The organism is Binatus sp. (SeqCode) (assembly GCF_035272065.1).
In the GTDB taxonomy this organism is placed as follows: domain Bacteria; phylum Desulfobacterota; class Binatia; order Binatales; family Binataceae; genus Binatus.
On the sequence record NZ_DATEQZ010000114.1, the window covers coordinates 1 to 56,767 of the forward strand.

Below are 56,767 nucleotides of genomic sequence, written 5' to 3' on the forward strand. Positions count from 1 at the left end.
GGGCACCGCTTTGAACAGATCGGCGACCAGCCCGTAATCGGCGACTGCGAAAATCGGCGCCTCTTCGTCCTTGTTGATCGCGCAGATTACCTTCGAATCCTTCATGCCCGCCAGATGCTGTATCGCGCCCGAAATTCCGACTGCGATGTAGAGTTCCGGCGCGACGACCTTGCCCGTCTGCCCGACCTGCAGGTCGTTGGGCACGAAGCCCGCATCGACGGCCGCGCGCGACGCGCCCATCGCGGCGCCCATCTCGTCAACCAGCGGCTCGAGCACGGTCTTGAAATTTTCGCCCGACTTGAGCCCGCGGCCGCCCGAAACGATTATCCGCGCCTCGGTGAGTTGCGGGCGATCGCTCTTGGTGGCATTGAACGAAACGAATTCCATCTTGAGCGCGCCCGCATCGATCTCGGCACTTTGTTTTTCGACGGGGGCAACCGCGTCGCCCGGTTTGGCGGCGTCGAATGCGGTCCCGCGCACCGTCAAGACTTTGATCGGCCCGTCGAGTTCGACCGTCGCCATCACATTGCCGGCGTAAGTCGGGCGCACGAAGGTGTGTTCGTCGTTGATTGCGGTGATTTCCGACGCCATCGGAGCGCCGAGACGTGCGGCCAGTCGCGGAAACAGATCTTTGCCGATCGCGGTCGCGGTCGCGAGAACGAATTCCGCGTTTTCTTTCTTCGCCAGCGCGGCAAACGCCTGCGAGTGCGCGTCGGCGAGATAATTTTTCAGCGCGGGATGCGCCAGCGCGATCACTTTGGTGACGCCGTACTTGGCGATCTCGCCCGCCGCCGCTTCGGGCGCGTCGCCCGCGACGACTGCAATCGCTTTGCCGCCGCGCTTCTTTGCCAGGTCGAGACCGGCGTGAACGGCGACCAGCGTAGTCTTGGGGAAATGTCCCCCCTGATGCTCCGCGAAAATCAGAACGTCACCCATTTCAATTCACTCCGCGATCGAGATCGTAAAAATCGCTTTCAGATAACCTTGGCTTCGGTGTGAAGGACGGATACCAGCTCCTGGACCGACGCGACCTTGCGCCCGGCCTGGCGCTTCGGCGGCGCGGCCATCGTCTTTATCTTGAGCTTGGGAGCGAGATCGACGCCGAGGCTGTCGGCCGCAATCTCCTTCAATTCTTTCTTGCGCGCCTTCATGATTCCCGGCAGCGACGCATAGCGTGGCTCGTTGAGGCGAAGATCTGTTGTGATGACGGCGGGCAGCTTGAACGCGATCGTCTCGAGGCCGCCGTCAACTTCGCGCACGACCGACGTCTTCTCGGGCGTAATCTCAACCTTGGATGCGAACGTCGCCTGCGGCCATCCGAGCATCTCGGCCAGCATCTGGCCGACCTGGTTCGAATCGTCGTCGATTGCCTGCTTGCCCAATATGATGAGGTCGGGCTTCTCGTCGCCGGCGATTTTCGTGAGGATTCGCGCGATCGCGAGGGAGTCGAGCGCGGTGTCCGTCTTGACCAGGATTGCGCGATCGGCGCCCATCGCGAGCCCGGTGCGCAATTGCTCCTGCCAGGTGGACTCACCGACCGTGATGAGCACGACCTCGCCGGTCTGTTTCTCCTTGATTCGCAGCGCCTCTTCGATCGCGATTTCGCAAAACGGGTTGATAACCCACTTCACGTTGTCGGTCGCGATGCCGGTGCCGTCGGGCAACACGCGGATAGTGGTCGCAGGATCGGGAACTCGCTTGATTGGTACCAGGATTTTCAAAGCCTTATAACTCCACGCATTTGTTCATGCATCGATTGATTCTGGAACGATGAGGTTGCCCAGGGAATAGAGCCGACAAACGCAAATTTTCTAACAGCGCCCCGCCAGTCAGTCAAACCATACTAATGGCGGGTGCGCGGCGTAAAGCCCGCTCTTAACACTGGGTGCGGGGGTCACCCCTGCTTACTCGTTGTAGCCGAGGCGGTGGGAGAGTTCGCGGCCGGCGTCGAGGAGGCTGGGGGCGATTTCGGCGGTGATGCGTTCGGGGCCGATGCGGTAGGTCGGGCCGGCGACGGCGACTGAGCCGACGACTGAGCGCGTGTAGTCGCGAATCGGGACTGCGACTGACGAGACTTCTTCGATGAATTCGCCCGAATCCACTGCGTAGCCGTCGCTTGCGACTGTTTCGAGCTGCGCGAGCAGGATTGCGCGATCGATAATCGTGCGATCGGTGAAGCGGCGCAGCGTCTCGGGCAAAGCGGATTTGAGCTGTCCCTCGGCGTCGAAGGCGAGATGCGCCTTGCCGGCCGCGGTACAATGAAGGGGCAGCGTGATTCCGATGGGCGGCGTGATGCGCACGGCACGATCCTCGGCCTCGGCGGCTTCGAGCGGGACGACTCCCTCGCGCCGGACGATCGCGACGTAGGCGCTCTCGCGGCATTTGCGGGCGACATCGGCGAGGATCGGGCGCGCTTGCCTCACGAGGCCCATATGATGGATGTAACGGCGACCTAGGTGCAGGCACTTGATGCCGAGGCGGTAATTTTCGGTGGCTTTGTTTTGTTCGATGTAACCGCGAGCTTCGAGCGTCGCGAGCAGTCGAAAGACGTTGTTCTTATGCAGTTTGAGCCGCTTGGAAAGTTCCGTAACGCCGAGCTCATCGACATCGCCGAAGAACTGTTCGAGCACGTCGAGCGCATGCGCAACGGATTGGATGACGTAGTTGGTTTTATCCCGTCGGACCATCGTGTTTCGGCTACCAAGCTGGCGGTTTGCAAGACTGGCGCAGCACGGTATGTAAAAGTGTTTTACTTTAAGTGACCGGCGCGAAGTGTGTCAACGATGCTCCATAAATTCTCACAAAATTGCGCTAAATAGCTGATATTAAAGGATAAACATAATCTATCTACCGGGTCTCAAAACAGGATTTCAGCATGCCCAGACAACTTCCCGCCGATTTCTTCAGACGCGTCGATAACAACGATGATGGGGTATTTTACTCGGTCCCGCGACTCGTTACGCATATCGACGACGGTGCTATCGCCAAGGTCGGCGAGATCTATGCGCAACTGCTTCCCCAAGGCGGCGCGATCCTCGACCTGATGAGCAGTTGGCGGTCGCATCTGCCGGCTCATATCCGGCCGTCGCGAGTGGTCGGCCTCGGGATGAATCGCGCCGAGATGGAAGATAATCCGGCGCTCACCGAGGTCGTCGTTCACAATCTCAATCGCGGGCCGCGGATGCCGTTTGCGGACGACGAGTTCGACGGCGCGGTGGTGACAGTCTCGGTGCAATACATGACGCGGCCGCTCGAGACGTTTGCGGAAGTCGGACGCGTGCTCAAGCCGGGCTCGCCGTTCGTCGTCACGTTCTCGAACCGGATGTTCCCGACCAAGGCGGTCGCGATTTGGCAGAGTCTCGACGACTACGACCACTGCAAGCTGGTCGGCAGCTACTTTATGGAGAGCGGCGCGTTTGAGAATATAGATTTCATCGATCGTAGCGCGCCGACCGCGCCGCCGTCGGATCCGATTTGGGCGGTGGTGGGTTACAAGACGCGCGAGGGACAGAGTTGATCAAAAATCGTGGCATGCGACATCTGGCGCTCAAGGTTTCCGACGTCGAGCGCGCGAAAGACTTCTACGCTCGCGTGTTCGGGATGAAGCTGGTCTGGCAGCCCGACGCCGACAATGCGTACCTGAGCTCTGGCTGCGACAATGTCGCGTTGCGTCGCGGCGAGTATGGCGGCGAAGCGCAACGGTTGGACCATCTCGGGTTTATCGTGCCGACGATCGCCGACGTCGAAGCTGGATACGCGTGGGCGAAGAGTGTTGGCGTCGAGATTGTGCACGAGCTCAAGCATCATCGCGACGGCTCGGTGTCGTTCTACATTCGCGACCCCGACGGCAACTTGATCCAGGCGCTCTACGAACCGACGATCAGTCCGCAGTTTTTTCAGTAAAAATCGGTCCTAAGTACGCGACGAGCCTGTAAATCCTGCACAGGAGGACCCGCATGATGCTCAAAGGGCGCGCGACCGCCGACGCTACGGCAGCATACGCGAGCCGGTTCCCGGAGCTGCCGGGAAATTTTCGGCCCGCGCTCGGAGTGTCGGTTTCATCGATTGGAATCGGCACTTACCTGGGCGAGCCTGATGTCGAGACCGATCGCGCTTACGAAGAAGCGATCAAGGCGAGTATCCGTGGCGGAATCAATCTGATCGACACTGCGGTGAATTACCGCTTCCAGCGCAGCGAACGGAATATCGGCAAAGCGATTGGCGAGCTGGTCGCGGCGGGCGAGATCGCGCGCGAGCAGGTGGTCGTCGCGACCAAGGGCGGCTACATCACGTTCGACGGCGAGGTGCCGGCGAATCCGCGCGCATGGTTCGAGGAGCATTACGTGAAGACGGGAATCGTCGCGCCCGCCGATTTGGTTGACGGCTCCCATTGCATGACGCCGAAGTACATAGGTGCGATGCTCGAACTGTCGCGTAGGAATCTCAACCTCGACACGATCGACATCTATTACATTCACAATCCGGAGACGCAGCTCGAAGCGATCGAGCGCAAGGAATTCCTGGCGCGAATCAGGACAATTTTCGAGTTCCTGGAAGGTGCGGTCGCCAACGGAAAAATCGGCGTGTACGGGACCGCGACGTGGAACGGTTTTCGCGCGGCGCAGACGGAGCGCGGATGGCTCTCGCTCGACGAGTTGATGCGAATCGCACGCGAGGTCGCCGGCGACGCGCATCATTTTCGCGCAATCCAGTTGCCGTACAATCTCGCGATGCCGGAGGCGGTCACGCGCTCGAACCAATTCGTGCATGCTGGCAAAGCGACCACGCTCGCTGCCGCGAAGGCATTCGGACTCGCGGTTTGCGCGAGCGCGTCGCTGCTGCAAGGGCAGCTATCGCGCGGGCTGCCGCCGATAGTCGCGAATGCGTTCAGCGGTTTCGCGACAGATGCGCAAAGATCTATTCAGTTCGTGCGCTCAACGCCGGGTGTGGACGTGGCGCTGGTAGGAATGAAATCGGTCGATCACGTTCGCGACACGCTCGAGACGGCGCGCAAACCGCCGGCTACGGTCGAGGAGCTGATGAGATTATTCCAGCAGGGCGAAGAGCAGTAGAGCGCGAGGAACTAATTGAATGTGAAACCCGCGGGGGTTCACACTTCCTTCGGCAGGGGTAACCCCTGCGCCTTAGTGAAGAGACATCGAAGCGCCGACGCCGTGTTCGTAGACCAGTTCTCCTCCCGTCTTGCCCTGGTAGAGAAGTGATTTGAACTGTCAGCCCAGCGCCTGCCGCGACTATCGCAACAACCATGAAGGCGATTCGGGTGCGGTCGAGGCGCCTCGATAACTCGAGGATCACGCGCCACGCGGCAAGAATCAAAAACGCATACATGAGGTACTGTCCGAGAACCGCATGCGACAGGTAATCGTGGGAGCCGTTCGATGCTGCGAGAATCTGCTGCGCGGCGGGTGACATCGTGTCCCAGAAGCGATCGGCCTCGGCGTTGCCCGTGAAGTATGACATGGACGTTGCCTCGACCGATCAGCATAGGGTCAAGCCGTGGTTCAACGGCAAGCTTGATTTCTCGCCACCGGCCAACGATTTCGCGAAAGACGGATTTCCGCTGGTGGGCGGCCGTCTCGACTATATCGACGGCCGGCCGGTCGCGGCGCTCGTGTATCAGCATGGCAACCATGTGATCAACGTTTTCATGTGGCCGACGACAGGCACCGCGACGAGCGCCGAGAGAATCGAGACGGAGCATGGATACAACGTCGAGCAGCTGATGGTCGCGGGGATGAATTGCTGGGTGGTGTCTGATTTGAATCAGCAGGAACTCGACAAGTTCGCGGAGCTGATTCGCGCCAAGGGCTGAGCGCGGTTTTTTTCTCGCCGAAGAGGCGGCGAACAACTCGTCATTCACGGGTTGCGCAGGTGGGGCGCGGCTGAAAGAATGCATCGGTTGCCGCCCGTCCATAGAGGCGGCCCTCCACTTGCCGATGCGCCGCGCCGAGACATTCTTCATCGCTATAGCGATCGCGTTTTACGTCTGGTTCCTGACCCATTACGGGCCGGGGCAGGTGCTGGGCTATGTACGGATGGCGGGATGGGGCCTGGCGCTGACGATTTCGCTGGAGACGATTGCGCGAATCGCAAACACGATCGGCTGGCGGGTCACAATCGAGGATTATCCGCCGAAACTCAAGTTCCTCGAGTTGTTTGCGGCGCGAATCGGCGGCGAGGCGATTGACTATGTGACGCCGTCGGCGCAGCTCGGCGGGCAATTCGTGATGGCGGTGGATGTGCGCGAGAAATTGCGCATGCCGGTGGGGCTGGCGACGGTGGTCGTCGCGTCGCTGGCGGAAGCGATCGGGCAGATCGCGTTTCTCACGATCGCGCTGGTGATTTCGCTGCGCCTGATCCCGGTGGCTGCGAACCTCTACTGGGCGATCGTCGGCGGGTTCACGCTGGCGGTGGCGCTGGCAGGCGGCTTCTTTTTCGTGCAGATGAAGCGGCCGTTTTCGCATCTTTGGCGCGCCGCGACCAAACTCGATATCGCGCGAATCAACACCGACGAAATTCGCGAGTCCGCCGACGAGGCCGACGCGGTGCTGCTCGATTTCTACGCGCGCCATCGTCGCCGCTTCGTCGCGTCGTGCATTTGCTATGCAGTCGCGTGGAGTCTCGGGCCGCTCGAAATTTGTATCCTGCTGACGCTGCTGCATCAGCCAGCGTCGTTACAAATCGCGCTGCTGGTCGAGGCGGTTGGGCTGCTGATCGAGCGCGCGACCTTTTTGATCCCGGCCAAGCTGGTAAGCCAGGAGGGCGGCAAGGCGCTCATTCTGGGGATGCTCGGTTATCCGCCGGGAGTAGGCTTCGTGGTGGGGTTTCTGCGCCGAATCAAGGAAATGGTATGGGTATTGTTCGGGCTGGTGGCCCTGATGATACATCGGATGGTTGTGCAGCAGCGCGGTGATACCACGAACGCCGCGGCTGCCGGGCGCGACTCAGTGATAAAAATGCAACGAGCACAAGGAGAGCAATCGCTATGAGGAAATTAACCACCCTGGTTGCGGGGATGACGCTCGCAATGACCGCGCTTCCTGCGGCCGCCGGGGTCGTCATCACGCAGAAGCAGCATGTGACGAGTGGGACCAACTCGCGCGACTCGGAACAAACGATTTCGGTGCAGGGTAACAAGCAGAAGATGGTGTCCGAACGTCACACGATCATCACCGATCTCGACAAAGGGATGATGTACGTGCTCGATCCGAAGGCAAAGACCTACTTCGAAATCGAGTTTCCGCCCAAGGGGCAGATGGCCACGATGATGGCCGCGAGCACCAATGCGGCGATGAACTTCAAGAAGGCCGGCACCACGCGCGACATCGCGGGCTACAAGTGCGCCGATTACAACGGCGGCGGGCACATGATGGCGGGCGATTACACGGTCAAGGAATGCTTCTCGACCAGCGCACCAGGCGCCGATGAGTTTGCGGCGTTCGAGAAAAATATGGCGGACAAGCTCAAGAGCGCCGGCACCGCTACTGGCAATGGCGAGATTCCGGGCGGAGTGCCACTCGCGCTGGAATCGTCGATGAAGATGGGGCGCGTCAACATCCCGGGGATGGCGCCGGAGCAGGCGGCCAAAATTAACGAGATGATGGCGAAGCGCCCGCCGGTCGTAACCAGCACGCAGGTCGAAAAAATCGAAACGAAGAAACTGGCCGAGAGCGATTTCGCGATTCCCTCGGACTATACCAAGCGAGAACTGCCGGGACCGGGCTCAATGCGGATGGCGCCGGGCGCAATGAAGATGGCGCCGGGTGCAATGAAGATGGCGCCGCCTGCGGGCGCGCCGGCTGCAGGCGCGTCGCCAGCAGCGCCGTAGGGCGTCCGCGTCGACTCGCGCGCACTCTCGCTCAGGTCGACGAGTGAGTTGAGGTAAAAGAGAGAGCGGGGTCCATGACGGACCCCGCTCGTCGTTTCAATCCAACGCGAAAAGCGAAAACTACATCGATGCTGACGCCGACGCCTGCTGCCTGGGCGCGTTGAGCGCGGCGCACGAATCCCAGATCCATTTCGCCGTCGACAGTTCGTCTTCGGCAAACAGCCGCAACGCTTCCCTGGTCGACAGATCTTCCTTGAGCAGTTCGGCGAACTCGCAGATGGGTTTGATCGCATCCTCAGGCTTGCCGACGCGCGAGGTGAAGCTGAGCAGTTTCTCGTTGTCGGGAATCGATGCGTCGCCCAGGTAGGCGGTGAACTTCCGCCCGTCTTCGGTGACCATCGCTCGCGCCTCACCGCCGAGTTCCGCCAGGCGCTGCGCGAAAATCCGCGAATGATAGGCTTCGCGCTCGGCGACCATGCGAATGCCGGTGCGGATGCAATCGGTCTTGCAAACTTCCGCCCATGCCGCGAACGCCTCGCCACCGTTGGCCTCGCCCGCACGAACCTTGTCGAGAAAACTGACGACCGCTGCGCGTTCGGATTTGTAGGTGCGGCCGAACGCCTTGAAACCGCCGCTGCCGTTGCCGTTGGCCGTCGGCGTGCCGGCTTCGAGCCACGCCATCTCGGCCTCGAACGTTGACTGGGAAATAATTCCGCAGCGGTAGGCACGCAGCAACTGCTTGAATTCAAAATCTCGACTCATCGGGTGTCCCTCCACCTTGCTTGGTCTGTTCTTATTAAAACGAGCGTTCAGTGTGTTGAGACCTGAGAGCATAAGGCGGCGTTCGCGATTCTGTCAATTGCACTTTTGCCGGCCCCGCATGCTGGCTTCGACACTAATATTGCCGCATGATTCCCAATGCCGTGGCGCTGCAGCGGACACGATGCGAATTTTTCGAGGTGCGCGCGATGAGTGAAATCAAGCACAGCTTCGTCCGGACCAACGGCATCAACATGCATGTGGCTGAGACTGGCGAGGGCTTTCCGGTGGTCTTTTGCCACGGCTTTCCCGAGATGTGGTACTCGTGGCGGCATCAGATGGAGGCGCTGGCCGAGGCGCGCTTCCGCGCGATCGCGCCCGACCAGCGCGGCTATGGCGAGACCGAGGCGCCCGCGCCGATCGAGGCGTACACGCAGCGCAAGCTCGTCGGCGACATCGTCGGCATGCTCGACGCGCTGGGAATCGGCAAGTGCGTGATCGTCGGTCACGACTGGGGCGGCATGGTCGCGTGGAATACGGCGCTGATGGCGCGTGACCGCGTCGAGCGTGTGATCGGCATTAACACGCCGTTCATCCCGCGCTCGCCGGTCAAGCCGACCGATGCGATGCGCGCGATGGCGGCCGGCGGCTTCCACTACATTCTCTATTTTCAAACTCCGGGCGTGGCGGAGGCGGAACTCGAACGCGACGTCGCCCGCTCGCTGCGCGGCTTTTACCAGGACCCGCCGGAAATCGATCCGACGGAGATTCGCAAGTCAGTACCGGGTGTGTTCGGGCCCGCCGGTGGCGGACTGCTCGATCGATTCTCGGATCGCCCGCATGGAAAATTTCTCACCGACGAGGACTTCGACGTCTTCGTGCGCGCATTCAAGAGGAGCGGCTTTCGCGGCGGCCTGAACTGGTATCGATGCATCGACCGGAACTGGGAGGAAAGCGCCGGTCAGACCGATCGCATCGAGCAGCCCGCGCTGATGATCACCGCCGAGCGCGACGTCGTGCTTCGTCCCGAGATGGCCGAAGGGATGAAGACCTGGGTGCCAAACCTGCGCAAGACCGTGCTGATCAAGGGTTCCGGTCATTGGACGCAGCAGGAAAAACCAGCCGAAGTAAACGCGGCAATTCTTGATTTTCTTTCAGACCTGAAAAAGTAGCTCATTTCGTGCTGATGCCGGTGGATTCGGCCACCAGTTCCGCGAGGTCGCGCACGCGCATCGTCTCTTCTAGTGAGCGCGACTTCACGGCGTCTTCGAGCATCGTCATGCAGAACGGGCATCCCACGGCGACGCACTTGGGCTTGGCCTCCTGCAATTGATCGAAGCGCTTCTGATTGATGCGCGTGCCCTCGTGCTCCTCTTTCCAGAAGCATCCGCCGCCGGCGCCGCAGCAGAACGTGCGATTCTTCGACTGCTCGACCTCCGCGACTTGGGCGCCGGGAATCGCGCCGAGCGCGCTGCGAGCGCTGTCCCATTTGCGATTATGCCGCGCCATGTAGCACGGGTCGTGATAGGTGATGCGCTCGTCGATCTTGCCGCGCGGCTTCAGACGCCCGGCCTGGATTAGCTCGTCGATAAACTCTGCTTCGTGCAGGACCGTGTAGTTACCGCCGAAGTCTGGATACTCATTCTTCAGATTGTGAAAGCAATGCGGGCATTGAGTGACAATTCGCCGCGGCTTGTAGCGATTGAGCGTCTCGACATTTTGCGCGGCCACGGTGGCATACAGGTATTCGTTGCCGAGCCGGCGCGCGGGATCGCCGGTGCAGCTCTCCTCGCGCCCGAGGATCGCAAACTTGACGCCCGCCTGTTTCATCAAGCCCGAGAACGACTTGCTTACGCGCTGGTTGCGTTCGTCGTACGAGCCTGCGCATCCCACCCAGTACAGCACGTCGATCTCTGACGGATCTTCGAGCTCGGCGATCTCCGGAATTTCCAGACCATTCGCCCATTCGGCGCGCTTCTCCTGTGCGAGGCCCCACGGATTTCCTTGGTTCTCGATTCCCTTGAACGCGCCCGTCAGCTCGGTCGGGAACCTCGACTCCATCAGCACGTCGTAGCGCCGCATGTCGATGATTCTCTGGATATGCTCGATGCCGACCGGGCATCCCTCTTCGCACCATCCGCACGACGTGCATCCCCACACCGCTTCTTCGGTCGCGACCTGCGTGATCATGTTGGGGCCGTTCCACGCGGGCGCTTCGGCGCCCTCACCAGCTTTGCCGTTGGCTTTCGCCGCGAGAAGAAAGGGCGCCTTGTCCAGCAGATGCTCGCGCTGTTCGATTACGAGGTACTTGGGATTCAGCGTTTTACCGGTGTTGACGGTGGGACAGTTGATCGTGCAGCGCCCGCATTCGAGACACGAGCCCATGTCGAGGAGTTGCTTCCAGGTGTACTGCTCGACTTGCGAGACGCCGAAGGTTTCTGCGTTCTCGAAATCCTTGATAGGCGCGAGCCGTCCACGCGGACCCATGCTACGGAAGAAAAGATTCAGCGGCCCGAAGATCAAATGACGCAGCTTGGTGAACGGAAAACAAAACAGCAGCGCGTACACGATTAGCACGTGCACCAACCATAGCCACCGATGGTAAATCACGCCGGCGCCGAGCGCGCCTTCGATGCGTCCCACGACTCGCCCGACGTATGCCCATTCGGTGAACGCGGGATGCGAGGCGTTGATGCGCGCGCCTTCGAGCATCAGGCCCGTGACGGCGGTCAGCACCATCATCGACATCGGGAACCAATAGCCGAGCCGGTTCTCGAGATTGTCGCGCATCTTCTCGGCGGGCGGCTCGTTCAGCACAGTCGGCTTGCGCAGAGAACGCCGCGCACCTTCCATCAGCACGCCGAGGATGAGCAGCAGGAAGAAAGTGTCCATCGCGGCTTTGAAGTAGAGGTAGAAGTCGCCGTAGTAGAAGTAGAAGTCGAAGCCGAACAGATCGAACAGGTCGCGCACGTCGCTGTTGATCGCGACGATCGTCGTGCCGATGAGCAGTCCGACGAACGCGACGTAAAATGCGTAATGCATCCAGCCCCAGGTCTCGCGAATCACGTTGCCCTGGCCGAACGAGTCGTGCAGCGCGACGATCAGGCGCTCGAATGGATGGTCGAGACGCTCCTCGGACACGCCCAGACTCACCAGCCGGTACCACCTGACGCCGGCGTAAACGAATCCGGCGATCAGCAGCCCGAGCAGCCCATACATCAGCACGATGAACGGAACCGGGATGTTCCACAGGATCTGTCGGGTAACTTGCTCGTTCATTTGCGCTCCATGGGAAAAGCCGGTGGCGAAGGTGCCTGTAACAGACTCTTAAATCAGACCACCGCGGATGAATTCAATCCATCGCGACCGCACGCACTGTACCGATCTAAAACCCCAGGATCTGGCGGCTCGGCGGGAATTTGGTTGCGAGCTGATGGGGATAGTGGTTCTTCATTTGCTGCGCCACTTGCTTGAACGCCTCGACATTCTGATTGCTCGGCGGCAGCGGCGCGGGCACGGTCGCCGCCGGCGCGACGATCACGTTTGGATTGGGCGGCTGGGGCTGATCGGCTCGCGGCGCCGTCAAATCGAGGATATCGGCCGCGCTGCCAACGAGCGCGCGCCTGTCCACCTCTGGCGAGTAGCCGCCCTCCATACCGAACTTCTGACCGAGAAATCTGAGAATCGAAGTGTGGTCAAAGTTTGCGTTACAGACCGTACCAGCGGAAGCGAACGGCGATACAATCACCGCAGGCACGCGAATTCCAGTCGTCGGGAAGCCTGCGTACTGCCCCGCCGGTGGCGCGGTTTCAACCGGCAACGGTTGTACGTGATCGAAAAAGCCGCCGTGCTCATCGTACGTGACGATCAGCATTGAGTTGGTCCAATGACGGCTGCGCAGCAGCGCGCTGTACACGTCCAGCATGAGCTGTTGTCCGCCCGTGACCGACGACGGCGAATGATCGTCTGTTCCTTCCGCCTCAGCGTGAGGTGCGTCGGTGTAAACGGGTTCGATGAAAATCACTTGCGGGAAAGTATCGTCGCTTTCGAGCTCCATGTCGGTCGCGAACCGGTCGAACTCACGGAAGCGGTCACTAGTCGCGATTTCGGGAAGCCATCGCGGCATGATGCTGAAGAACGGGAAGAAACCCTGGTGATACACGCGCCAGCTCACACCGTGCGTGGTCAGCCAGTCGTAAGCGAGCACATGGTTCGGCAGGACGTTGACGTTACCGTCAATCAGCGAGTATCCCGCCATCGCCATCAGCCGGTTCGGTTGCGTACTCGCGGGCAGCGGCGCGAACCAATGGTCGAAAATGCGGAAGTTGCGCGCGAAAAAATTCAGTATCGGCACCTTATCCGGCGTCTGATAGCGCATTACATCTGAGTCGCCTTTAGCACTCGCAACAAACCCGTCCAGCGCAAATCCGTTTGCGCCGACCGCGCCGAGTTGCAGCACTATGTCCGGACGCTCGTGCGGCGGATCTGGAACGCGCGGCTCCAGCAGCGGACCTGGCTGATACGCTACGCCGTCCCAAGTGTTCGCGACCGAATTCAGCCACGCCTGATCATCGCGCACGCCGTCGACGTTCGGATTGCTGCCGTACGCGGGCAGTCGCAAGTAGCCCAGCATGTGATCGAACGAGCGGTTCTCCATCATCAAAATGACGATCGTCTGGATTTGCGAGAGATCCGTTGCCATGTCGTTTCCCCCATGCAGTCGCGGAAGGATCGTTCAATCGTGGATCGCGAGGCGGTCTTGCTCGACGTCTTCGAACCACGAGGCGAGAGCGTTGGTCATTTTTGAAACGCGGCCGGGTTCCTTCGCGGCGAGATCGTTGCGCTCGAAAGGATCATTTACGATGTCGAAGAGTTGCGCGGGCGGGGGCGCGGGTTTGACGCGCTCGGGCTCGGGCGCATGCGAGATGTCGTGGAAGTTTTCGGGATTGTACTTCGACTGGATGTCCATCGCGAGGTCTTCGTTCGACACCTGCATCAACTCACGTATCGCGGGGCGCACCAGTTTCCATCGGCCGTCGCGCATTGCGGCGTTGCATTCACCGTCGGGCGTGTAGCGGTTCCATTGCCAGAAGCGCTCGGTCGGGACCCTGCCGCGCTCGCCCTGCAGCGCGGGAAGCACGTTGATTCCGTCGAGCTTGAGGTCGTGCGGCGGCTCAGTGCCGGCAATCGCGAGGAGCGTCGGCAGCCAGTCGGTGAAATGTATCATGTCGTGGACCTGGCGGCCGCCGTCGAGGCCGGCGGGCAATCGCATCACCATCGGCAGCCGGATTCCGCCTTCGTACACGAGCGTTTTTGCGCCGGCGAAGCCACAGTTGAAGCGGTCGGTGCACATCTCGCCCACCCCGCCGAACTGCGGACCGTTGTCGCTCGAGAACATCACGATCGTGTTGTCGGCCAGGCCGGATTCGTCGAGTGCGTCGAGCACGCGAGCGATCCCGCGATCCATGCATTCGATCATCGCGTAGATTTGGCTGACCGCGGGCGTGAAGCTACCGCTCGCCTTGTACGGCGCGGCGTCGGCCTCGGGCGCTTCGAAGGGAAAATGCGGCGCGTTGTACGCGAGGTAGAGAAAAAACGCATCGCTGCGATGACGCCTGATGAACTCCGTGGCCTCCTTGGTGAAGACGTCGGTCAAGTAGCGGCCGTCGCCGCGCGAAAAAGAGCCGTTGCGGTCTAGATTCCACTGGTAGTAGGGCTGCCAGCCGCCGGAAAATCCGGCGAACTCGTCGAAGCCGCGTCGGTTGGGATGGTAGCGCGGGTCGCACGCGCCGTTGTGCCATTTGCCTACCAGCCCGGTCGCATAGCCCGCCCGTTTCAGCAGTTCGGCCATCGTCAACTCGCGCAGTGCGAGGCGGTCGAGACCGCGCGTCTCGAGCGTATCGATTACGCCGGTGCGATGCGGATAGCGACCTGTCATCAGTGACGCTCGCGCCGGCGCGCAAACGGGAGAAGCCGAGTAATGCTGCGTCAGGCAAACACCCTCGCTCACAAGATGATCGAGGGTCGGCGTGCGCGAGGCGCCGTAGTTGAAGCATCCGAAGTCGCCATAACCCATGTCGTCGGCGAGAATCAGGATGATGTTCGGGCGGGTGAGCATGGGAAGTGCCTCGACCGAATTCGTAGCACAAAAAAAGGGCCCGGATGCGATCGCACCCGAGCCTTGGGATCAGATTCCAACAACCCGACGACTCACCCCGGAGACCGGTACCGGCTTCGCTGGCGCGAAGCTGTCCGAGATCCTTCCTCCGCTCGCGCTGCTCGCTTCGGTCAGGATGACAGCCTGGGGCGCTACTCGCGTTCCTGGAAGCCCTCGAGGTTGCGCGATCTGCCGGTCTGGCGCAGCTTGCGCAATGCCTTGGCCTCGATCTGGCGGATACGCTCGCGGGTGACGGCGAACTGCTTGCCGACCTCCTCGAGCGTGTAGTCGGTCTTCTGCCCGATGCCGAAGCGCATACGCAGGATTTGCTCCTCGCGCGGTGTCAGCGTGGCGAGGACCTTGCGCGTCTGCTCGCCAAGGTTGCCCTGGATTGCGGCCTCGACGGGAGACGGCGCGAGCTCGTCCTCGACAAAATCGCCGAGCGAACTTTCTTCTTCGTCGCCGATTGGGGTTTCGAGCGAAATCGGTTCCTTGACGATCTTGAGCACCTTCTGGACCTTGTCCAGCGGCATCTCCATCTGTTCCGCGATTTCCTCGGGCCCGGGCTCGCGGCCGAGCCGCTGTACCAGCAGGCGCGTGACGCGCAGCAGCTTGTTGATCGTCTCGACCATGTGCACCGGGATACGGATGGTGCGGCCCTGGTCGGCGATCGCGCGCGACATCGATTGTCGAATCCACCACGTCGCGTAGGTCGAGAATTTGTAGCCGCGCTGATACTCGAACTTGTCCACCGCGCGCATCAGGCCGATGTTGCCTTCCTGGATCAGGTCGAGGAAACCGAGCCCGCGATTGGTGTAGCGCTTAGCCAGGCTGACGACTAGTCGCAGGTTGGCCTCGGTCAGTTCCTTTTTCGCGCGGCGGCTCTTGTCCTGTCCTGCCGCGATCGTCTCGAGCTTGCGCGCGTAATCCTCGCCTTCGTCCTTCGCCTTTTTTTCGACTTCGCGGATCGTCTTCTGTGCTAGGCGAATCCGCGCCGCGATGTCGAGCAGGTTCTCGCGAACGTCATTGATCTTCAGAACATGCCGGCGGTCTTCGGCTTCGGCGGCTCCCTTGAGCAGATGCGTGCGCGAGCGGCCGGTCGCTTCCTCGTATTTCGCGATCGTGTGCTGCGCGACGCGGTACTGCTGCAGAAAGTCGCGCATCTCTCCGATCACGGCTTCCATCAGGCGGCGCGACAGTCCCATCGTGCGCAATTCTTTTTTCACGCGCTCGTTGTAGCGCGCGAGGTTCTTGTCGAGCTTGGGCTTGCGGCGCGGCCCGGGCTTGTTGCGGAGTTCTTCCTCGATTGCTTCGATCTTGGTGCGCAGATCGGTCAGCTTTCTGGTCGCGAGACTCAGCTTCTTGAGCTGGCGCTCGTCGGCTTCGGGTCCGCGCTCTTCGTCGGGATCGTCAGGTGTCTCGGCCGCATCCTCGAACACATCGCGAAGATCGGCTTCTCCTGCTTCAACGCGCTCGCCCACCCGAATCACGAAATCGAGCATGATCGGCGAGCCCAGAACTTCTTCTTCAACTTCGTTCTCGCCGGCCTCGATGCGCTTTGCGATCTCGACTTCCTGCTCCCTCGACAGAAGCTGGAAGTTGCCCATCTCCTTGAGATAGAGCCGGACCGGATCGGACGACTCACCGAGCGAATCCGCCGCCGGCGGCGCGGCCTCGGGCGCCTCCTCGGCCTCTTCCTTGGTGTCGACCTCGACCTCGTCGGCGCCTTCGGTCGGGACTTCCTCGAGCACCTTGATATCGAGATCTTCGAAGCTGTCGAGCGCGGCGCGCAGGTCTGTGGGCGACGCGACATCCTGCGGCAGGTAGTCGTTGACCTGCTCGAAAGTCAGGTAGCCCTGCTCGCGCCCGAGATCGACAAGACCCTGTAGGTCTTTACCTTCGTACTTCTGCTTCATTCGTTTTGCTTCCGTTGTGCACGGACGTTGGCCGCCGATGCGATGCGTGAAAATGGGCGCGCAAGGCGGCCGTGGCTGCGGCCGCAAGCCCGGAATCAGGTAGCCTCATTTATACAGACGAGAAGTGAGCGACACCAAAGATAAAGTCTAAAGATCGCTGCCATAAGAGTCAAATTATTTCTCGCCGCGCGCCCGCGCGATCATTCGGCGAATCACGTTCTTGCCCGGAGCATCACCGCAAATCAACCGTCGTCGGTGGCTATTACAAATATTATACGCACGGTTTGCCGGGTTGGCTGCATCGGCGCCGAACTTTTTCCAGAAACCGAAACTGAAGCTGTGTAAGATGAGCGCGCGGTGGAAAACGGGAGCCAGCCTCTCTATCCTCGACAGCGCTTCGGTCCTATTTGAGCAGAATCTTGGCAGTACACGCGATAATCCTGGCGCTCAGCTTCGCGATAATCCTCGCAGGCTCGGAACTTTTCACCAATGGGGTCGAATGGGCCGGGCATCGATTGCATATTGCCGAGGCCGCCGTCGGCAGCATCCTCGCCGCGGTCGGAACCGCCCTGCCGGAGACGTTCATCCCGGCGGTCGCGCTGTTGACCGGCCGCGATTCCGCGGCTGCCCACACCGCGGTCGGACTTGGAGCGATTATCGGCGCACCGCTGATGCTGTCCACGGTGGCGCTGTTCGTTATGGGCATCGCGGCGCTCGCCTTTCGCAAGCGTCGTGGCCGAATCGCGCTGAGAGTGATACGCGAGGACGCACGCCGGGACCTCGCATTCTTCTTCCCGGTTTTTCTATGCCTGGTGATCGCGGGCACAATCGAGTTGGGCCCGGCACTTCGCCACGTCCTCGCAGTTGCGCTGCTGATCGTGTACGCGAGCTACACGGTCGTGATGCTGCGGCTTCGGCGCTTGGCCGGCGCGGTGGTCGAGCACGGACTATATTTCGAGCCGATCTGGCGCGGGAATCCGCTCGAGCCGCGCGGATGGGCGATCGCCACGCAAGTGACCGTCGGCGTGCTCGCGATCCTTGTTGGCGCCATCGAGTTCGTCGATCAGATCATCCTGTTCTCGGCGCATGCTCATCTGAATCCGGGCGTGCTCTCGCTCATGCTGAGCCCGCTCGCGACCGAACTGCCCGAGAAATACAACTCGGTCGTCTGGATTCGGCAGGGCAAAGACCATCTCGCGCTCGCCAACATCACGGGCGCGATGGTTTTCCAGTCGTGCATCCCGGTTGCGCTGGGGCTCGCGTATTCGCCGTGGCATTTGACGAATCCCGAATTGCTCGCGGGCTCGATCGCGCTCGCCTCGGTGGTGATTCTTTACGTCAACTTGCGCGACTCCGAACTCGGCACGCCAACGCTGATGATCGGCGGAGCGGCGTATGCGACTTTTCTAGTTGGTCTCGGCTACCTCGGCGTGCTCTGAATCTATTCGCGCGGACGCGTTGTCTGACGCGATGGCGCGGGTGCACAATCGAGAGACACGAATCGCGATGACCACCTACCAGGAAATTTCGGCGCAGTTTTACTGCAACCGCTTGCTGTTCGGCGATTCCGCCGATCCGGGCGTGGTCGCGGTCGAGGTCGCATCGAAGAACGAGATCGACGTGTACAAGCGCCTATCGGGCAAGCTGACGCGCGAGCGTCGTCCGATTCGGCTGTTCGCGCTGGTTGAGAATTCCGCGTTGCTCGAAGGCTTCAAGGTGGCGCACGAGACGCGCGCGCTCGAAGGCGATTTCCGTTATAAAGTCCTCGTCACCTTCGGCTCACTGGAGGCTCTGGAAGCCGCCAAGCGGCATCTCAGGAACGGCACAGGCAAGGCGCCCAACGCGCCCGACGCACCCTATCTCGTGCTGGCCGATCCCGTCGAGCAGCATCTGATGCTGACGGGGACGACATTTTTCATCGGGATGGATTTCGCCGAGCTGCGCCGACTCCAGCTCGACATCGAGACCTACATCTCGCCGGGGTTTGAGTTTCCGTCGGCGGCGCGCGAGGGCGACCGCGTCATCGCGATCTCGCTCACCGATTCGACCGGTTTCGAGCGCCTGCTCAAGGGCACCGAGATAGACGAGCGTGCGATGCTCGAGGAGATGGTGCGCATCGTCCAGGAGCGCGATCCCGACGTCGTCGAGGGTCACAATCTGTTTCGCTTCGATCTTGAATACCTCGAGGCTCGCGCGCGCCGCCATCGAGTGCCGTTGAAGCTGGGGCGCGACGGCGGCGAGCTGCGTGCGCGCCCGTCGCGCATGCAGATTGCCGAACGTTCGATCGCCTACCGCCGCTACGACATCCCCGGCCGCAACATCATCGACACGTGGATCCTCGCGCAGCACTACGACATTTCGAGCCGCGAACTGGAGAGCCTGGGGCTGAAGCAGCTCGCGCAACATTTCGGGCTGGCGCGCAAGGATCGCGTGTATATCGACGCGTCGAAAATCAGCCACTACTTCAAGCACGAGCCCGAGAAGCTCTACGAGTACGCGCTCGACGACGCTCGCGAGACGCGTGCGCTTGCCGAGACCCTCTCCCCCAGCTACTTCGTGCAGGCGCAGATATTCCCGTATTCCTATCAAAGCGCAGTGCTGCGCGGGAATGCGACCAAGATTGACGCGATCATGATGCGCGCGTATCTCGCCGCCGGGCATTCCATTCCCGAACCCTCGCAGCCGGCGCCGGTCGCGGGCGGCTACACCGAGGTTCGCCGATGCGGGGTCGCGCACGGCGTCCTGCACTGCGACGTGACGTCGCTGTATCCGTCGTTGATGCTGCAATACCGGCATGCGCCGGCTGCCGATCGCCTCGGCGTGTTTCTCAAGCTTCTCGGCGATTTGCGCAGCTTCCGGGTGCAGGCCAAGGCGCTCGCGCGCGAACTCACGGGGACTGAACGCCGTAACGCCGACGCGCTCCAGCTCACGTTCAAGATTCTGATCAATTCGTTTTACGGCTACCTGGGGTTTTCGCTCGGGCACTTCAACGACTTTGGCGAGGCCAACGCATTGACGAAGCGCGGACGCGATTTGATTCAGCGCGCAGTGGCGGAACTCGAGGACCGCGGCGCACAGGTTATCGAGGTCGATACTGACGGAATCTATTTCGTACCGCCGCCCGACGCTGCCGACGAGAAAGGCGCTGAGCGGCTCCTGGAGCAGGTCGGCTCGATCATGCCCGAGGGCATCCGGCTCGAGATCGACGGCCGTTACGCCGCGATGTTCTCGTACAAAATGAAGAACTACGTGCTGCTCGACGATGCGGGGAAGATGACGATTCGCGGTTCAGGACTGCGCTCGCGGGGACTCGAACGTTTCCAGCGCCGCTTCATGGAAGAGATGTTCCGCCTGCTGCTCGAGGATCGCCGTGACGAAATTCCAAAATTGCATGACGAATATCGCGCGCGGCTCGCGCGTCACGAAATCGGAATCGCCGAACTGATGAAGACCGAGACGCTGCAGGATTCGCTCGATACCTACCGCAACAAGATCGGCGACAACAGCCGCAATCTCGCCGCAGCCTACGAACTCGCGCTCAAAGCCGAACGGCCGTACCTCGCCGGCGATCAGATTTCATATTACGTCACCGGGCGGCGCGCGACTTCGAGCGTCAGCGCGCTCGCGAAGATGGCGTTGGAGTACAATCCCGACGCACCCGACGAAAACGTCGAGTACTACCAGTACAAGCTCGCCGATCTTTTTGAAAAATTTCGGGTGTTCGTCGAGAAACCCGGCCTGTTCGTGCCGGTCGCGGAAACAGATGACAATCCCGCTCAGCTATCGCTGTTCGGCGCACCGCCAGCCAAAACCGAAGAACTTAATCCAGAGCCCGAGGTCTGAGAGCCTAGCCGCGGAAGCCGGATTGATCGATACTGCCGGTCTGCGGAGGAAACCGATGGCCGACGAAAAGCAGCAGCTCGATTGGGACAAGATCAAGAAATTCTCGAAGCAGGTATCCAATGATATCGGCGCCGCGATGCTCGGTGCCCTGAGCTATATTGGCGACCGGCTGGGAATTTTCAGCGCGCTGGCCGAAGCGGGCGCGGTCACGAGCGCGCAGCTCGCGGATAAGACCGGGCTCAGCGAGCGTTATCTGCGCGAATGGCTCAGCGCGATGACGGCGGCTGGATACGTGAACTACGACGTCGCGGCTAAGACTTACGCGATGCCGGCTGAGCATGCGATGGTGCTGGCGCGCGACGACTCTCCGTTCTTTGCCGGCGGCTTTATCGAAATGATCGTCCCGCAGATGTCGATTGCGCCGAAAGTGATGGCGTCGTTCAAGGACGGGCGCGGCGTGTCGCAGAGCGAGTATCCGCCCGAGACGTGGGAAGCGATGGAGCGTTCGTCGGCCTCGATGTATCGGCATCAATTGGTTCGCAAATGGCTGCCGACGATGCCGCAAGTAGTCGCGAAGCTGACGGAAGGCGGCTCGTCGCTGGAAGTTGGCTGTGGCAGCGGGCGCGCGGCGATCGCAATCGCGTCCGCATTTCCCAAGGCCAGAGTTTTCGGCTTCGACGCGCATGCTGGCTCATTGGAGCGTGCGCGCGCAAACGCGAAGGCGGCAGGTCTGGGGGACCGAATAAAGTTTGAAGTCGTCGATTGCACGAAGCTGCCGGCCGCGCAGTTCGATTTCATCTCGACCTTCGACGTCGTGCACGATTCCGTCGATCCCGACGCGCTGCTGAAGTCGATTCGCGCCGCGCTCAAGCCCGACGGCACTTACCTGATGGTCGAGGTGAACGTGTCGTCGAAGCTCGAAGACAACATCAATCCGATGGGCCGCATGATGTATTCGATGAGCACTCTCTACTGCATGACGACGTCGCTCGCGCACGGCGGTGCGGGAATCGGCGCGTGCATGGGCGAGGCGAAGGCGCGCGAGCTGGTCGCGGCGGCGGGGTTCAAGCACTTTCGCCGGCTGCCGATCGAGGATTTGTTTTCGGCGCTTTACGAAATCCGGGCGTAGCTGCTCATTCAAGGCGCCGCTGGAATGCGTCCTGCAGCGCGGGCAGGATGCTCTGCCATTCGGCGACCAGCCCGATATTCGCGCGCTCGAAGATCAAAGCGTCGGCGTCATTGTTGATCGCGACGACGGTCTGCGCGCGCTTGAAACCGCAGGTGTGGTTGGGCGCCCCGCGTACCCCGACAGCAATATAGAGGCGCGGATCGATCGATTTGCCGGTCAGCCCGACCTGCAACTGTCGCGGCACCCATCCTTGATCAGTCACGCGGCGCGTCGCGCACATTGCGGCGCCGAGCACTCGCGCGAGCGCGGCGACTCTCGCGACGCCCTCGGGTCCGCCGACACCGGTGCCGATGCCGACGACAACCTCGGCGCCTTCGAGCGGGACAATCGTGGGATCGAGTGTCGAGTGCGCCTTTATCAACCGGCTTTTCGGCGCGCTCACCTCGACGCGCACAGTTTGAATTTCGGCTTGCTTGGCTTCCGACGGCGCCGCGAGTTCGAGCACGCCGGGCCGCACCGTCGCCATCTGCGGGAACGTTTTCGAGTAAATCGGCGCGACGATGTTGCCGCCGAAGGCTGGCTTGAGCGCGACCATCCGATTCTCCGCGTCGAGCTCAATATCGATCGCGTCGCCAGTGAGTCCCAAGCCCAGCCGGGCGGCGAGTCGCGGTCCCCAGTCGCGCCCGCGCTCGGTCGCGCCAAGTAAAATTCCCCACGGAGCGTGCATCGAAACGACCTTCGCGACCGCCTCGGCGGCGGCCTCGGGAGTGTACGAATTCAGCGCCGGATGCTCGATCGTCAGCACTTGGTCGGCGCCGAAACTCGCGAGCAATCCCGCGTGCCGCGCGATGCCGACGTCGAACCCCACCGCGAACACCGCGCCACCGAGACGCGATGCGAGTTCGTCGCCGCGCGAAACCAGCTCGAGCGTGCCGCGCGTAATGCGGCCTTCAAGATCAGTTTCGCACACGATCCAGACGTCGTGACCGCGCTTGCTCGCTCGCCGCGCCGCTGCGATCGGACGGCGATCGTGCACGCGGGGTTCGAGCGCGCCGAGTGCTCCGAGCGCCGACATGACCTCGGCCGCGGCGCGTTCTGGATCAGCCGCGTCGATGAATTTGCATTCGGTCTTTGGCGTTGCGACGACGCGAACTTCCTGCACCCACGTCGGAGAACCAGCGAGTCCGAATTCTTTTGCGTCGGCGCCGAGCTCCCCGGCGCGCACAATCTGGATCGGCCTGGTCTCCGCCTCCTCGGAAGCGCCCGGCTTGACCTTGACCGGTTGCGCGACACGCTCGGCGCAGGTGATGACCGCGGGCATCTCCGCCTCGACCTCATCAAAGCCTTCGTCGTTTTCACGCTCGGCGCGAAGCATACGACCGTCGATTTCCAGCTTTCGCGCACCGGTGATCTGCGCGGCGCCGATCAGTTCCGCGATCTCGGGGCCGACCTGCCCCGTCTCCGCATCGAGCGAGTACTTGCCGAGCATGATCAGATCGAAGTTTCCGCGCGCCAGCCAAAGCGCGAGCGCGCGCGCCGTCGCGAGCGTATCGGCGCCCGCGAACGCGCGGTCTTCCAAGTGCACCGCGTAGTCCATCCCCATAGCGAGCGCATTGACGAGAGCCCCGCGCGCCTGCGGCGGTCCCATGGTGACGACGGTAGTCTCCGCGCCGTGGCGATTTTTCACCTCGACGGCGAGCGAGATCGCACGCAGATCGAACGCGCTGATCACGTTGGGCCCGTCGCGCTTGATCGTCTTGGTCGTCGCATCGAAGTTGGCTTCTTCGATCAGCGGAATCTGCTTGATGCAAACGGCAATCTTGAGCACAGCGCTATTCCTCGTCCCGACGAGGCTAGTTGAGCGCGTCGCGTGGATGCAACAAAGCGCGAGGGACGCTTACCGGCGCCGGTGCGATCGGGTAGTTTCGCGAGGTGGGCTTGTATCGACTCGCGGCCGCCGCCGCGCTCTCCCTGTATGCATTGACGCTCGCCTCGCCGGCGAACGCGGCCGCACCTATGCGCATCGTGTCGCTCGCGCCGAGTGTGACCGAGACGCTGTTTGCGCTCGGCGCGGGTCCCGACGTGGTCGGCGTCTCGCAGTATTGCGACTACCCGCCGCAGGTGCGCGACCTGCCGCGAGTCGGTTCCTTTCTGACGCCGAATCTCGAGGCGATCATCGCGCTCCGCCCCACCTTGGTCGTCGGGCTTGAACTGTCGTCGGACGTGCGCCAGATTCGCGCGTTAAATTCGATGGGCTATCCGGTGCTGCTGGTCAGCGACGACTCATTGCAAGAAATCGAAAACAGCATTGAAAAAGTCGGTGCGCGAATAAGTCGCGAGAATGAAGCGCGCCGCCTCGTCGCGCAGATTCAAGATCAGATCGCCGCAGTCCAAAATCGCCTCGCGAACGTCAAACCCCTGCGCGCATTGATGCTCGTCGGTCATCAGCCGATCGTCGCGGTTGGCTCCGGCACTTACCTCGACGAGCTCATGCACATCGCACGCGCCGACAACATCGCCGCGGCCGCCGGCGAGCAGTGGCCGCATCTCAGCATGGAGTTCATCATCGCGATGCGTCCCGAGGTCATCCTCGACGGTGCGATGGGTTCCGATGCGGCGTCGTCAAGTGATTTTTGGGGGAAATATCCGACCATTCCCGCGGTGCGCGATCATCGAGTCTTCGGCTATGCGGAGGATCCCATGCTCCATTCCGGTCCGCGTGTGGGACAATCGCTCGAGATAATGGCGCGCAAGATTCATCCCGAAGCGTGGGATCGCGGCGCCGCCGGTGCCGGCAAATGAATGCGTCCGCAAGCAAGCCTGCACCGGCCGCGCACCTGACGCGCGCGCGGCTGCTCTCGATTCTCGGCGCGCTCACGGTTCTGCTGATCGTTTGTGCGCTCGCGGGCATGTTGTTCGGCACGGCGCATATCAGCCTCGCGCGCGCTTTTTCCGATCCCGAAAGTCCCGATCACGCGATTTTCTTCGGCGCCCGATTGCCGCGCGTCCTGATGGGCGTGATCGTCGGCGCGATGTTGGCCGCGGTAGGAACGGCTCTGCAAGCGCTCGTGCGCAATCCGTTGGCCGAGGGCGGCATCCTGGGAATCTCCGGCGCCGGTGCGCTCGGCGCGATACTCGCGCTCGTGATGTCCGCGAAACTCGGCGGTGGCGAGGCCGTCGTCCCGCTGTGCGCATTCGGCGCGGCGCTGCTCTCGACCGTCGCGGTTTACCGGCTCGCGATGGTCGACGGCCAGCTCGAACCGTTCACGTTGCTGCTGGTCGGCGTCATCTTCAACTCGTTCTGGGGCGCGGCAATAATGCTCGTGAACAGCGTCGTGAACTTCTATTTCGCGCACAGCATTCTGTTCTGGCTGATGGGCAGCCTCGAGGCGCCTACCTACGGCGAAGCGGCGATGGTCGCGGGTCTCGGGCTAGCGGGCTTTGCCGTCCTGATGTATCGCGCTCGCGATTTGAACCTGCTCAGCCTCGGCGACGAGTCAGCCACTGAGCTTGGCGTCGACGTGGACCGCCTTCGGCGCACCATCTTCGTCGCGACCTCGGTCATGATCGGCGCCGCGGTTTCCGTCAGCGGAATCATTTCGTTCGTTGGATTAATCGTTCCGCATACTTTGCGATTGAGATTCGGCGCCGATCATAGGCTGCTGCTGCCGGCGTCGCTGATTGGCGGCGCCGCATTCATGGTCGCCGCGGACCTGGTCGCACGCGTCGCAATCGCACCTGCCGAAATTCCCGTCGGCGCGATCACCGCGCTATGCGGCGGCCCCTTCTTCATCTACATGCTGCGCCGCGAAGGGCGGAGGCCGCTTTGCCTATGACGCCGCCGCCGCGCGATACCGTCATCGCTATGCGTGCGAGTGCGATTCACGCGGGATATCCCGGCGTGCCCGTGCTGCATGGCGTGTCGATCGAGGTCGCGGCCGGAGAGATGCTTGCGATCGTCGGTCCCAACGGCGCGGGCAAGTCCACGCTGCTCAAGGTTCTCGGCGGCTCGATTAAACCAGGCGCGGGCAGCGTCGAACTATTCGGCCGCCCGCTCGATTCGATCGAGCGGCGCGAGTTCGCGCGCACGGTCGCGTCGGTGGGCCAGGAAAACGCGGTTGCATTCTGCTTCACGGTGCTGGAAATCGTACTGATGGGCCGCGCCCCGCATCTCGGCGCCTTTCGCTTCGAGAGCCCGCACGATTTGGAGATCGCATTGGCCGCGCTCGAGCGCTTCGATCTGCGCGATCTTGCGGCGCGCCACGTGCAGGAACTGTCCGGCGGCGAGCGCAAGCGCGTGTTCCTGGCGCGCGCCCTCGCACAGGAGCCGAAGATTGCGCTGCTCGACGAGCCGACCGCGTTCCTCGATCTCAAGCACGTCGCCGAAATTTTCGCGCGCTTTCGCGAGCTGTGCGCCGAGCGCGGCATGGCCGTGGTCGCGACGCTTCACGATCTCAATGCCGCCGCGCTGTATGCCGATCGCGTGCTGCTGCTCGCCGACGGCGCCGAGGTCGCGTATGGAACCCCCGCCAAAGTTCTGACGGCGGAGAATCTGCGCCGCGTTTACGAAACCGACGTGTACGTCGGGCGCAATCCCTCGACGGGCGCGCTGATCGTTCTGCCCGCCGCACTTCCCACCGCCCGCGCCTAACTTCTTATCACTGGGTGCAGGGGTCACCCCTGCAATTGCCCGCCTCGGCGCGCGCCGGTACTCTGTATATAGATGTCCTCTTCCGCGACTGAGTGGTTGAATCTCGTCTTCGACGCCGACGACACGCTCTGGGATTCCAATATCCATTTTCTCGAGGCATTCGATGATTTTGCTGCGGCCGTCGGCGACGCGGGCCTCGGTCTGTCGCGCATTGAGATTCACGCCGCGGTGCGCCGCGCCGAAATCACTCTGATCAAAACGCACGGCTATGGCCGCCGTCCTTACGTTAGAGCGCTGCATCAGGCGGCCGATGAACTCGCGCCTGCCGGTCACGACGGCTTGCGCGACGAGATCGAGCGCATCGGTGCGCATCTGCTCGAGCGCGAGTGTGCACTACTGCCCGACGTCGAACCGACGCTGCAAGAACTTTCGCAGCGTCATCGGCTGCTGATGTTCACCAAGGGCCAGCGCGACGAACAGTTGCAGAAGCTCGCGCGCTCCGGGCTGGGGCCGCTATTCGATCGCGTTGAGACGCCGCGCGAGAAAGATGTCGACGCGTATCGACGCCTCGTGCGCGACGCCAACCTCGATCCGTCGCTGACATTTATGATCGGCAACAGTCCGCGCTCGGACATCAATCCCGCCGTCGCCGCCGGCCTGCGCGCGGTTTTCATTCCGCATCCGCATACCTGGGAACTCGAGCACGAAGAAATCAATGGAGCCGGCGATCGGATTATCGAACTAACCTCCTTTCGCCGCCTGGTCGAAGTATTCTAGTATCGATGATCCGATGCCCACTGCCGAACTGATCGACGACTTGCCGTCGCACAAGCCGATCGCTGCCGCTGCCGGCCGCGCGAAGGCGAAGCCTCCGCTGGCGCTGCGCCCGCTCCATCGCATGTGGCGGCGGACGATCGACGAGATCAAAGTATCCGAGATTGACCTGCCGGTGCGCGGATTGCCCGGCGTTTTGCGCGGACTCGTCGCATGCCAGATAAGCGACTTCCACGTCGATCGCGACGAGGACCTCGAGCGCCTGGCGCTGGCCGTCGAAGCGATCAATCAACAGAATCCGGACCTCATCTTTCTCACCGGCGATTATTTTTCCGGCCCAGACACGATGCATCGTTATCTCGGCGCCTTTCGCGACACGCTGAAACATCTGCGCCCGCGGTCCGGCCTGTTCGCGATCCTCGGCAATCATGACCACTGGTCGTCGGCCGAGCGGATTACCGAGGGACTCAAGCGCGCCGGCGCGGACGTGCTCGCCAACGAGAGTCGCCGGCTCTTCGTGCGCAACGAGCAACTGATGGTCGTCGGCATCGACGATCTGTGGTCGCGGCGCGCCGAGCCGGCGCGCGCGTTCGGCGACGTCAACCGCGATGACTGCACAATCGTCCTCGCGCACAATCCGGATACCGCCCTGTACACGCGTCATCTGAGGCCGGGCGTGATGCTCTCCGGCCACACTCACGGCGGCGTCGTGCGAATTCCGTTTTATGGATCTCCGCTGAAATCGATTCTGCGCATCGGCAAGGAATTTTACTCGGGCCTCAACCGTTACGAAGATTTTTACATCTATACCAATCGCGGCCTGGGCACGTTTTGGCTGAGGATCCGCATCAACTGCCCGCCCGAAGTCTCGCGCTTCTCGCTGACGCCTCTGATCGAGGCAACCCACGCCGAGAAACCGGCTTCAACTCGGAAACTGCATCCGTTGAAGCGCGTCCGCCGTCGCCGAACGCCGCGCCCCCTCATTCATCGACCGCACCGAAAGCACGTCTAGCCTAGAGTCGTCGCGATGCTCGATCTCGCGATCGTCGGCGCAACTGTAGTAACGCCCTCTGGCGTCGCTCCGGCTGATGTTGGCGTGATCGCGGAAAAGATCGTGAACATCGCGCCGCCAGGCGCGCTCGAATCTGCGCGTCGCACCATCGACGCCCGTGGGATGCTCCTCATTCCCGGCGCCGTCGATCCGCATACACATCTCGACGCCGAGATGTTCTCGATGCACACCATCGACGACTTCAAGTCGGGCACCGCGGCCGCGGTCGCCGGCGGGGTTACGACGATCGTCGACTATGCATTCCAGGCGCATGGCGGCTCGCTCGCCGATGCGATCGAAAAATGGAGCGCCAAGGCGCGCGCTCGCGCGCTCATCGATTACGGCTTTCACGTTGCACTGCTCGATCCGTCGCCCGAGGCGATCGCCGAAATTCCGCGCGTCGTCGAGCGCGGAGTCACCAGTTTCAAGATCTTCATGATGCAAGGTTTCGAGGCTCGCGCGCGCGACTTCATGCGCGCGTTCAGAGTGGCAGGCGATAGCGGTGCCCTGCTTGCGATTCACGCCGAGGACGAGCACCTGATCGGATTTTGCACCGAGCGTCTGCTCGCCGCCGACAAGCATGACGTGACGCACTTCGCGGCCAGCCGCCCGCCGTTGTCCGAGGCCGCCGCGGTCCGGCGCGCGCTCGCGATGACCGAGTTGTCCGGCACGCCCGCCTACTTCGTGCATCTGTCGAGCCGCGAGGCTGTCGACGAAATCCGCCGCGCGCGCTCCCGCGGCCGCGTCGTGCTCGCCGAGACCCGGCCCATTTATCTGTATTTGACCGAAGAGCGCTTCCTCGAACCCAACGGCGCGAAGTACGTCGGCTATCCTCCGCTGCGCAGCGCCGAGCATCGCGACGCGCTTTGGGCCGCGCTCGAGGACGGCACCGTGGACGTCGTCGCGACCGATCACTGCAGTTGGACTCTCGAGCGCAAAATTTCCGCCAATCGCTTCACGCGGATGCCGCCGGGGATGTCCAACCTCGAGACGCTCGTGCCGATGCTCTATTCTGAAGGCGTCGCGAAGGGCCGCCTCTCGATTTCGCGATGGGTCGATCTGACGGCGACCAACGCCGCGAAAATTTTCGGCATGTATCCGCGCAAGGGCGCGATCGTCGAGGGCGCCGCCGCCGACCTGGTGGTCTTCGACCCCGCTTGCAGAGTCGTAATCAACAGCCGCGAGATGCACTCGCGCTCCGACTACGATCCGTTCGAAGGGTTCGAAGTCACCGGATGGCCGAAGATGACAATCTCGCGCGGCAGGCCAATCGTTACCGATCGCAAGGTCGACGCACCCGCCGGACGCGGCGAGTTCATCGCGCGCGAGCGGTTCTCGCCACGCTGGCGGAACCAATAGCCTCGCCGCGGAGTCAAGCTCAGAATCAAATCAATGGACGGAAGAATTGTCGCGCTCGCGGGCGGCTCGGGATTCATCGGTCGCGCGATCGCTCGCCGCTTGGTCGCGGTTGGCGGAATCAAAGTGCACGTGCTCACGCGAAATCCCGAGAAGGCGCGTGCGCAGCTCGATTTGGCCGGCGTCGAATTTGTCCACGGAGACATCGCGCAGTCCGCATCGCTGAAGGACGCGCTCCTGGGCGCTAGCGCGATTGTCGATGCGATCCAGTTTGACGGCTACCCGGTCGAAAATCCGCGCCGTGGCCTCACCTTCGAGCGAATCGACTATGGCGGCGCCGTCGCGCTTGTCGAAGCCGCGAAGCAAGCAGGCGTCGAGCAGTTCATCTACATAAGCGGCGCCGCCGCCGACGAGAACAGCGCACATCCCGGCTTTCGCGCCAAGGGCCGCGCCGAGCGCGCGATCCGCGAGTCGGGGCTGGCGTACACGATCTTTCGCCCGTCGCTGGTGTACGGGCCGGAGGACAAAGTCGTTAACGGTCTCGCCCGTGCGCTACGTTTCGCGCCGGTCTTCGGAGTGCCCGGCACCGGGCGGCAGAAAGTTCAGCCGGTGCTGGTGGACGACCTCGCCGCTTGCGTGATGCTCGCAGTGTCGGGACGCGGCCGCAATGGAACTTACGAAATCGGCGGGCCTGATCTGATGACGTTTGACGAGATGATGCGGATCATCATGGACGCGAGCGGACATCGCCGCCCGCTGTTTCATATTCCGGAAGGGATCATGCGCGGTGTCGGCGGCCTGCTCGAAAAGATGCCCAAGCCATTGCTGTCGCGCGACGCGGTCACCTTCGTCACGGCTGACAACGCATGCAACATCAAACCGCTGGTCGATGAGTTCGGAATAAATCTCACGCCGGCCCGCGTCGGGATGGCTTATCTCGCGAAAAAATAGCTCTTCGTTGCTACTGCAGTCGCCGCCAGCTGGAGCCTTCGTGATCGAAATGGAACAGCTCCGGGTGCGCGATCTCGGCGAGAATCTCCAGCGACTCCACGATTCGCGGACCGGGCCGGTTGAAATACTGATTGCCGTCGGCCATGAAGACGCGCCCGCCGCGCACCGCCTTGAGCCCGTGCCACTCCGCACGATTCGTCACCGCGGGCAGATCCTGCGCCGCGCGATCCATGTTGAAGCCGCACGGCGAGATCAAAATCACGTCCGGATCTTTGGCGACCAGCTCGTCGAATTTCATCCACGGCGAATGCTCGCCCGCTTTGCCGAAAAGATTTACGCCACCGGCCATCTCGACCAGCGTCGGCATCCAGTTGCCCGCCGCCATCAGCGGATCGATCCACTCAATCGTTGCGACGCTCGGGCGATCCGACACGCCGCGGGCTCGGTCCGCAATCTTGCTGAGTCGCATGCGCAGCCGCTCGACGAGTTCCGTCCCGCGTGCCGAAGTATCGAGCGCATCCGCCACCCGCTGCATGTCGGTAAAGATGTCATCGAGGCCGTACGGCGCCAGCGAAACGATCTTCGGGCGCGCGCCGAGCCACTCTGCCACTGCGGCTTCCACGTCACGCTCGCTGACCGCGCACACTTCGCACTGTGATTGCGTGACGATCACGTCGGGCCGAAGTTCGCGCAGCATTGCCGCATGGACGCGATAGACCGAGAGCGCGTCGCCGACGATCTTTTTCACTCGCTGGTCGATCTCGGCGCTGGTGCCCTCGGGATTGAACTTCGGTTCCGTCAACGCGGGGATGCGCACTACAGAGCGCGGGAAGTCGCATTCGTGCGAGCGGCCGACCAATCGATCTTCGAAACCGAGCGCGCAAACGATCTCTGTCGCGCTCGGCAGCAGGGTTATGATTCGCGGCATTTGATTCACTGCCTTATTCCCTGGCGGCTGCATTCCTTTATCTCGTCCTCGCCCACCTCGGCATCCATCAATTTGAAATGCACGTTGCTGCCGGCGACGCCGCTGGACGCGACGTCCTCCTTGATGAAGTATTTCTCGCCCGCGTGCGCGTCAAACTTTAACTCCGCCGTCGCGTCGGCCGGGGTCGCACACGTTATCGGGCCCGTGTCCGCGATGAACTCGTAAAAGCCGGCGGTTTCCAATTCTATACTCTCATGGCCGCAGACAATCATCGGATTCACCTGCGAACTGATAAGCCCGTACGGCCGATAGATGTAGATAACGCTCCGCGACGCGGGCGCCGCCCTCGGCTGATACGCTTCGCCCTGCGCGCCGCATCCTGCGAGCATCGTGCAAAAAGCCGCCGCCAGGATTCCTGTCAGGGTGCGAGTCACTCTTAGTCTCACGGCTTCGACGCGCGAACGTAGAAGAACAATGGGACGTGATCGCGAAATTTGCGAAACGCCTCCGGATGCAATTTGCAGGCGGACTCGGGCGCGCGCGGCTCGCGAATCTCGTCGAGCCTGAGACCAGCAGAGACCGTCGGGTTGATGTAGTCGGCGAGCGTGCGATCGAAGCGCGGCACGCCAAACTCCTCAACCTGCGATGCGTTTGGTGCGTGCCCGAATTTCCAGCGCTCGATCCACGCTTCGTCGTTGAAGTAATCCGCGACGGTGAATTTGATGGCGCGACCCGAATCATCTCTGAGCCAGCCGAAGCCTTTGGTCGCGAAACATGGATGCAAGATGCTGAACGCGAGCGTCCCGCCCGGACGCAGCACGCGCGCGATTTCGCGCATCGCGCCGGGGAAATCGGGACCGTCCATTAGCGCCATTGTCGAGATGACCGCGTCGAAAGAATCCGCACTGAAGTTTGCGAGGTCGGTGTAGGAAGCGCGCTCGTAGCGGATTCCCAGTGGCTCGCGTTTTTCGTCGGCGACAGCGAGCGCGATCATTTTGCCGGAGAGATCGATGCCGGTCATGCGGGCGCCGCGTCGCGCGAAGATCCTCGTGTTGTGTCCCTCACCGCAGCCGGCATCTAGCACAGTCTGGCCGCGCAGGTCGCCGGCGAATTCGAGGAACGCGGGATTGTTCCAATGCTCGCGAAAAATGTCCCAGCGCTTGCGCACCTGGTCGGCCCGACATCGGCATTGCGATCCCATTGCGCGGCGACTTCAGACTCCGAAATTTCCGGCGGCATGCTCTCCCTCCTGCGCGCGCTGGCGATGCGCGCCTGAAAAAAATACGGACGAGGAAATCTCGTCCGCTGAAGGACCGGGCTTTGGCGGATGCAGTTCGCATGGCGATCCACATCCTGAGGGTTTGGCCAGTATATGCGCGATCCTCAACGTTGACAAGAGTTCGACGCGCCTTGATCGTGAACGCATGACGCAGGAAATCTCCCGCGCTCGCACGGCGGCAAAAGTTGAGGCGGTCGGTCTCGATTTCGGCACCACCAACAGTGCGATAGCGATCGTCGGCCCAGATGGTTCGCCGCGCCTGGCGCGGTTTCCCGCCGCCGAGCGTGGCGATGTGTCCGAGACGTTCCGCTCGATTCTGTTTTTCGAGGCGGTCGAAGAAACCGGCGGCACCGATTCAGCCGTCTCGGTCGGCAACGACGCGATTCGGCGCTACCTCGCGGCCGCGGGCAACGGGCGGCTCGTGCAATCGCTCAAGTCGTTCCTGGCCGACAAGACTTTCGAGTCCACCGACGTCATGGGTGAGACGTACACGCTTGGAGATTTGATCGCGCCGATCATCAGCGCGCTCCGCGATGCGGCGATCGCGCAATTCGGCGAATTGCCGCCGCGAATCGTGGTTGGCCGCCCCGTTCACTTCGCGGCTGCCGGCAATCCGGACGAGGCGCTCGCACGCAGCCGGCTCGACATCGCGATTCGGCGCGCGGGATGGACCGACGTTGTGTTCGAGTACGAGCCGGTTGCGGCGGCGTATGACTACGCGCTGCGAATCACGCGCGACGAGACGGTGCTGATCGCGGACTTCGGCGGCGGCACCAGCGACTTCTCGGTGTTGCAACTGAAGCCGCGAGCGGCCGCGAAGCATGGCGCGGCGCGCTACGAGATCCTGGGCAACGACGGCGTCGGCATCGCGGGCGACGCCTTCGACAGCCGCATGATGCGTCACCTGGTCGCGCCCGCGCTCGGCCGCGGCACGAAGTACCGCTCGCCGTACGGGATGGTGCTGCCGGCGCCGACCTGGCCGTACACAAATCTGGAGCGATGGCACCATCTGTCGTTCCTGAAAGCTCGCGCGACGATGCTGAAGTTCGACGAACTGAAGCGCGAATCCTTCGAACCGGAAAAGATCGCCGCGCTGATTCATATAGTGGAAAACGATCTCGGCTACTTCCTGTTTCGAGCGGTGGAGAAGACCAAGCTCGAGCTCTCCGCGCTGGAAGCGGCGGACTTCATGTTTTCCGATCCGCCGGTCCTGATCGAGAGGATAGTTGCGCGGCCTGATTTCGAAAATTGGATCGCGCGCTATCTCGAACAGATCGCCGGATGCGTCGATCGGCTGATGAAGACGGTCGCACTCAAGCCCGACGCGATCGACAGCGTGTTCCTGACCGGAGGATCGTCGTTCGTGCCGGCGGTGCGGCGGATTTTTATCCAGCGCTTCGGCGCCGATCGAATCCGAATGGGCGACGAGTTCACCTCCGTTGCGCGCGGCCTGGCATTGCGCGCGCTGGACGTCACCGACTGACGCCGCCGCGCGGCCCCGAATCAGGCGAGGGAGTGGGGATAGGTTGCCGTGAGGGCGGGCATCTCGAGGCCTAGCTGTTCGCATCGCCTCGACAGCATCGTGACGTAGAGCTCGGCAAGTTCTTCGTTGTCGCGGGATTTCAGACCATAGCGGATGCAGTCGTAGGTGAAGCCGGTGCCAGGCGGGCCGAAGAAATTCACTGCGCGCGGGATCCATCGGCGCAGCGCGGTGTTGACCGACTTGACGCCGAAATGCTCGACGGCGTCGCCAAGCTGCCGCGAGGCGAAGATTTCGTGGTCGGCTTCCTCGTCGAGAATTATTTCGGCGGCGCGCGCATGGGGCGCGTAGCTGGATTCCTTGTAGTTCTCGCCGATCATGATGAGGCCGGTGGTGTCGAGGCTCAGCGACGCCATCAGGAGGTCAAGCTCGCCTTCGGCCTTCGACGCGAAGTAACTGGGCGCGTCGAAGGAGGGCGCCTTGAGCACGGCGATCATCGAGCGGTCGGCGGCTTGCTGCGACACGCCGAGTTCTTCGAGCGCATCGTAGATAAGTCGCGCGTGCTTCTTTTCCTCGGCGAAGTTCTTCTCGACGATGGGGCGAAGATCGGGGTTGTCGAGCGTCGCGAGCGCGCGCTGGTAACCGATAGCGGTGAGCTTCTCGGCCATCGCATGCGCGGCGAGCAGGCGCAGCAGCACCTTGGTGTAGTGCGAATCGACGCGGCCCTCGTTAAGAGCCTCGGCGTTCAGCGATCGCGGCGGGAATTCGCGCCGGATCGGCATCGCGGGTTACCTCAACGGCTCGCGGCGCGCGAGGGCAGGATTACGGTGGCGGAGCCCGGCGTGGTCTTCTCGCCCTTGGCGTTCTCGAGCCAGATTTCGCAATCGACCATGTGATGGCTGCCGTCGGTGTATTTCTTGGAGACCTTGCCGCGCGCGACGACCTTGGTGCCCGGCTGATCCATCCCGCGGTACTGCACGCCGAGCTTGCGCAGCCATCCGAGCTCGCCGGCGAAGTCGGTCATCAGGTGACCGAGGAACGCGTTCTTCAACGCGCCGTGCAGGATTACGCCGGGGAGGCCGTTGCCGACCGCGAAATCCTTGTCGTAATGGATTTGATAGAAGTCGCCCGACGCGCCGGCATAGCGGACGAGCTGCTGGGTGGTCGGATTTTTTTCGAGCGGTCCGATCTCGGTGCCGACTTCGACATCTTCGAAATAGGTTTGTTTCGCCATCGTAGGCATCCTCTCGAATAACTCTAGTAGCGGATTCCGGTGGAGCGTTGAATGACGCAGACCTCGCCGAACTGATTGGTATAAGTGGTCTCGACCGTGCTGAACACCATCGGGCCAAGCCGGCCGGCGGCCTCGCGCAAATCGACGAGCCTGGATTGCACGGTGATGCGGTCGCCGGCGCGAATCGGCACGAAGTACTCCCAGTCGGAGCCGCCGTCGAGGCCGCGGAAGGTCGGCATGTCGAGCTTGATATCGGGAATCGGCGAGCCCATCGAGCGGCAGAAAGTGGGCGGCGCGATCATGCTGCCGAAGCGGGTCTGGCGCGCGTCGCGCTCGCTGTTGAAGAGCGGATTGCGATCCTCGATCGCCTCGGCGAAGCGGCGAATCGCGCCGCGCTCGACCTCGTAAGTTCGCGGCTCGGAAGTCTTGCCGATTTGCTTGCGGGCTTCGTCGGTAACGTATTTGTTGGCCATCGTCTTTTCAGCGTCCCCTGTTTACGTTTCGGTCTCTCAAGCCTGTATTACCACAGGCGCGCGCGACGTGGATAACGCCGCGTCGTTTGCGATCGCTATGCGCGGGACTAGGATGGGGACCGGGCCGGAATCGGAGGACACGCAGATGGCGAAGCTGAGCGCGGAGCAGATAGCGGAGAAGCTGAAGGCGCTCCCCGGATGGGAGTACAAGGACAACGCCATCAGCAAGATGTTCAAGTTCAAGGAGTACCTTCACGGCATCGAGTTCGTGCAGAAGGTCGCCGAAATCGCTGAGGCCGCCGACCATCATTCCGACATTACGATCAACTACACGCGCGTGACGTTCTCGTGCTCGACGCATAGCGAGGGCGGAGTGACCGACAAAGATTTCAAGCTGGCGGACAATATCGAGATCGCGTTCAACGATCGCGACGCGTAGTCATCGATCTGCAAGCACGATCCAGGCGGCGGCCGCGGCGGCTTTTTCTTCGGCGCTCCACGGCTTGCCGACGGCGCTGCCTAATTCAGTCACGGCGAGCTTGATTGCGTCGGGAGATTTCCCAAGCTTTGCGGCCGCGCTGGTGAAGACTTCAGACTCGACGAGCGTGAGCGCCGGTATGCGCATCGTCTTTGCAGCTGCCGAGAGCGCGTGCGGGAAGAGCTGGCCCTCGCGGGCGTGCGCGCGCGTGTGAGGATTGCGAATCGATTCGGGATCGGTGCCGCTGCCAGCGACGAGCGCGATTCCAAGTATCGAGCCCAACGCGGGCTGGATCTCATCGACCAGCTCCCGCAACGCGGACAGCGCGACGCGCTCGACGGCTTTCAGAGCCTGCGGCACGACGCGCGCGCTTTCGGCGGGCGGCAGTTCGAGCTCAGCATGGAATGGCTGATGGGACTCGGGGATCACAGGATCCCAGAGTTGCAAACTCCTGCGCGATAAGACACGCGGCGTGGACGCCGGTCCCGCCATCACGATCGCAGTCGCGCGGCCAGTCTTGACGCGAAAGCCGATCGCGAGCTGCGGTGATTTGTCTTTCGAGGCCATCGGCTTGTGTCACAGCATCAGCGCGATTTCCAAATCGAATACTTCGGCGGCCAGGTGCCGTGGCCGCCCGGGTACTTCGCATGCATCACGCTTTCGATGCGGAACTCGAACGCAAGTTCATCGTTGGTGGTGGTCATGCCGCGTCCGACGAGGTCGCTACGGACCTTGTCGGCGATCGCTTCGCTGTCGATGAACGTCGCGCGGCCCATCACGAGGAACTCGTCGTCGACGTCCACCGGCGGGAAGGTGTGCAGCGCGTAGCGGCCGTCGCGCCGGAGGTCGGCGCGCTTGGGGGTCGGGCCGATGAGCGCGTAGAGGTGGCCGTCGACGATGGTGGGGCAAATCGGATGCAGGCGCGGCGCCCCGTCTTTCCGCAGCGTCGCGAGGAAGGCGAGGCCAACGCCGAATTGATAGAGCATCTGTCGTCCCGCCGCCGCGATATCGGGCGCGTCGGTTTCGAATTCATTCCAGGTCGCCATTGGATGTCCTCCTTGAAGCGACCTATTTTCGCTATTTCTTCGCTTATGTCAAGCGTGAGGTGATGGATGGCGATCGTGCGAGCCCCTGCCGCAGGCGCGATTCTGATTGATCGAAAAAGCGGAAGATAGGAATTTATACCACCCATTGTGGTTTGAAAGCGCTCCGACACCAAGGGTAGCTTCGTTCCGTCAGAAATTATTTTTCGGCAAGGCTGGCGTCGCCCAAGGGGCCGGCCCAATCGGGAGGGAACGTTGTGACAGTTATCCATACCACAGTAGTGGCACAGAAAATCCGGCCAGGTCACGCTGAAGAGTTCATCCCCGATTAGGGCCCTGAACCTCGAACTCAAGTTTCGACGCCGTTACGCGCCGCATATCAACCGAGAGCAGGAATCACACTCTCATCATCTTTGTAAGCCAGGGCGAGGTTTATCTGGGGAGACAATTGCTTTGGTGGGAATGCACGCTCAAACAGGCGTTCAAAGGCCCGCCAATTTGGTGCCGACCGCATCAGTGTAGTAACGGCGATCAACTGATTCGCCAGATGCTCGTTCCCGATGTCTTTGGATAAGTGCCTCCAGTGAGGATGCTTCCTCAGTCCCTCATCGTTCGCGGGATTAACACGCTTAAGTTCTTCCCAAACCCCCGGGGGCAATTGCTTATAGACAAGTCTTGCGGTCAGAGAACTCAAAAGTCTTGGCCGCTTCACAGAGGGAGGGCTGTACTGCCATCGATGCAGCCGGAATAGTTCCTTATAAAACTCTTCCGGAAATCGCTTGGTCCACGGTAACGGAATGAGTTCAGGATTGATGTATTTTTCGAGGATTTTCTGTAGATCTGCTCTATCACGTTGTGCTTGGTGACCCGTAACCTCGTCGACGAGAGCAATGATTCCAATCCCGGCCAAAGCTTTAAGAAGTAGCTCGCACTTTTCGGCGATATGAAGCTGGCTCGGAAGTAACTTTCTAGCCTGCTTTGCGTCGACGAAAACTTTACAGATTTCGGGAAGTAGTCTTGCGTCATACCCGAAAGCCCGCACTGCGCCACGCTCACTGAATGCCCTAAAGAGAATCGGAGTCGTCGATCTGATTAAATCCTCAGAAATGAAGGGCCTTAGGTTTTTCGCCGCCAGAAAAGCGGGCGGGTTGTCGACCACGGACGCGCCTTGTCCGCCCTTGGCTTTTTTTGCGCGTCCAATCGCATGAAGAACACCTTCCTGAGTCAGCACGCGGCGCTGGTCTTCTAGAACTGCGCACGGAATCTCGGCATCACCAATCTTGAGGACTCTGGTTTCAGTTATCGCTTTGGGGACATTGCTCCACCGCGATTCAGCAGCGATGCGAGCAATTTCAATGCGCTTTTCTGACGATAGGGCCTGTGCTCGGGCGATCCCGCCTTTAGATTGAGGAGTCTCGTCAACCATACTTGCCGTTCTCCTTAGATGCTTGCAGTACGTAGCCTACAGCAGCAAGCATATTTTGTCAAGACACTGTGCTTGCAGCCTTACGGCGAGTTGTTGCCTCAGCCTGACAAAAGGTGCACAAGGAGCCGTTATGCCAATTTACTATCGAGGGGCGGGAACAGGGACGTACTGGAACCTCAATGACGCCACGGCCTTGGGGTTTCAACCTCGCGATCCGGGTATCACGCCATCAACCACCAGAATCATCCAACATGTCGCGCAGGGTCTGACACTGAGCCCATACATTTCGCTCACGCGGTCGCATCCAGTAGCATTGCACTACGCGCTTGAGACGGGTACAAATCAGCCTACGGTACATGCGCCCGCCTACGTGTACGAAATCGAAATCAATGGCCCGTCATCTGGGTTCACTCTGATTGATCCGCTCAAAGAAATTGCAGCGGCGGCAGTTGGACCTTTTGATCCTGTGGGGTACCAGCATGACGGATACCCGACGGTCTTGTTGGGAGTCGTGTCTTCGCTGATGGCCTTTTTTTTGCCCCTGCCTATACCGCAATCGACTGCAGGTGGAATCGGAGTGCGCTACGCCACCGTAAGTCCCTTCATTTGGGGTCTTGCAGCATCGTTTGGGGTCTTGCAGCATCGTTGAGAGATGCAGAAATTCTTGCCGTTGGCAATATTCCGCGAAATTGTGTTATACGGCGCACCGCAGTCTACTAGAGGGTAGGTGTGTAAAAATGCCAGCCACAGACACGAGACGAACTACCCGGATCATCCCCCTTGATCTTTCGTCGGTCGACTATCCAGCAGTCCGATTTCTCCGCGCAGAAGTCAACGCGGGACACTATGCTCCATTTGCACTGATCCGCTATTCGGTTCGAGGTATCGAAAAAAGTAAGGCCCTTCGACTCGACTTGGACAAGCGCGTCTTCATCGATCCTTCTGATCTCGAAGCTTCGGAGGAGTTTATCGAGGCTACTAGCAGGGCCGCGCCCATCATCGCTGAGCGCGTATCTCGCGAGGCATGGCGATGGTTCTCCACTGAACGGTAGACGGAACTTCGCTTCTAGCGGAGTTCGCCACTTCCCAACTTTTTATCGTACCGCAGGCCGACCTGTCACGTGCTCGCCGGTCCATCAGCCTTCGCTGTCAACTTCAACATAATTCTCTATCAAGCCGCTCAATTTTTGCGGGGGACGAAGTATTGGGTGCCGGGGCCGGCGTGGTCGATTTCGCGGATTAGCTGGCCGAGGTCTTCGGGGTTGGCGACGAAGTCGATGTCGGAGGTGTCGACGACCAGCAGCGGGGCCTCGTCGTAGTAGAAAAAGAAATCGCGGTAGGCGGACGACACGCGCTCGAGGTAGTCGAAGCTGATGTGGCGCTCGAAGTCGCGATTGCGCTTGCGCAGGCGCTCGGCGAGCACCTCGATAGTCGCGCGCACGTACACGACAAGGTCGGGTTTGGCCATCTCGGCGTCGAGCAGCTTGTACACGTTGTCGTAGAGCTTGAGCTCGTCGGGCGCGAGATTCATCGCGGCGAAAATTTTATCTTTCGCGAACAAATAGTCGGCGACTGTAGCCTGCGTGAAGAGATCCTGCTGCTTCAGCTCACGCTGCTGATGGTGGCGGGTGAGCAGGAAATAAAGCTGAGCGGGAAAGGCGTACTTGTCGGGATCCTGGTAGAAGCGCGGCAGGAACGGGTTGTTGTCGGCATCCTCGAGCATCAGGCGCGCACCCAGTTCGCGCGCGAGCGCCTGCGCCAGGCTCGTTTTGCCAACCCCGATGGGGCCTTCGACCGCGATATAGCCGCGCCGGCGCATCGGGCCTCGATTGTGGCACTAGCTCATCGCAGTCGCGAGCGTGGAGGGCCCACGCCGCTCACTTGCGATGCTTCTTGGCCATGTCGCGGAGTTTGCGAACCTGGTCGTCGGGCGCGCCGCCGCGCTCTTCCAGGTCGGCGGCGGTGTCATAGTCGGGCGGAGTCTTGCTGAGATAGACCTGCGCCAACTGCAGGTTGGCGACCTTGTTGTCCGGATAATCGCCGATCACGTCATTGAACAGCTTGAAAGTGGCGTCGGGAGTGCCGGCAGCTTTGGCGGCCTCATTTATCTTTTGCATCATCGGGTCCGCGTCGGGGAGGAGCGTTTCGCTCTTGTGCGCCCTCGACAGCAGCATCGCGGCGCGGATGCCCTGCTCGTAGGTGACGATGGCGTCGGGGTATTTCTTGTCGGCCAACTGTTGATCGCCGATTTTTTCGATGATTGGAATCGAGTCGGATAGCGCGCTCACCGCTTTTTCACGAGCCGCGGGAATCCTGGTCGTGACCATGATGTCCTTGAGCTGAGCGAGGCCTTCCTCGACCTTGCCCGCCTTGATCTTATCGAGCGCCTGGCCCGAGGAATTCGCCATGTCCTCGAGCTGCTTGTAGAGCCGCGCCTTTTCGAGCAGCTTCTGGTCGGTGGGATCGAGCGTCGAGGCGGCCATGTATTCCTTGGCGGCGCCTTCCTGATCGCCGAGCGCTTCATCTATATGCGCGAGCGACTTGTGCGCGTCGAGGTCGTTGGGGTCGTCCTTGATCGAAAGCTCCAGTTCCTTCTTGGCACCGTCGAGATCGCGCTTTTCGAACAGATCCTCAGCTTTGTACAGGTGCTTCTTCGCCTCGGACTGGCATCCGCTGACCAACGGTATTGCCAGCAGGACGGGCAGTATCAGCGCGCGTGCGATAGCTGTTCGCATCGAAATGTTCCTCTCGCGGGTTCGGCGAAATCCGGATGAGTCTGCAAGCAATAGTGCGGAATTGTCAAGACGAGATGCGCGTACGTCAGCGGGCGTGGCTTGCCGGGAGAGCTTTGCGTAATCGCAGCACAGCTGCTGAGAACGGAGCAGAATCCTGAATCGCGCGCAAAAAACGCGCTGTACAATCACCCTCACCTTAATCCTCTCCCTTGAAGGAGATCTTTGCGTAACCTATGTGCACGCGTTCCAGGAAGCAGAATCTTGAATCGCGCGCGAAAAATGCGCGCTGTAATCGGACCCTCACCTTCATCCTCGCCCTAACAGGGCGAGGAGACAGAAGGGCGCGGCAGGTTATGCAAAGATCTCCTTGCAGGGAGAGGATACAGATCAGTCCGTGGGCATCGGCAGCGGGAAATGCACGCGCTCCTTGGCGACGCTCAGCAGCTCGACCTCGGCGCCGGAGCGCGCGAACGCGCCGATGATTTCCTCGACCAGCCATTCCGGCGACGACGCGCTCGCGGTCAGGCCCAGCGCGCGCACACCTTCGAGCATCGCGGGCTCGACGTCGGCGATCGAATCGACCAGGAACGCGCGCGCACCGCGCATCCGCGCGACCTCGACCAGCCGGTTCGCATTCGAGCTCTGCTTCGAGCCGACGACCAGCACCGCGTCGCTGACTTGTACCAGTTCCTTGACTGCGTTCTGGCGGTTCTGCGTCGCGTAGCAGATGTCGTCGGTCTTCGGCGCCTGCATCGTGGGGAAACGCTCCTTGAGCGTCTCCATGATCTCGCGGGTGTCGTCGACGCTGAGCGTGGTCTGCGTGACGGCGGCGATGCGCTCAGGATTCTGGACCGCGACGGTGCGCGCCTCGGCGACGCTGCCGACCAGCACCACCTTGCCGGGGGCGACGCCGAGCGTGCCCTTCACTTCCTCGTGGCCGGCGTGGCCGATCAGGATTACGGTGCGGCCTTCGTTGTCGTATTTTTCGACTTCGAGATGGACCTTGGTGACGAGCGGGCAGGTGGCGTCGATAACGCGGAGCGCGCGATCCTTGGCGCGATCCCATTCGCTGGGCGCGACGCCATGCGCGCTGAAGATGACGCGCTGGCCCGTGGGCACTTCGTCGAGGCTCTCGACAAAAATCGCGCCCTCGCGTTCGAGCGCTTCAAGCACGAAGCGGTTGTGCACGATCTGATGGCGCACGTAGAGGGGGCGGCCGTAAGAGCGCAGCGCGCTGCGGACGGCCTCGACCGCGCGATCGACGCCTGCACAGAAGCCGCGCGGCTCAGCCAGAATGATTTTTTCGACGGATATTTCGCCCAACGCCATCTTACATTTGTAACTGGTAACTGTCCGGGCGGTCAATGATGGTATCCGCAGCGATCATTCAAGCGCCGGCGGGTGCGAAGTCTGGCAACCGATCCACACCTCGCCGCCTTCGAAATGCTCTTTCTTCCAGATCGGCACGATTTCCTTCAACCGATCGATTGCAAACCGGCACGCCTCGAACGCCTCGGCCCGATGCGGCGACGAGACCGCAATCGCCACCGAAGTCTCACCAATCTCGATGACGCCGACGCGGTGCGCGATCGCGATGCGCGTGATTTTCCATCGAGCGCCCGCCTCGACCGCGAGCTTGCGCATTTCGGACAGCGCCATTGGCTCGTAGGCTTCGTACTCGAGGCGAATCACGACGCGGCCTGCGTTGTCGCGGCGAGTCGTGCCCGTGAACGATACGATCGCACCGGCGGCAGGGTCGGCAACTTCGCGCTCGAGCGCGGCAACGTCGATCGGACTACGTCCGATTGTGATCTTGCCGACATACGCCGGCGTCTCTGTACCGCCGCTCACGGGCGGAATGAAGGCGATCTCGTCGCCCTTGCGGGGCTTGAAGTTGCCTTGGACGTATTCCTGGTTGACGGCGAAGCCGACAGAATTGTGATGCCCGCCGAGCTCCGGAAATTCGACGACTATCTGCCGCCAGATGTCCGCGACCGTGGTGCCGTCGGGAAATTCTCGCGTTAGCTCGGCCGTGTGCGCGCGCTCACGCAGCGTCGCGAACAGTTTGATCGTGAACTTGTTCATTTGCTCAGCAGATAAGTGATGTGCCCGAGCTGGGGGATCAGCAGCTTCTCCACCGCAAGCCGGCACGCGTCGGGGGAACCGGGAAGCGCGGCAACGAACTTGCCGTGACGCACGCCGGCAATCGCACGGCTCATCATCGCGGCCGCGCCGATTTCATTGAACGAAAGCATTCGGAACAATTCGCCGAAGCCTTCGAGCTCCTTGTCGAGCAGCGACTTCACGACTTCGGTGGTGCCATCGCGCGCAGTAATGCCGGTGCCGCCGTTGACGATGATCGCGTCGAGGTTCTCCAGGTTGTTGACGATCGCGGCCGAAATCTTCTCACCGTCGTCGGGCAAGATCTCGTAGTAGTTGACGCGGTGGCCGGCCGCCTCGAGTAAAGTGCGGATGAGCTTGCCACTTTCGTCAGTCTCGGGCGTGCGCGAATCGCTGGCGGTGATCACGCCGACTTTGAGATTCTTGCGCGCGTGCTTTTCGTGCTCGTGGACCGACATGCGGATTAGGATTACACAATCCTCGATGGCATTATAAGCAGTCCGCGTCCGCGATGCCCGCGGCGGAAACCAAACTGCCCGCCCGCGAGTTACCAATCCCGGGACCTCAAGATGACCACCGCGTCCAGCCGAGCCGCAGTTTTTTTTCGCCCGAAAATTCTACTCATCGTCATTGCAGTCATCGCTATCCTCTACGGCGCGCATCGCATCGGCGCGGGACCGTGGCTGACCAACGCGCTCGACTGGGTTCGTGGACTCGGTGCGCTGGCGCCGCTCGCGTTCATCGCAATTTACATAGCGGCGTGCGTCGCGTTTCTTCCGGGATCGATCCTCACGATTGGCGCCGGCGTGATCTTTGGCGTGGTGCGCGGCTCGATCTACGTTTCGATTGCTGCGACGCTCGGCGCGACCGCGGCTTTTCTCGTGGGCCGCTACCTTGCGCGCGATTGGGTGAGCGCAAGAATCGAAGGCAACGCGAAGTTCAAAGCGATCGACGAAGCGGTCGGCAAGGAAGGATGGAAGATCGTCATCCTGACGCGCCTGTCGCCCGTGTTCCCGTTCAACCTGCTCAACTACGCCTACGGGCTGACGCGCGTGACTTTGCGCGACTACTTTTTCGCGTCGTGGCTTGGGATGATTCCCGGGACAATTCTCTACGTTTATATCGGCTCGCTGAGCGGCGACCTCGCGCGCGCGGCCGCTGGTAGCGCCAAGCGCACGCCCGCAGGATGGGCGCTCACGGCAGTCGGATTCGTCGCGACAGTCGCGGTGGCAGTGTACGCAACGCGAATCGGCGCACGCGCGCTGCGCGAAAAAACTTGAAGGATACACATCGATGTCATCGCACGCGCTAAAGCACGAGCCGCTCGACGCTTACAACCTCGCGCTGACGGAAAATCTGCATCCGGCAGAATGGGTCAATCCCGCGCCTGCCGACCGCTACAACATGGTGGTGATCGGAGCGGGCACTGCGGGCCTCGTGACGGCGGCGGGCGCCGCAATTCTCGGCGCGAAGGTCGCGTTGGTCGAGCGCGACCTGATGGGCGGCGATTGCCTGAACTTCGGATGCGTCCCGTCGAAGGCGCTGATCCGCTCGGCGCGCGCGGCCGCCGCGGTTCATGACGCGGGCCGCTTCGGCGTCGAAGTCCCGCCGGGGGTGCGCGTGAATTTTCCGGCCGTGATGGAGCGGATGCGCAAACTGCGCGCCGACCTCAGCCCGACCGACTCCGCCAATCGATTTCGCGGACTGGGCGTCGACGTTTTCATCGGCGACGGACGTTTCGTCGCGCCCGACTGCGTCGAGGTTGACGGCAAGCGACTGAAATTCAAGAAAGCCGCGATCGCTACCGGCGCGCGCGCCGCATCGCTGCCGATTCCGGGTCTTGCCGAAGCCGGCTATTTGACCAACGAGACGGTTTTTTCGCTAACCGAATTGCCGCGGCGAATTGCGGTGATCGGCGCCGGACCAATCGGATGCGAGCTGGCGCAGACGTTCGCGCGCTTCGGCGCGCAGGTCACTCTGCTCGAAGTCGCGCCGCAAATTCTGATTCGCGAGGATCACGACGCCGCGCAGCGGGTCGAGCGCGCCATCGTCCGCGACGGCGTGGAGATCATCACGGGATGCAAAATTTTCGGAGTCGGTCAGCTTGGCGGCGAAAAAATTATCGCGACAGAGCGCGACGGCGGCCGCCGCGAAATTTCAGCCGACGAGATATTGATCGGCGTCGGACGAGTGCCTGCTGTCGAGGGCTTGAATCTCGAAGCCGCGATGATCGAATACAACAAGCAAAACGGCGTGAAAGTCGACGACCACCTGCGCACGACGAATCCGCTGGTGTACGCGGGCGGCGACGTCGCATCGCCATACAAGTTTACTCACCTGGCCGACGCGCATGCGCGCATCATTCTGCGCAACGCACTGTTCTTCGGCCGCCAGCGCGCCAGCCAACTGACTATTCCATGGTGTACGTACACCGATCCCGAAATCGCGCACGTCGGACTATACGAAGCCGAGGCAAAAGAGCGCGGAATCTCGGTCGCGACCTATACGCAGGAACTGGCCGAGGTCGATCGCGCGGTGCTGGACGGAGAAACCGACGGCTTCGTGAAGGTGCTCGTGAAAGAAGGGACCGATCAAATCGTCGGCGCGACGATTGTCGCGAGCCACGCCGGCGAGATGATCTCGGAGCTCACGACCGCGATCAAAGCTGGCGTAGGACTGGGCGCTCTCGGCGACGTGATCCATCCCTACCCGACGCAGGCCGACGCAATCCGCCGCGCCGCGGGGCTCTACACGCGCACGCGGCTCACGCCCTTCGTCGCAGGCTTGATGAAGCGCTGGTTCGCGTTTACGCGATAAGAAAAATCGCTCGCTGAGTCAACGCAGCCGCAGGTTGAATGCCTGCCGCCCCTTCTCGCCCGAGCGCACGTCGAACTGAACCTCGTTGCCCTCGCGCAGGTCGTCGAAATATACCTTGGGCGACAACGCCGAGCGATGAAAGAAAACTTCGTCGCCGCCGTCGTCCGCGATTATGAAGCCGAAGCCCTTGTCCTTGACTACTTTCTTGATTGTTCCGAACACGCGATCCTCCCCCGAACAAAATTGTGCGCGCCTTGAGCTTACGACGCTGACAATTTAAGTAAAGACGTACTCAACGAAGAACACGAGGCGCGCGCGTGCTCAAGGCCGTCACACTGAAAGAAATCGAAAGAATCTTCGCGGTGATCGATCCGATGGGAATCTCGCGCGAGGCGGTCGTGATTCCGCTGCGCACCGAGCATCCGGGCCGCGTCTCGATTTTGAAAAACGGCAAGCTCGAGATAGTCGTCGAACGCGACGGCGACTTCGAGGATTGGATCACTCGGCTCGGGGCGCGGATTCGCGACCTGATGAAGCCGGAGGCGGACTAAGCTCGATCAGCACGGCGCCGTGATCGACGGTTTGCCCCTCCTCGACGCGAACATGCTTCACGAGCGCCGCGCTCTCGGCGGCGAGCGTCGTTTCCATTTTCATTGCTTCGATCACGACCAGCGGCTGCCCGGCCTCGACCAGGTCGTCGTCGCGCACCAGCACCTTGAGCACCTTGCCGGGCATCGGCGCGGTGATTTCCGCCGCTGCGAGCCCGCGCGCGCGCCGCCGCGCCGCAGCCTCGGCCGGCTTGAACTCGAAACAAGCGGGTCCGACTGAAACGAGGATCGATTCTTTTCGCCGCGCGCCGAAAACGGGATAGCGCCGCCCATCGATCGCAAGAACCCCACCCCCGTCAGCATTCGGCCTGAACTCCGCCGCGAGTTCCCGGTCTCCGATGCGCACGCGAATTGTGCTGCCGTCGCGTAAAATCACCTCGGCGTCGATCTCGTGCGAGTCACCCGCGCGTGTGAGCTTCATCGCCGCGATCCCCACAGCTCGAAGTTATTCAGGCTGTCCCACGGCGACCGACGCTCAGTATTTGCCTTCGGTGCAGCATTTTCCGCTTGCACGTCACCCGCGGTGATTGCTGCTGCGACAATCGCCGCATCGATTTCGTCGTTAGTGATCTTCCACTCAGGAAAAAATTGATCGATGAAGTGTGTCGAGAGTCTCGCGTCGCGAAACTGCTCGCTCGCAACGATATCGCGCAGGTACGCCGCGTTGTTCGTCACGCCAAGCAGCGCGAATTCGCCGAGCGCATTGACCAGCCGCCCGCGCGCCTCCTCGCGAGTCGGGCCGTAACAAATCAGCTTGCCGAGCAGACCATCGTACCACGGCGTAACTTCGGCGCCGCGCGTCATATGCGAATCGAAACGCACGCCCGGCCCGCCGGGAACACTCAGATGGAGCACGGTTCCCGTCGCAGGACGAAAGTTGTGCTCGGGATCTTCGGCGTTGATTCGGCATTCAATTGCCGCGCCGCGTGGAGCCGCGGGCTCCGACACCTTGCCGCCCGACGCGATCCGCAACTGCTCGCACACCAGGTCGCATCCGAAACGCATCTCGGTCACGGGATGCTCGACCTGGAGGCGCGCATTCACTTCGAGGAAGTAGAAGTTGTCACCCTCGACCAGAAACTCCGTGGTACCTGCATTGGTGTAATGCGCCGCGCGCGCGAGCTTCAGCGCCGCGTCGATCATCTTCGCGCGCATCTCGGCGGAAAGGCCCGGCGCCGGTGACTCCTCGATAATTTTCTGATAGCGCCGCTGGATCGAACAATCGCGTTCGCCCAGCGCGACCAAGGCGCCGTGCTCGTCGCCGAGAACTTGGATTTCGATATGCCGCGGATGCGCGAGATACTTCTCGATGAATATCCGCCCGTCGCCGAACGCAGCCGTCGCCTCGCGCGCAGCCGCTTCCAGAGCGCTCTCGAGCTGAGCGGCTTCCGCAACGATGCGCATGCCGCGTCCGCCTCCACCGGCGGCAGCCTTGACCAGGATCGGATATCCGGCGAGCGCGGCAAACGCGCGGGCCGCGGAAATTTCCGCGGTTTCGATTCCAGGCACCACCGGAACTCCCGCCGCGACCGCGATTCGCCGTGCCGCAACCTTGTCCCCGAGAGCCGCCATCACCTCCGGCCGCGGTCCCACAAACACGATCTGCGCGTCCGCCGCGGCCCGCGCGAACTCGGGCCGCTCGGAGAGAAATCCGTAGCCCGGATGAATCGCGTCGGCGCCGGATTGCTTTGCCGCCGCGATTATCGCCGCGATGTCGAGGTAGCTCTTCGCAGCCTCGGCTGGCCCGATCGCAATCGCCTCGTCCGCCGCGCCGACGTGCGCGCTCTTAGCGTCCGCTGCCGAATAGACGGCTACGGTCTTGAGGCCGAACAAACGCGCGCTGCGGATGATCCGAAGCGCAATTTCGCCGCGATTTGCGACGAGTAATTTCGTGAGCCGCGCCATAGATTCGACGAAGCTAGCACAATCAATTGCAACCGGCGCGCCCGTCGTATAATTCCCGACAGGGCATCGGACCTGCATGAATCGCTACTTCGAGGATTTCACCGCCGGCCAGACTCTTAAGCACTGGCCCGGCCGCACTATCACCGACTTCGACAACACCTGGTTCACGCTCATGACGATGAACACCAACCCGCTTCACTTCGATGTCGCCTACGCCGCGACCACGCAGCACGGCCGTCCGCTCGTCAACGGGCTGCTGGTGATGGCGACGGTGGTCGGCATGAGCGTGAAGGACGTGAGCGAGAACGCGATCGCGAACCTTGAGTACGAGTCGGTGCGTCACACCAGTCCGACCTTCGCCGGCGACACGCTGTACGCCGAGACGACGGTGCTCGAGACGACCGCGTCGAAATCGAAGAGCGACCGCGGCGTAATCTACGTCGAGACGCGCGGCCTCAATCAACGCGGCGAACAGATAATGATCCTGCGCCGCAAAATTCTCGTCCCACGGCGGCCCGCCTGAGCTCTTATGGACCAACTATACTTCGTCGTTCACACGCATTGGGATCGCGAATGGTATCAGCCGTTCCAGCAGATGCGCGCGCGGCTGGTCACGATGGCCGACCGCATGATCCCGCTGGTTGAGCGCGGCACGATTCCGTCGTTTCACTTCGACGGCCAGACGATCGTGCTCGACGACTATCTCGAGATGCGCCCGCGCGCCGAGCGGCGGCTGCGCAATCTGATTCGCGCGGGCAAGATCCAGGTCGGGCCGTGGTACGTGCTCGCCGACAGCTTCCTGGTGAGCGGGGAGTCGCTGATCCGCAATCTCGAAATCGGCATGGCGATCGCGCGCCGCTTCGGCCGTCCGCTCGACGTCGGCTACCTGCCTGATCAGTTCGGGCACATCGCGCAGATGCCACAAATTCTCGCCGGCTTCGGATTCACGACCGCGGTGCTGTGGCGCGGAGTCGGCGCGGACGTAAATCGCAATCGCTTTGTCTGGGAAGCGCTCGACGGCAGTTCCGTGCTGACGGTCTATATGCCCAACGGCTATTCGAACGGCGCGAATCTCCCCCTCGAATCGGTTGACAGCTTCGTCGCGCGCGCCGAACGCATCGCGGACCGCGAGCGCGACTTCGCCGCGGGCACGCCGATCCTCGTGATGACCGGTACCGATCACGCCGAGCCCGACCCGCGCCTCACCGCGCGGATCATCGAGGCGCGCGAGATTTCCGCAATGACCTTCGAGACGGGCTCGCTCGAGGACTATGTCCTCCGGCTCGCCGAACTTCCGCTCGACGGCACGCCGCGCCATCGCGGCGAACTGCGCTCGCCATTGCGCTCGCATCTGCTGCCCGGCGTCACCTCCGCACGCACATGGATTAAGCAGCGCGACTTCGAGAATTGCCGCGCACTCGAGCGCTATGCCGATCCGCTCGCCGCGCTGGCCAACGCGCTCGGGCGCGGCGCCAGCCTCGACGCATTCCTCGAGATGGCGTGGCGCACCGAGATTCAGAACCATCCTCACGATTCGATTTGCGGATGTTCGGTCGATCAGGTGCACATCGACATGCGCTACCGATTCGATCAGGCTGCGATGCTTGCCGAGACCGCCGTGCGCCGCGCCGCCGCGTTGTGCCTCAATTCCCGCAACGTCGACGCGTCGGAGATTGCCGTATTCAACCCATCGCTCGCTCGCCGCGCGCTTGTGACCGGCGAAGCCGAAATTGCCGACCCGGACGCGCGTTATGTTGTCGAGACTTCCGACGGCCGCCGCATCCCGGTTGCGATCGACGTTGCCCGCGAGCAGCGTGCGCTCGATTCCGATATGCCGACGGCGGAATTCAAGTCGATCGTCGTCGGCTTGAGCCAACCGGCCGTCTTCGGCCGCACCGTGAATCGCTTCGAGATCACAACCGCGCCGGACGGCCGCCTGCAGGTGAATCTTTTCATGAGCCGGGCCGCGTTCAGCGATCTCGATCTCGAGCAATTCAGGCACGCGGTTCGCACGCGCATTCCCGATTCGGGCTCGATGCGCATCCATGCGACCAGCGCCGCACGATGCGCCGTCAGTTTCGTCGCCGACGATCTCGCGCAATCGGGATTCAGCTTCTATCGCCTGGTGCGCGACGATTCCGCCGCCGTGCCGGCGAGACCCGAATCGGTCGCGTCGATTGAGAACGAATTCTTCCGCCTGACTCCGACGCCGCGCGGCCTGGAGATTCGCGATCTCGCGCGCAACACAGCGATGGAGCTGTATTTCGAGGACGACGGCGATCGCGGCGACGAGTACAACTTCGATCCTGTCAGCGATGGTGCGTCGATCGCGAGTCCTGCCTCGATATCCGCGAGCGTTGTTGACAATGGCCCCGTGCGCAAGCGCATCAAGCTCTCGATGACGTTCGAAATACCTGCCTCGCTCACTACAGATCGACGCGCACGCTCGCCGCGACGCGAGCAACTCGACGTCGCACTCATCGCGACGCTCTACCAAGGCTTCGACCGCGTCGATTTCATCGCCGACGTTACGAATCGGTCGCAAGACCATCGACTGCGGGCCGCCCTGCGCACGCCAATCTTCGCCACCGAGGCCGTGAATGACACCAGTTTCGGCGTGCTGCGCCGCCCGCTCGCGCCGTCAGAACCGCGGGGCACCGAGGACATCTATCCGACCGTGCCTCAGCGCACGTTCACCGCCGTCGAGGGCGCTGAGTTCTCGGCCGCGCTCGCGAGCCGCGGCATCCTCGAGGTCGAGGCGCGGCCCGAGCGCGCGGGCACGACGATTCTTCTGACTCTTTTGCGATGCGTGGGGTGGCTGTCGCGTTCCGATCTCGCGACGCGCCGCGGCGGGGCCGGACCCGAGCTAGAGACGCCCGACGCCCAGGAACCGGGCGAGCATCGCTTCGAATTTGCCGTCGCGACTTTTCGCGGGAGCTATCTCGAGAGCGATTTGTCGCAACGCGTCGAGGCGTACACGTCGCCACCGCGCGTTTTTTCCGGCCGCCGCGGCGAACGCGATTCCGCCGCCTCACTCTTCGGATGCGACAATCCGCGAGTAATTTTCTCGACGGCGCGCCCCCTTGCCCGCGCGAACTCCTACAAAGTGCGCGTTTACAGCGCGTCGCAGGCGCCCGAGACCGCCAGCTTCACCTTCGCCGCCGGCCGCCGCGCGCGCATTGTCGACCTCCGTGGACGTCCAGTGAAGCGCGCCGGCCTCAAGCGCTCGCGCGACGGCGCCATCACGCTCGAACTGAAGCCGTTCGAGCTCGTCACGTTCGAGGTGCGCGCCCGGCCTCCCGCCGAGTGAAAAACTGAAAATATTTTCCGAATTGATCATCAAAAGGGATTGATCGACGGCGCAATTTCACTATCTTGTTTAATCCGAGTTTGGATTCGAGCGCGATTGGTGTGTTGCGGAATTGAAACGAAACAAATCGTCGTGCGTATCAATTGACGGATGAGCCAACTGACTTGAGGAGCGCTAGCGCAAGAATGAGCGAGAAGATCACGGTTCGCACCGTGTACGATTTCCCCGTTGCCGGTCATCTGTGCGAGGACGGAACCGTGCGTTACGTCAAACTGGTGCGCCGCGCCGGCCAACAGCCCGAAGGGACCTGCCCGCAGTGCAAGATTTCGTTTCTGTATCAAAAGCCCAAAGCCTCGAAGGCCGCACGCCATCCCGAGGGCGAGGGCATCGTCCACTTTTAGATATTGCCGAAATCAGCTCCGCTATTTTCCCTGATGCGCGCCGCTTGCCGAGTCGCCGCCGTGGCCGCGCGACTTAACGAGCATGATTCGCGGGCCCTTGTAGTATCGCGCGGCCTCGTCGCCGACGAACGCCCATCCGTCGTTGGGATCGAACCACGCATGAAGCTTGGGCACGAAGGCTGCGACGATCACGTTCAACCATCCGAAGTCCGGCCGCACTTCGACTCGCAGCGCTTCGGCGCCATAGGCCGTCCACACCGCATCTCCCGGATCGATATTCACGCTGATCGCAAATATCGTCGGGTTCGGCGCGCAGTTGAAGACGTGCAACTCACGACTGATGCCTCTGTCGCCCGCGCGCAAAAAATCCTGGATCGGAATCACGATGCTCGCGCCCGCCCAGGTGTCCTCCGGGATGCTCAGCCGCTCGGACTGCTCGCTCTTCTGTCCGTCGGCGTTGTCGATGCACGTTCCCGCTCCCGTCTTCAGATCGGCGTGCGCGCGTTTCAGGATCGAGCCGTCGGCGTTGTAGAACGTGTGATCGAATTCCACCAGCTTGGGTAGCTGTCCCGCGCCTTCCAATTCCAGGTGCGCTGTCTCGACATCGGTCTGACCGTCAAAGTAATCGTTCTCGCCGCGCAGCGTCGCGCCGCCGGGCGCACGCTCTATTCGGTAGCGGCCGTGTCCGATCGCAGCACCGCTATCCGGGTTCAGAATCGCAAAATTAGTCGGCGGAAAGCTGAGCGCATTCGCCGACAACGCGGGCCGCGTGCACGCGATAGTCAGGATTATCGCGAGCGCCGCGGCAATCCATCGCCGCTTCCGTATCGCAATCATGCCCTTGCCAACGCGCAACCTGTCTGGAACGTTAACTCGGCTGGCGATCTGCGCGCCAGCCGCACGATCAAAGGCTATCATGCTCGATACAATCTTCAGCGCGAACCTCCACATCAAGCGCATGCAATCGCGATCCGCCCGCGCGCTCTTCCGCGTGGGCATCAGCGCGAATCTCGCAACGATTCTCGCCGCGCTCGCCGGCATCGCATCCGGCGTCGCATTCGCGAGCGCGCATCCTACCTGGGCCATCGCGGCGCTAACTCTCAGCGCCGCCTTCGACGCGCTCGACGGCACCATCGCGCGCGAATGCGCCGCGCCCAGCACCCTCGGCGGCGTGCTCGACCTGTCGGCCGACCGCGTCGTCGAGGCCTGTGTGATCGTCGGCATCGCGTGGCGCGATCCCGCCCTCTATTTCCCCGCCCTGGTCCTGGTAGCCACCTGGTACGTGAACATCACGATATTCCTGGCGGTAGGCGCGGCGCTGGAAGGCCCCGGCGCAAAATTGATCGAGTACCCACCCGGAATCCTCGAACGCACCGAAGCAATAATCTTCTTCATAGTGCTAGGACTGATCGAAGCGACGCCGCTCCTGCGCCCGCTTGGCCCACTACTCTGCTACGCGATGGCCTTGCTGGAAATCGTCACCGGCGCCCAACGCCTGCTATTCGGCCTGCGAATGCTGCGCTCGCAATAATCCCGCTCCCATCAGACGCTCGCGCTACTCGACGGTTACTGACTTCGCGAGGTTGCGTGGCTGATCGACGTCGGTGCCGCGCTCCGATGCTATATGGTACGCGAGCAATTGCAGCGGCACCGTCATCAGCACGGGCGTCAGCATCCGGTTGGTCTCCGGCACCTCGATAATTTCGTCGGCGACGCTTTTCAGCTCGGCGGTCGCGTGATTAGTCACCGCGATAATCCTCCCGTTGCGCGATTCGACTTCCTTGAGATTCGACATCGACTTCTCGAACAGGCCGTCGTTGGGAATTATCACCACCACCGGCATCTTGTCGTCGATAAGCGCGATCGGCCCATGCTTCATCTCGCCCGCCGAGTAACCCTCGGCGTGAATGTAGGAAATTTCCTTCAGTTTGAGCGCGCCCTCGAGCGCAATCGGGTAGTTGATCCCGCGTCCAAGGAACAGGAAGTCCCGCGCCTGTGCGTACTTGCGCGCGATCGACTGAATATTCGGCTCGCTCTCCAAGATAGCTTTGATCTGTCCGGGGATCGCGAAAGCCGGTTGCAGCAACTTACCGGCGTCGGCCTCGGACAGGCGTCCCATCCGCACCGCCAGATGAATCGCGAACAGGTAGTAAGCCTCGAGCTGCGTGAGAAAGCATTTGGTGGTGGTGACGCTCGTCTCGGGACCGCATCGCGTGTACAACTGCGCGTCGGCCTTGCGCGCGATCGACGAGTCCACCGTGTTGGTGATCGCCAGCAAATGCGCCCCGCGCGCGCGCCCTTCTTCCATCGCGGCGATCGTGTCGGCGGTCTCGCCCGACTGCGACACCGCGATGATCATCGTGCGGGCGTCGATCGGAGGCCGCCGATAGCGGAACTCTGACGAGTAATCGACCTCGACCGGAATCCCGGCCAGCTCCTCGATCATGAACTTGGCGACCTGTGCCGTGATCCACGACGCGCCCGCACCGAGCATCACGATCCGCCCGATCGACGCAGGGCCGCCCGCCGGCAGCAGCTCGCCCTCGAAGCGCACTGTGGATGAGCCGCCATCCGCGCGTCCCGCCATCGTGTCGATCCATGCCTGCGGCTGATCGTCTATTTCCTTGCGCAGGTAGTGCCGGAAGCCTCCCTTGGTGGCGGCGACTGCGTCCCATTCGACTTGACGCGGTGCGCGAGTAACCTCAGTGCCGTCGAACTTCATCAGCCGCGCGGTGGTCGCGGTGACCTCGGCAAGCTCGCCGTCTTCGAGCACGAGCGCGCGGCGCGTGTGCTCGAGAATCGCGGGAATATCCGACGCGATGAAATTCTCGCCGTCGCCCAACCCCAGCACCAGCGGCGTGGCGGTCTTTGCGGCGATCAACTTGCCGGGTTCGGTTTCCGACAGCACGACGATCGAGAACGAACCGCGCAGGCGGATGACGGCCTCGCGCACGGCCTCGGTCAGTCCTCGCCCAGTTTTGAGCTTCTCTTCGATGAGGTGCGAGATCAGCTCAGTATCGGTTTCGGAGCTGAGCTTGTGGCCGCGTGCGAGCAGTTCGGCGCGCAGCTCGACGAAGTTCTCGACGATGCCGTTGTGAATGACGGCGACCGGGCCGGCTTTGTGCGGATGCGCATTCTCTTCGGAAGGGCGGCCGTGCGTCGCCCATCGCGTGTGTCCGATTCCGATATGGCCTTGCAGAGGCGCGTCGGCCAGCAGGTGGCGCAGATTTTCGAGCTTGCCCTTGGCGCGCCGAATTTCGAGCTTGCCGCTATCGACGATAGTTGCGACACCGGCCGAGTCGTAGCCGCGGTATTCGAGGCGTCCGAGTCCTCCGAGGAGGATTGGGTAGGCCTCGCTCGGCCCGACATATCCGATTATTCCGCACATAGTCGTTCGCTCCTCTCCCTGACCGAAGAGAGCTTTGCGAAACGGGCTCGGCGTTCTTCCCCTCTCCCTGCCAGGGAGAGGATGAAGGTGAGGGTCCTTATACAGCGCGCATTTTTCGCGCGCGATTCAAGATTCTGCCTCTTCTCTGCCCGCGTGCCGACTTTATGCAAAGCTCTCCTGATCGAAAGGAAGTTACGGAGTTATCCGAACCACACGAACGCAGCGATAGCGAACTGATTTGTAGGGGAGAGTTTAGAAAATCACGTCAGAGCCGGACGCTCTGCCACTTAAGGCGCATTTTGTCGCGCGGTCACCCGCACGGTTTTTCTCGCCTCTATCGACTGTGGAGCCGGGAAGCCATCCGCCGAATCTTTCGATACTGCTTCCACCTCGTCAACTCATCGCCCGCTACGGCCATGAGTCCTGGCGCTACTCTCGCTTTTTGTTTTCTATCGCTTCGACCGCCACCTCGTTGCTGTGATTATTCCCGCAAGGTCGCGCGAGTTCAAGCGACGCGTTTGTCGGGTTAGTGGGTCAGTTTAATCGGACTGGCTCGGACGGTCTAATTTCCCGACTTGTCGCGAGAAATCTATCAAGATGGTGACTATTGCGGCGCCGATCCCGACTCCGACAGGAAGCATCCCTCTGCCCCAGGTCCACCTCAGAATCAGGAAAGCCACAAAAGAAAAGACCGCAGATCTGAGT

The 56,767-nt window shown here is 61.9% G+C and carries 55 protein-coding genes; 27 read left to right on the forward strand and 28 right to left on the reverse strand.

The genetic code is table 11. The features are described 5' to 3' along the window. From VJX68_RS18075 to VJX68_RS18085, 3 genes are all read right to left on the reverse strand, one after another. A partial coding sequence (locus tag VJX68_RS18075; protein ID WP_324097126.1) for an electron transfer flavoprotein subunit alpha/FixB family protein occupies positions 1-936 on the reverse strand: 936 nt, incomplete at its 3' end. Positions 937-974: 38 nt separating this feature from the next. Then, entirely contained in the window at positions 975-1,721 is a 747-nt protein-coding gene (locus VJX68_RS18080; protein WP_324097127.1) for an electron transfer flavoprotein subunit beta/FixA family protein, read from the reverse strand. Between the two features lie 183 nt (positions 1,722-1,904). Continuing rightward, positions 1,905-2,687, reverse strand: a complete 783-nt coding sequence (locus tag VJX68_RS18085; RefSeq protein WP_324097128.1) for an IclR family transcriptional regulator — start codon at positions 2,685-2,687, stop codon at positions 1,905-1,907. Positions 2,688-2,875: 188 nt separating this feature from the next. Between VJX68_RS18085 and VJX68_RS18090 the strand changes: the two genes are divergently transcribed. From VJX68_RS18090 to VJX68_RS18115, 6 genes are all read left to right on the forward strand, one after another. Next, positions 2,876-3,517, forward strand: a complete 642-nt coding sequence (locus VJX68_RS18090; RefSeq protein ID WP_324097129.1) for a class I SAM-dependent methyltransferase — start codon at positions 2,876-2,878, stop codon at positions 3,515-3,517. Between the two features lie 14 nt (positions 3,518-3,531). Further along, positions 3,532-3,903, forward strand: coding sequence for a VOC family protein (locus tag VJX68_RS18095; protein WP_324097130.1), 372 nt, complete (start codon positions 3,532-3,534; stop codon positions 3,901-3,903). A gap of 53 nt (positions 3,904-3,956) precedes the next feature. Then, a complete protein-coding gene (locus tag VJX68_RS18100; protein WP_324097131.1) occupies positions 3,957-5,072 on the forward strand; it encodes an aldo/keto reductase in 1,116 nt (371 codons plus the stop codon). 362 nt (positions 5,073-5,434) lie between these two features. Beyond that, the gene (locus VJX68_RS18105; protein ID WP_324097132.1) at positions 5,435-5,833 is read left to right on the forward strand and encodes an anti-sigma factor family protein; all 399 of its coding nucleotides are present in this window, start codon (positions 5,435-5,437) and stop codon (positions 5,831-5,833) included. A 124-nt stretch (positions 5,834-5,957) separates the two neighbouring features. Beyond that, a complete protein-coding gene (locus VJX68_RS18110; protein ID WP_324097236.1) occupies positions 5,958-7,010 on the forward strand; it encodes a lysylphosphatidylglycerol synthase domain-containing protein in 1,053 nt (350 codons plus the stop codon). Continuing rightward, entirely contained in the window at positions 7,007-7,849 is an 843-nt protein-coding gene (locus VJX68_RS18115; protein WP_324097133.1) for a DUF4412 domain-containing protein, read from the forward strand. Before VJX68_RS18110 ends, VJX68_RS18115 begins: the two co-directional genes overlap by 4 nt. Positions 7,850-7,969: 120 nt before the next feature. Here VJX68_RS18115 and VJX68_RS18120 read toward each other — a convergent pair whose 3' ends face one another. Next, positions 7,970-8,611: a hypothetical protein gene (locus VJX68_RS18120; RefSeq protein WP_324097134.1), complete on the reverse strand. Its 642-nt coding sequence runs from the start codon at positions 8,609-8,611 to the stop codon at positions 7,970-7,972. Positions 8,612-8,817: 206 nt separating this feature from the next. Between VJX68_RS18120 and VJX68_RS18125 the strand changes: the two genes are divergently transcribed. Then, positions 8,818-9,780: an alpha/beta fold hydrolase gene (locus VJX68_RS18125; RefSeq protein WP_324097135.1), complete on the forward strand. Its 963-nt coding sequence runs from the start codon at positions 8,818-8,820 to the stop codon at positions 9,778-9,780. Between the two features lies 1 nt (position 9,781). Here VJX68_RS18125 and VJX68_RS18130 read toward each other — a convergent pair whose 3' ends face one another. The 4 genes from VJX68_RS18130 to rpoD form a co-directional block, all read right to left on the reverse strand. Beyond that, a complete protein-coding gene (locus VJX68_RS18130; protein ID WP_324097136.1) occupies positions 9,782-11,887 on the reverse strand; it encodes a (Fe-S)-binding protein in 2,106 nt (701 codons plus the stop codon). A gap of 106 nt (positions 11,888-11,993) precedes the next feature. Then, complete coding sequence (locus tag VJX68_RS18135) at positions 11,994-13,310, reverse strand: alkaline phosphatase family protein (RefSeq protein ID WP_324097137.1); 1,317 nt, start codon at positions 13,308-13,310, stop codon at positions 11,994-11,996. A gap of 33 nt (positions 13,311-13,343) precedes the next feature. After that, entirely contained in the window at positions 13,344-14,726 is a 1,383-nt protein-coding gene (locus tag VJX68_RS18140) for an arylsulfatase (RefSeq protein WP_324097138.1), read from the reverse strand. A 191-nt stretch (positions 14,727-14,917) separates the two neighbouring features. Continuing rightward, complete coding sequence (rpoD, locus tag VJX68_RS18145; RefSeq protein WP_414643500.1) at positions 14,918-16,681, reverse strand: RNA polymerase sigma factor RpoD; 1,764 nt, start codon at positions 16,679-16,681, stop codon at positions 14,918-14,920. Between the two features lie 419 nt (positions 16,682-17,100). Between rpoD and VJX68_RS18150 the strand changes: the two genes are divergently transcribed. From VJX68_RS18150 to VJX68_RS18160, 3 genes are all read left to right on the forward strand, one after another. Beyond that, the gene (locus tag VJX68_RS18150; RefSeq protein ID WP_324097140.1) at positions 17,101-18,120 is read left to right on the forward strand and encodes a sodium:calcium antiporter; all 1,020 of its coding nucleotides are present in this window, start codon (positions 17,101-17,103) and stop codon (positions 18,118-18,120) included. Between the two features lie 67 nt (positions 18,121-18,187). Further along, complete coding sequence (locus VJX68_RS18155) at positions 18,188-20,524, forward strand: DNA polymerase domain-containing protein (protein ID WP_324097141.1); 2,337 nt, start codon at positions 18,188-18,190, stop codon at positions 20,522-20,524. Between the two features lie 55 nt (positions 20,525-20,579). Continuing rightward, positions 20,580-21,653: a class I SAM-dependent methyltransferase gene (locus tag VJX68_RS18160; RefSeq protein WP_324097142.1), complete on the forward strand. Its 1,074-nt coding sequence runs from the start codon at positions 20,580-20,582 to the stop codon at positions 21,651-21,653. A gap of 4 nt (positions 21,654-21,657) precedes the next feature. Here the strand turns inward: VJX68_RS18160 and VJX68_RS18165 are convergent, their stop codons facing one another. Then, positions 21,658-23,481 carry an FAD-binding protein gene (locus tag VJX68_RS18165; RefSeq protein WP_324097143.1) on the reverse strand — a complete coding sequence of 608 codons (1,824 nt, stop codon included), beginning with the start codon at positions 23,479-23,481 and terminating at the stop codon, positions 21,658-21,660. A 104-nt stretch (positions 23,482-23,585) separates the two neighbouring features. Between VJX68_RS18165 and VJX68_RS18170 the strand changes: the two genes are divergently transcribed. The 7 genes from VJX68_RS18170 (at position 23,586) to VJX68_RS18200 (ending at position 30,436) form a co-directional block, all read left to right on the forward strand. Beyond that, the gene (locus tag VJX68_RS18170; protein WP_324097144.1) at positions 23,586-24,455 is read left to right on the forward strand and encodes an ABC transporter substrate-binding protein; all 870 of its coding nucleotides are present in this window, start codon (positions 23,586-23,588) and stop codon (positions 24,453-24,455) included. Beyond that, complete coding sequence (locus VJX68_RS18175) at positions 24,452-25,489, forward strand: FecCD family ABC transporter permease (protein ID WP_324097145.1); 1,038 nt, start codon at positions 24,452-24,454, stop codon at positions 25,487-25,489. The genes VJX68_RS18170 and VJX68_RS18175 overlap by 4 nt, the downstream gene beginning before the upstream one ends. Continuing rightward, entirely contained in the window at positions 25,486-26,304 is an 819-nt protein-coding gene (locus tag VJX68_RS18180; protein WP_324097146.1) for an ABC transporter ATP-binding protein, read from the forward strand. The genes VJX68_RS18175 and VJX68_RS18180 overlap by 4 nt, the downstream gene beginning before the upstream one ends. 72 nt (positions 26,305-26,376) lie before the next feature. Further along, entirely contained in the window at positions 26,377-27,081 is a 705-nt protein-coding gene (locus VJX68_RS18185; protein ID WP_324097147.1) for an HAD family hydrolase, read from the forward strand. A 13-nt stretch (positions 27,082-27,094) separates the two neighbouring features. Continuing rightward, positions 27,095-28,090, forward strand: a complete 996-nt coding sequence (locus VJX68_RS18190; protein WP_324097148.1) for a metallophosphoesterase — start codon at positions 27,095-27,097, stop codon at positions 28,088-28,090. A 15-nt stretch (positions 28,091-28,105) separates the two neighbouring features. After that, positions 28,106-29,488 carry a dihydropyrimidinase gene (gene hydA, locus VJX68_RS18195; protein ID WP_324097149.1) on the forward strand — a complete coding sequence of 461 codons (1,383 nt, stop codon included), beginning with the start codon at positions 28,106-28,108 and terminating at the stop codon, positions 29,486-29,488. Positions 29,489-29,521: 33 nt separating this feature from the next. Continuing rightward, entirely contained in the window at positions 29,522-30,436 is a 915-nt protein-coding gene (locus VJX68_RS18200; RefSeq protein ID WP_324097150.1) for a complex I NDUFA9 subunit family protein, read from the forward strand. 10 nt (positions 30,437-30,446) lie between these two features. Here the strand turns inward: VJX68_RS18200 and VJX68_RS18205 are convergent, their stop codons facing one another. Genes VJX68_RS18205 through VJX68_RS18215 form a run of 3 tightly spaced genes read right to left on the reverse strand, consistent with a single transcriptional unit; the run spans position 30,447 to position 32,565 of the window. Then, positions 30,447-31,364 (reverse strand): cobalamin-binding protein, encoded by a 918-nt coding sequence (locus tag VJX68_RS18205; protein WP_324097237.1) that lies wholly within the window; start codon positions 31,362-31,364, stop codon positions 30,447-30,449. A 5-nt stretch (positions 31,365-31,369) separates the two neighbouring features. Next, on the reverse strand, positions 31,370-31,810 hold the full coding sequence (locus VJX68_RS18210; protein WP_324097151.1) for a lipoprotein: 441 nt from the start codon (positions 31,808-31,810) through the stop codon (positions 31,370-31,372). Further along, on the reverse strand, positions 31,807-32,565 hold the full coding sequence (locus VJX68_RS18215; protein WP_324097152.1) for a class I SAM-dependent methyltransferase: 759 nt from the start codon (positions 32,563-32,565) through the stop codon (positions 31,807-31,809). Before VJX68_RS18215 ends, VJX68_RS18210 begins: the two co-directional genes overlap by 4 nt. Positions 32,566-32,725: 160 nt before the next feature. Between VJX68_RS18215 and VJX68_RS18220 the strand changes: the two genes are divergently transcribed. Continuing rightward, the gene (locus tag VJX68_RS18220; protein WP_324097153.1) at positions 32,726-34,126 is read left to right on the forward strand and encodes an Hsp70 family protein; all 1,401 of its coding nucleotides are present in this window, start codon (positions 32,726-32,728) and stop codon (positions 34,124-34,126) included. Positions 34,127-34,146: 20 nt separating this feature from the next. Here the strand turns inward: VJX68_RS18220 and VJX68_RS18225 are convergent, their stop codons facing one another. Genes VJX68_RS18225 through VJX68_RS18235 form a run of 3 tightly spaced genes read right to left on the reverse strand, consistent with a single transcriptional unit; the run spans position 34,147 to position 35,830 of the window. Next, positions 34,147-34,905, reverse strand: a complete 759-nt coding sequence (locus VJX68_RS18225; protein WP_324097154.1) for a Phenylacetic acid catabolic protein — start codon at positions 34,903-34,905, stop codon at positions 34,147-34,149. Between the two features lie 11 nt (positions 34,906-34,916). Further along, a complete protein-coding gene (locus tag VJX68_RS18230) occupies positions 34,917-35,357 on the reverse strand; it encodes a MaoC/PaaZ C-terminal domain-containing protein (protein ID WP_324097155.1) in 441 nt (146 codons plus the stop codon). Positions 35,358-35,380: 23 nt separating this feature from the next. Further along, on the reverse strand, positions 35,381-35,830 hold the full coding sequence (locus VJX68_RS18235; RefSeq protein ID WP_324097156.1) for a MaoC family dehydratase N-terminal domain-containing protein: 450 nt from the start codon (positions 35,828-35,830) through the stop codon (positions 35,381-35,383). A gap of 145 nt (positions 35,831-35,975) precedes the next feature. Between VJX68_RS18235 and VJX68_RS18240 the strand changes: the two genes are divergently transcribed. Then, complete coding sequence (locus tag VJX68_RS18240; RefSeq protein WP_324097157.1) at positions 35,976-36,269, forward strand: 4a-hydroxytetrahydrobiopterin dehydratase; 294 nt, start codon at positions 35,976-35,978, stop codon at positions 36,267-36,269. Here the strand turns inward: VJX68_RS18240 and VJX68_RS18245 are convergent, their stop codons facing one another. The 3 genes from VJX68_RS18245 to VJX68_RS18255 form a co-directional block, all read right to left on the reverse strand. Beyond that, positions 36,270-36,875, reverse strand: coding sequence for a hypothetical protein (locus tag VJX68_RS18245; RefSeq protein WP_324097158.1), 606 nt, complete (start codon positions 36,873-36,875; stop codon positions 36,270-36,272). Between the two features lie 17 nt (positions 36,876-36,892). Further along, positions 36,893-37,354 (reverse strand): pyridoxamine 5'-phosphate oxidase family protein, encoded by a 462-nt coding sequence (locus tag VJX68_RS18250; protein WP_324097159.1) that lies wholly within the window; start codon positions 37,352-37,354, stop codon positions 36,893-36,895. A gap of 376 nt (positions 37,355-37,730) precedes the next feature. Next, the gene (locus tag VJX68_RS18255; RefSeq protein WP_324097160.1) at positions 37,731-38,777 is read right to left on the reverse strand and encodes a P63C domain-containing protein; all 1,047 of its coding nucleotides are present in this window, start codon (positions 38,775-38,777) and stop codon (positions 37,731-37,733) included. A 130-nt stretch (positions 38,778-38,907) separates the two neighbouring features. On the opposite strand from VJX68_RS18255, the gene VJX68_RS18260 reads away from it, so the two are divergent. Further along, entirely contained in the window at positions 38,908-39,426 is a 519-nt protein-coding gene (locus VJX68_RS18260; protein WP_324097161.1) for a hypothetical protein, read from the forward strand. Between the two features lie 531 nt (positions 39,427-39,957). On the opposite strand, the gene VJX68_RS18265 is transcribed toward VJX68_RS18260, so the two are convergent. The 5 genes from VJX68_RS18265 to VJX68_RS18285 all read right to left on the reverse strand — a co-directional run bounded on the left by VJX68_RS18265 (position 39,958) and on the right by VJX68_RS18285 (position 44,091). Then, a complete protein-coding gene (locus VJX68_RS18265) occupies positions 39,958-40,596 on the reverse strand; it encodes a deoxynucleoside kinase (protein WP_324097162.1) in 639 nt (212 codons plus the stop codon). Between the two features lie 58 nt (positions 40,597-40,654). Beyond that, complete coding sequence (locus VJX68_RS18270; RefSeq protein WP_324097163.1) at positions 40,655-41,512, reverse strand: tetratricopeptide repeat protein; 858 nt, start codon at positions 41,510-41,512, stop codon at positions 40,655-40,657. A gap of 387 nt (positions 41,513-41,899) precedes the next feature. Next, positions 41,900-42,841, reverse strand: a complete 942-nt coding sequence (ispH, locus tag VJX68_RS18275; protein ID WP_324097164.1) for a 4-hydroxy-3-methylbut-2-enyl diphosphate reductase — start codon at positions 42,839-42,841, stop codon at positions 41,900-41,902. 54 nt (positions 42,842-42,895) lie between these two features. Further along, on the reverse strand, positions 42,896-43,597 hold the full coding sequence (gene moaD, locus VJX68_RS18280) for a molybdopterin converting factor subunit 1 (protein WP_324097165.1): 702 nt from the start codon (positions 43,595-43,597) through the stop codon (positions 42,896-42,898). Further along, entirely contained in the window at positions 43,594-44,091 is a 498-nt protein-coding gene (locus tag VJX68_RS18285; RefSeq protein WP_324097166.1) for a MogA/MoaB family molybdenum cofactor biosynthesis protein, read from the reverse strand. The genes moaD and VJX68_RS18285 overlap by 4 nt, the downstream gene beginning before the upstream one ends. 111 nt (positions 44,092-44,202) lie before the next feature. Between VJX68_RS18285 and VJX68_RS18290 the strand changes: the two genes are divergently transcribed. Both VJX68_RS18290 and VJX68_RS18295 read left to right on the forward strand, forming a co-directional pair. Beyond that, positions 44,203-44,913, forward strand: coding sequence for a TVP38/TMEM64 family protein (locus tag VJX68_RS18290; RefSeq protein WP_324097167.1), 711 nt, complete (start codon positions 44,203-44,205; stop codon positions 44,911-44,913). Positions 44,914-44,926: 13 nt separating this feature from the next. After that, positions 44,927-46,450, forward strand: coding sequence for a mercuric reductase (locus tag VJX68_RS18295; protein ID WP_324097168.1), 1,524 nt, complete (start codon positions 44,927-44,929; stop codon positions 46,448-46,450). An 18-nt stretch (positions 46,451-46,468) separates the two neighbouring features. Here the strand turns inward: VJX68_RS18295 and VJX68_RS18300 are convergent, their stop codons facing one another. Beyond that, entirely contained in the window at positions 46,469-46,672 is a 204-nt protein-coding gene (locus VJX68_RS18300) for a cold-shock protein (RefSeq protein ID WP_324097169.1), read from the reverse strand. Between the two features lie 95 nt (positions 46,673-46,767). Between VJX68_RS18300 and VJX68_RS18305 the strand changes: the two genes are divergently transcribed. Then, positions 46,768-47,001, forward strand: coding sequence for a hypothetical protein (locus VJX68_RS18305; RefSeq protein WP_324097170.1), 234 nt, complete (start codon positions 46,768-46,770; stop codon positions 46,999-47,001). Here VJX68_RS18305 and VJX68_RS18310 read toward each other — a convergent pair. After that, a complete protein-coding gene (locus tag VJX68_RS18310; protein WP_324097171.1) occupies positions 46,949-47,479 on the reverse strand; it encodes an acyl-CoA carboxylase biotin carboxyl carrier protein subunit in 531 nt (176 codons plus the stop codon). The genes VJX68_RS18305 and VJX68_RS18310 overlap by 53 nt on opposite strands. Beyond that, on the reverse strand, positions 47,476-48,963 hold the full coding sequence (locus tag VJX68_RS18315; RefSeq protein WP_324097172.1) for an acetyl-CoA carboxylase biotin carboxylase subunit: 1,488 nt from the start codon (positions 48,961-48,963) through the stop codon (positions 47,476-47,478). Before VJX68_RS18315 ends, VJX68_RS18310 begins: the two co-directional genes overlap by 4 nt. A gap of 76 nt (positions 48,964-49,039) precedes the next feature. Here VJX68_RS18315 and VJX68_RS18320 point away from each other — a divergent pair, with 76 nt between their 5' ends. From VJX68_RS18320 to VJX68_RS18330, 3 genes are all read left to right on the forward strand, one after another. Next, positions 49,040-49,486: a MaoC family dehydratase gene (locus VJX68_RS18320; protein ID WP_324097173.1), complete on the forward strand. Its 447-nt coding sequence runs from the start codon at positions 49,040-49,042 to the stop codon at positions 49,484-49,486. A 6-nt stretch (positions 49,487-49,492) separates the two neighbouring features. Continuing rightward, positions 49,493-52,273: a glycoside hydrolase family 38 N-terminal domain-containing protein gene (locus VJX68_RS18325; RefSeq protein ID WP_324097174.1), complete on the forward strand. Its 2,781-nt coding sequence runs from the start codon at positions 49,493-49,495 to the stop codon at positions 52,271-52,273. Positions 52,274-52,458: 185 nt separating this feature from the next. Continuing rightward, entirely contained in the window at positions 52,459-52,674 is a 216-nt protein-coding gene (locus VJX68_RS18330; protein ID WP_324097175.1) for a hypothetical protein, read from the forward strand. A gap of 21 nt (positions 52,675-52,695) precedes the next feature. On the opposite strand, the gene VJX68_RS18335 is transcribed toward VJX68_RS18330, so the two are convergent. Next, positions 52,696-53,511 carry a hypothetical protein gene (locus tag VJX68_RS18335; protein ID WP_324097176.1) on the reverse strand — a complete coding sequence of 272 codons (816 nt, stop codon included), beginning with the start codon at positions 53,509-53,511 and terminating at the stop codon, positions 52,696-52,698. A gap of 79 nt (positions 53,512-53,590) precedes the next feature. On the opposite strand from VJX68_RS18335, the gene VJX68_RS18340 reads away from it, so the two are divergent. Next, positions 53,591-54,205 carry a CDP-alcohol phosphatidyltransferase family protein gene (locus VJX68_RS18340; RefSeq protein ID WP_324097177.1) on the forward strand — a complete coding sequence of 205 codons (615 nt, stop codon included), beginning with the start codon at positions 53,591-53,593 and terminating at the stop codon, positions 54,203-54,205. 24 nt (positions 54,206-54,229) lie between these two features. On the opposite strand, the gene glmS is transcribed toward VJX68_RS18340, so the two are convergent. Continuing rightward, on the reverse strand, positions 54,230-56,062 hold the full coding sequence (gene glmS / locus VJX68_RS18345) for a glutamine--fructose-6-phosphate transaminase (isomerizing) (RefSeq protein WP_324097178.1): 1,833 nt from the start codon (positions 56,060-56,062) through the stop codon (positions 54,230-54,232). Between the last annotated feature and the right edge of the window lie 705 nt (positions 56,063-56,767).

Coding starts and splice junctions, on each gene's coding strand:
- VJX68_RS18085 (WP_324097128.1), bottom strand. CDS start 2,687: ATGGTCCGACGGGATAAAACCAACTACGTCATCCAATCCGTTGCGCAT.
- VJX68_RS18090 (WP_324097129.1), top strand. CDS start 2,876: ATGCCCAGACAACTTCCCGCCGATTTCTTCAGACGCGTCGATAACAAC.
- VJX68_RS18095 (WP_324097130.1), top strand. CDS start 3,532: ATGCGACATCTGGCGCTCAAGGTTTCCGACGTCGAGCGCGCGAAAGAC.
- VJX68_RS18100 (WP_324097131.1), top strand. CDS start 3,957: ATGATGCTCAAAGGGCGCGCGACCGCCGACGCTACGGCAGCATACGCG.
- VJX68_RS18110 (WP_324097236.1), top strand. CDS start 5,958: ATGCGCCGCGCCGAGACATTCTTCATCGCTATAGCGATCGCGTTTTAC.
- VJX68_RS18115 (WP_324097133.1), top strand. CDS start 7,007: ATGAGGAAATTAACCACCCTGGTTGCGGGGATGACGCTCGCAATGACC.
- VJX68_RS18120 (WP_324097134.1), bottom strand. CDS start 8,611: ATGAGTCGAGATTTTGAATTCAAGCAGTTGCTGCGTGCCTACCGCTGC.
- VJX68_RS18125 (WP_324097135.1), top strand. CDS start 8,818: ATGAGTGAAATCAAGCACAGCTTCGTCCGGACCAACGGCATCAACATG.
- VJX68_RS18130 (WP_324097136.1), bottom strand. CDS start 11,887: ATGAACGAGCAAGTTACCCGACAGATCCTGTGGAACATCCCGGTTCCG.
- VJX68_RS18135 (WP_324097137.1), bottom strand. CDS start 13,310: ATGGCAACGGATCTCTCGCAAATCCAGACGATCGTCATTTTGATGATG.
- VJX68_RS18140 (WP_324097138.1), bottom strand. CDS start 14,726: ATGCTCACCCGCCCGAACATCATCCTGATTCTCGCCGACGACATGGGT.
- rpoD (WP_414643500.1), bottom strand. CDS start 16,681: ATGAAGCAGAAGTACGAAGGTAAAGACCTACAGGGTCTTGTCGATCTC.
- VJX68_RS18155 (WP_324097141.1), top strand. CDS start 18,188: ATGACCACCTACCAGGAAATTTCGGCGCAGTTTTACTGCAACCGCTTG.
- VJX68_RS18160 (WP_324097142.1), top strand. CDS start 20,580: ATGGCCGACGAAAAGCAGCAGCTCGATTGGGACAAGATCAAGAAATTC.
- VJX68_RS18175 (WP_324097145.1), top strand. CDS start 24,452: ATGAATGCGTCCGCAAGCAAGCCTGCACCGGCCGCGCACCTGACGCGC.
- VJX68_RS18180 (WP_324097146.1), top strand. CDS start 25,486: ATGACGCCGCCGCCGCGCGATACCGTCATCGCTATGCGTGCGAGTGCG.
- VJX68_RS18185 (WP_324097147.1), top strand. CDS start 26,377: ATGTCCTCTTCCGCGACTGAGTGGTTGAATCTCGTCTTCGACGCCGAC.
- VJX68_RS18190 (WP_324097148.1), top strand. CDS start 27,095: ATGCCCACTGCCGAACTGATCGACGACTTGCCGTCGCACAAGCCGATC.
- hydA (WP_324097149.1), top strand. CDS start 28,106: ATGCTCGATCTCGCGATCGTCGGCGCAACTGTAGTAACGCCCTCTGGC.
- VJX68_RS18200 (WP_324097150.1), top strand. CDS start 29,522: ATGGACGGAAGAATTGTCGCGCTCGCGGGCGGCTCGGGATTCATCGGT.
- VJX68_RS18205 (WP_324097237.1), bottom strand. CDS start 31,364: ATGCCGCGAATCATAACCCTGCTGCCGAGCGCGACAGAGATCGTTTGC.
- VJX68_RS18215 (WP_324097152.1), bottom strand. CDS start 32,565: ATGGGATCGCAATGCCGATGTCGGGCCGACCAGGTGCGCAAGCGCTGG.
- VJX68_RS18225 (WP_324097154.1), bottom strand. CDS start 34,905: ATGCCGATCCGGCGCGAATTCCCGCCGCGATCGCTGAACGCCGAGGCT.
- VJX68_RS18230 (WP_324097155.1), bottom strand. CDS start 35,357: ATGGCGAAACAAACCTATTTCGAAGATGTCGAAGTCGGCACCGAGATC.
- VJX68_RS18235 (WP_324097156.1), bottom strand. CDS start 35,830: ATGGCCAACAAATACGTTACCGACGAAGCCCGCAAGCAAATCGGCAAG.
- VJX68_RS18240 (WP_324097157.1), top strand. CDS start 35,976: ATGGCGAAGCTGAGCGCGGAGCAGATAGCGGAGAAGCTGAAGGCGCTC.
- VJX68_RS18245 (WP_324097158.1), bottom strand. CDS start 36,875: ATGGCCTCGAAAGACAAATCACCGCAGCTCGCGATCGGCTTTCGCGTC.
- VJX68_RS18250 (WP_324097159.1), bottom strand. CDS start 37,354: ATGGCGACCTGGAATGAATTCGAAACCGACGCGCCCGATATCGCGGCG.
- VJX68_RS18255 (WP_324097160.1), bottom strand. CDS start 38,777: ATGGTTGACGAGACTCCTCAATCTAAAGGCGGGATCGCCCGAGCACAG.
- VJX68_RS18260 (WP_324097161.1), top strand. CDS start 38,908: ATGCCAATTTACTATCGAGGGGCGGGAACAGGGACGTACTGGAACCTC.
- VJX68_RS18265 (WP_324097162.1), bottom strand. CDS start 40,596: ATGCGCCGGCGCGGCTATATCGCGGTCGAAGGCCCCATCGGGGTTGGC.
- VJX68_RS18270 (WP_324097163.1), bottom strand. CDS start 41,512: ATGCGAACAGCTATCGCACGCGCGCTGATACTGCCCGTCCTGCTGGCA.
- ispH (WP_324097164.1), bottom strand. CDS start 42,841: ATGGCGTTGGGCGAAATATCCGTCGAAAAAATCATTCTGGCTGAGCCG.
- moaD (WP_324097165.1), bottom strand. CDS start 43,597: ATGAACAAGTTCACGATCAAACTGTTCGCGACGCTGCGTGAGCGCGCG.
- VJX68_RS18285 (WP_324097166.1), bottom strand. CDS start 44,091: ATGTCGGTCCACGAGCACGAAAAGCACGCGCGCAAGAATCTCAAAGTC.
- VJX68_RS18290 (WP_324097167.1), top strand. CDS start 44,203: ATGACCACCGCGTCCAGCCGAGCCGCAGTTTTTTTTCGCCCGAAAATT.
- VJX68_RS18295 (WP_324097168.1), top strand. CDS start 44,927: ATGTCATCGCACGCGCTAAAGCACGAGCCGCTCGACGCTTACAACCTC.
- VJX68_RS18310 (WP_324097171.1), bottom strand. CDS start 47,479: ATGAAGCTCACACGCGCGGGTGACTCGCACGAGATCGACGCCGAGGTG.
- VJX68_RS18315 (WP_324097172.1), bottom strand. CDS start 48,963: ATGGCGCGGCTCACGAAATTACTCGTCGCAAATCGCGGCGAAATTGCG.
- VJX68_RS18320 (WP_324097173.1), top strand. CDS start 49,040: ATGAATCGCTACTTCGAGGATTTCACCGCCGGCCAGACTCTTAAGCAC.
- VJX68_RS18325 (WP_324097174.1), top strand. CDS start 49,493: ATGGACCAACTATACTTCGTCGTTCACACGCATTGGGATCGCGAATGG.
- VJX68_RS18330 (WP_324097175.1), top strand. CDS start 52,459: ATGAGCGAGAAGATCACGGTTCGCACCGTGTACGATTTCCCCGTTGCC.
- VJX68_RS18335 (WP_324097176.1), bottom strand. CDS start 53,511: ATGATTGCGATACGGAAGCGGCGATGGATTGCCGCGGCGCTCGCGATA.
- VJX68_RS18340 (WP_324097177.1), top strand. CDS start 53,591: ATGCTCGATACAATCTTCAGCGCGAACCTCCACATCAAGCGCATGCAA.
- glmS (WP_324097178.1), bottom strand. CDS start 56,062: ATGTGCGGAATAATCGGATATGTCGGGCCGAGCGAGGCCTACCCAATC.